The sequence below is a fragment of the Cupriavidus sp. TMH.W2 genome, assembly GCF_050847365.1.
Taxonomy (GTDB): domain Bacteria; phylum Pseudomonadota; class Gammaproteobacteria; order Burkholderiales; family Burkholderiaceae; genus Cupriavidus.
On sequence record NZ_CP193793.1, the window covers coordinates 2,327,822 to 2,385,492 of the forward strand.

The 57,671-nt window shown below is 68.1% G+C and carries 45 protein-coding genes and 1 pseudogene (1 of these 46 cut by a window edge); 18 read left to right on the forward strand and 28 right to left on the reverse strand.

From position 1 onward, the window contains the following. The 4 genes in view from hpnI to ACREYQ_RS27965 are tightly spaced (at most 38 nt apart) and all read left to right on the forward strand, a layout consistent with a single transcriptional unit that may run on beyond the window. On the forward strand, window positions 1-516 hold the 3' end of the coding sequence (hpnI, locus tag ACREYQ_RS27950) for a bacteriohopanetetrol glucosamine biosynthesis glycosyltransferase HpnI (RefSeq protein WP_432261212.1). 651 nt of this gene lie to the left of the window's left edge; 516 of the gene's 1,167 nt are visible here — the last part of the coding sequence; the start codon falls outside the window, past its left edge; the stop codon is at window positions 514-516. Continuing rightward, on the forward strand, window positions 513-1,937 hold the full coding sequence (hpnJ, locus tag ACREYQ_RS27955) for a hopanoid biosynthesis associated radical SAM protein HpnJ (RefSeq protein WP_432261213.1): 1,425 nt from the start codon (window positions 513-515) through the stop codon (window positions 1,935-1,937). Before hpnI ends, hpnJ begins: the two co-directional genes overlap by 4 nt. A 38-nt stretch (window positions 1,938-1,975) precedes the next feature. After that, a complete protein-coding gene (gene hpnK / locus ACREYQ_RS27960) occupies window positions 1,976-2,779 on the forward strand; it encodes a hopanoid biosynthesis-associated protein HpnK (RefSeq protein WP_432262676.1) in 804 nt (267 codons plus the stop codon). Window positions 2,780-2,788: 9 nt separating this feature from the next. Then, window positions 2,789-3,790: a lysylphosphatidylglycerol synthase domain-containing protein gene (locus tag ACREYQ_RS27965; RefSeq protein ID WP_432261214.1), complete on the forward strand. Its 1,002-nt coding sequence runs from the start codon at window positions 2,789-2,791 to the stop codon at window positions 3,788-3,790. Window positions 3,791-3,818: 28 nt separating this feature from the next. Here the strand turns inward: ACREYQ_RS27965 and ACREYQ_RS27970 are convergent, their stop codons facing one another. Next, window positions 3,819-4,463 (reverse strand): MlaC/ttg2D family ABC transporter substrate-binding protein, encoded by a 645-nt coding sequence (locus ACREYQ_RS27970; RefSeq protein ID WP_432261215.1) that lies wholly within the window; start codon window positions 4,461-4,463, stop codon window positions 3,819-3,821. Window positions 4,464-4,634: 171 nt separating this feature from the next. Here ACREYQ_RS27970 and ACREYQ_RS27975 point away from each other — a divergent pair, with 171 nt between their 5' ends. Next, window positions 4,635-7,271: an MMPL family transporter gene (locus ACREYQ_RS27975; RefSeq protein ID WP_432261216.1), complete on the forward strand. Its 2,637-nt coding sequence runs from the start codon at window positions 4,635-4,637 to the stop codon at window positions 7,269-7,271. A 36-nt stretch (window positions 7,272-7,307) separates the two neighbouring features. Next, the gene (locus tag ACREYQ_RS27980; RefSeq protein WP_432261217.1) at window positions 7,308-8,105 is read left to right on the forward strand and encodes an MlaA family lipoprotein; all 798 of its coding nucleotides are present in this window, start codon (window positions 7,308-7,310) and stop codon (window positions 8,103-8,105) included. Window positions 8,106-8,112: 7 nt separating this feature from the next. Here the strand turns inward: ACREYQ_RS27980 and ACREYQ_RS27985 are convergent, their stop codons facing one another. Beyond that, complete coding sequence (locus ACREYQ_RS27985) at window positions 8,113-8,553, reverse strand: FKBP-type peptidyl-prolyl cis-trans isomerase (protein ID WP_432261218.1); 441 nt, start codon at window positions 8,551-8,553, stop codon at window positions 8,113-8,115. 217 nt (window positions 8,554-8,770) lie between these two features. Here ACREYQ_RS27985 and ACREYQ_RS27990 point away from each other — a divergent pair, with 217 nt between their 5' ends. Further along, window positions 8,771-10,099 carry a tetratricopeptide repeat protein gene (locus ACREYQ_RS27990; protein WP_432261219.1) on the forward strand — a complete coding sequence of 443 codons (1,329 nt, stop codon included), beginning with the start codon at window positions 8,771-8,773 and terminating at the stop codon, window positions 10,097-10,099. Between the two features lie 470 nt (window positions 10,100-10,569). Here the strand turns inward: ACREYQ_RS27990 and ACREYQ_RS27995 are convergent, their stop codons facing one another. From ACREYQ_RS27995 to ACREYQ_RS28055, 13 genes and pseudogenes are all read right to left on the reverse strand, one after another. Continuing rightward, on the reverse strand, window positions 10,570-11,448 hold the full coding sequence (locus ACREYQ_RS27995) for a cation diffusion facilitator family transporter (RefSeq protein ID WP_432261220.1): 879 nt from the start codon (window positions 11,446-11,448) through the stop codon (window positions 10,570-10,572). Between the two features lie 273 nt (window positions 11,449-11,721). Next, entirely contained in the window at window positions 11,722-12,222 is a 501-nt protein-coding gene (locus tag ACREYQ_RS28000) for a DUF6496 domain-containing protein (protein ID WP_432262677.1), read from the reverse strand. Between the two features lie 343 nt (window positions 12,223-12,565). Continuing rightward, complete coding sequence (locus ACREYQ_RS28005; protein ID WP_432261221.1) at window positions 12,566-12,820, reverse strand: RNA-binding protein; 255 nt, start codon at window positions 12,818-12,820, stop codon at window positions 12,566-12,568. A 423-nt stretch (window positions 12,821-13,243) separates the two neighbouring features. Further along, entirely contained in the window at window positions 13,244-13,558 is a 315-nt protein-coding gene (locus ACREYQ_RS28010; protein ID WP_432261222.1) for a high-potential iron-sulfur protein, read from the reverse strand. A 293-nt stretch (window positions 13,559-13,851) separates the two neighbouring features. Beyond that, window positions 13,852-15,942, reverse strand: coding sequence for a transketolase (tkt, locus tag ACREYQ_RS28015; protein WP_432261223.1), 2,091 nt, complete (start codon window positions 15,940-15,942; stop codon window positions 13,852-13,854). 52 nt (window positions 15,943-15,994) lie between these two features. Then, the gene (locus ACREYQ_RS28020) at window positions 15,995-16,747 is read right to left on the reverse strand and encodes an ROK family protein (protein WP_432261224.1); all 753 of its coding nucleotides are present in this window, start codon (window positions 16,745-16,747) and stop codon (window positions 15,995-15,997) included. Beyond that, a complete protein-coding gene (locus ACREYQ_RS28025) occupies window positions 16,744-16,902 on the reverse strand; it encodes a hypothetical protein (protein WP_432261225.1) in 159 nt (52 codons plus the stop codon). Before ACREYQ_RS28025 ends, ACREYQ_RS28020 begins: the two co-directional genes overlap by 4 nt. Before the next feature lie 48 nt (window positions 16,903-16,950). Further along, a pseudogene (locus ACREYQ_RS28030) lies at window positions 16,951-16,998 on the reverse strand (hypothetical protein); the annotation flags it as partial. A 57-nt stretch (window positions 16,999-17,055) separates the two neighbouring features. Next, window positions 17,056-18,099, reverse strand: coding sequence for a phosphogluconate dehydrogenase (NAD(+)-dependent, decarboxylating) (gene gnd, locus ACREYQ_RS28035; protein ID WP_432261226.1), 1,044 nt, complete (start codon window positions 18,097-18,099; stop codon window positions 17,056-17,058). A 298-nt stretch (window positions 18,100-18,397) separates the two neighbouring features. Continuing rightward, window positions 18,398-19,327, reverse strand: a complete 930-nt coding sequence (gene copD, locus ACREYQ_RS28040) for a copper homeostasis membrane protein CopD (protein ID WP_432261227.1) — start codon at window positions 19,325-19,327, stop codon at window positions 18,398-18,400. Beyond that, a complete protein-coding gene (gene copC, locus ACREYQ_RS28045) occupies window positions 19,328-19,714 on the reverse strand; it encodes a copper homeostasis periplasmic binding protein CopC (protein ID WP_432261228.1) in 387 nt (128 codons plus the stop codon). A 35-nt stretch (window positions 19,715-19,749) separates the two neighbouring features. Then, window positions 19,750-20,751: a copper resistance protein B gene (locus ACREYQ_RS28050; protein ID WP_432261229.1), complete on the reverse strand. Its 1,002-nt coding sequence runs from the start codon at window positions 20,749-20,751 to the stop codon at window positions 19,750-19,752. A 26-nt stretch (window positions 20,752-20,777) separates the two neighbouring features. Further along, on the reverse strand, window positions 20,778-22,616 hold the full coding sequence (locus ACREYQ_RS28055) for a copper resistance system multicopper oxidase (RefSeq protein WP_432261230.1): 1,839 nt from the start codon (window positions 22,614-22,616) through the stop codon (window positions 20,778-20,780). A 148-nt stretch (window positions 22,617-22,764) separates the two neighbouring features. Here ACREYQ_RS28055 and ACREYQ_RS28060 point away from each other — a divergent pair, with 148 nt between their 5' ends. The 4 genes from ACREYQ_RS28060 to ACREYQ_RS28075 all read left to right on the forward strand — a co-directional run bounded on the left by ACREYQ_RS28060 (window position 22,765) and on the right by ACREYQ_RS28075 (window position 28,490). Then, a complete protein-coding gene (locus ACREYQ_RS28060; RefSeq protein WP_432261231.1) occupies window positions 22,765-23,454 on the forward strand; it encodes a heavy metal response regulator transcription factor in 690 nt (229 codons plus the stop codon). Then, window positions 23,451-24,824, forward strand: a complete 1,374-nt coding sequence (locus tag ACREYQ_RS28065) for a heavy metal sensor histidine kinase (protein WP_432261232.1) — start codon at window positions 23,451-23,453, stop codon at window positions 24,822-24,824. Before ACREYQ_RS28060 ends, ACREYQ_RS28065 begins: the two co-directional genes overlap by 4 nt. Before the next feature lie 415 nt (window positions 24,825-25,239). Next, on the forward strand, window positions 25,240-26,370 hold the full coding sequence (locus ACREYQ_RS28070) for an IS110 family transposase (RefSeq protein ID WP_432260052.1): 1,131 nt from the start codon (window positions 25,240-25,242) through the stop codon (window positions 26,368-26,370). 567 nt (window positions 26,371-26,937) lie between these two features. Next, window positions 26,938-28,490, forward strand: a protein-coding gene (locus ACREYQ_RS28075; RefSeq protein WP_432258890.1) for an IS3 family transposase whose coding sequence is annotated in 2 segments (ribosomal slippage) — window positions 26,938-27,424 and window positions 27,424-28,490 — 1,554 coding nt in all. Because the reading frame shifts where the segments join, the coding sequence is not laid out codon by codon here. Window positions 28,491-28,851: 361 nt separating this feature from the next. On the opposite strand, the gene ACREYQ_RS28080 is transcribed toward ACREYQ_RS28075, so the two are convergent. The 10 genes from ACREYQ_RS28080 to ACREYQ_RS28125 form a co-directional block, all read right to left on the reverse strand. Then, entirely contained in the window at window positions 28,852-31,263 is a 2,412-nt protein-coding gene (locus tag ACREYQ_RS28080; RefSeq protein ID WP_432261233.1) for a CHASE2 domain-containing protein, read from the reverse strand. After that, entirely contained in the window at window positions 31,241-32,908 is a 1,668-nt protein-coding gene (locus ACREYQ_RS28085) for a FecR domain-containing protein (protein ID WP_432261234.1), read from the reverse strand. The genes ACREYQ_RS28080 and ACREYQ_RS28085 overlap by 23 nt, the downstream gene beginning before the upstream one ends. Beyond that, entirely contained in the window at window positions 32,901-33,629 is a 729-nt protein-coding gene (locus ACREYQ_RS28090; RefSeq protein WP_432261235.1) for a response regulator transcription factor, read from the reverse strand. The genes ACREYQ_RS28085 and ACREYQ_RS28090 overlap by 8 nt, the downstream gene beginning before the upstream one ends. 299 nt (window positions 33,630-33,928) lie before the next feature. Further along, window positions 33,929-35,299: an exopolysaccharide Pel transporter PelG gene (pelG, locus tag ACREYQ_RS28095; RefSeq protein WP_432261236.1), complete on the reverse strand. Its 1,371-nt coding sequence runs from the start codon at window positions 35,297-35,299 to the stop codon at window positions 33,929-33,931. A 2-nt stretch (window positions 35,300-35,301) separates the two neighbouring features. After that, window positions 35,302-36,897: a GT4 family glycosyltransferase PelF gene (gene pelF, locus ACREYQ_RS28100; RefSeq protein WP_432261237.1), complete on the reverse strand. Its 1,596-nt coding sequence runs from the start codon at window positions 36,895-36,897 to the stop codon at window positions 35,302-35,304. After that, entirely contained in the window at window positions 36,894-37,880 is a 987-nt protein-coding gene (locus ACREYQ_RS28105; RefSeq protein WP_432261238.1) for a tetratricopeptide repeat protein, read from the reverse strand. The genes pelF and ACREYQ_RS28105 overlap by 4 nt, the downstream gene beginning before the upstream one ends. Beyond that, the gene (locus tag ACREYQ_RS28110; RefSeq protein ID WP_432261239.1) at window positions 37,873-39,312 is read right to left on the reverse strand and encodes a PelD GGDEF domain-containing protein; all 1,440 of its coding nucleotides are present in this window, start codon (window positions 39,310-39,312) and stop codon (window positions 37,873-37,875) included. Before ACREYQ_RS28110 ends, ACREYQ_RS28105 begins: the two co-directional genes overlap by 8 nt. Window positions 39,313-39,377: 65 nt before the next feature. Next, complete coding sequence (locus ACREYQ_RS28115; protein WP_432261240.1) at window positions 39,378-39,944, reverse strand: penicillin-binding protein activator LpoB; 567 nt, start codon at window positions 39,942-39,944, stop codon at window positions 39,378-39,380. Between the two features lie 68 nt (window positions 39,945-40,012). After that, window positions 40,013-44,104 (reverse strand): tetratricopeptide repeat protein, encoded by a 4,092-nt coding sequence (locus ACREYQ_RS28120; protein ID WP_432261241.1) that lies wholly within the window; start codon window positions 44,102-44,104, stop codon window positions 40,013-40,015. After that, window positions 44,067-46,976, reverse strand: coding sequence for a bifunctional glycoside hydrolase 114/ polysaccharide deacetylase family protein (locus tag ACREYQ_RS28125; protein ID WP_432261242.1), 2,910 nt, complete (start codon window positions 46,974-46,976; stop codon window positions 44,067-44,069). Before ACREYQ_RS28125 ends, ACREYQ_RS28120 begins: the two co-directional genes overlap by 38 nt. A gap of 1,030 nt (window positions 46,977-48,006) precedes the next feature. On the opposite strand from ACREYQ_RS28125, the gene ACREYQ_RS28130 reads away from it, so the two are divergent. The 4 genes from ACREYQ_RS28130 to ACREYQ_RS28145 all read left to right on the forward strand — a co-directional run bounded on the left by ACREYQ_RS28130 (window position 48,007) and on the right by ACREYQ_RS28145 (window position 52,070). Further along, on the forward strand, window positions 48,007-48,210 hold the full coding sequence (locus ACREYQ_RS28130; protein WP_010810931.1) for a cold-shock protein: 204 nt from the start codon (window positions 48,007-48,009) through the stop codon (window positions 48,208-48,210). A 225-nt stretch (window positions 48,211-48,435) separates the two neighbouring features. Further along, window positions 48,436-49,302 carry a presqualene diphosphate synthase HpnD gene (gene hpnD, locus ACREYQ_RS28135; protein ID WP_432261243.1) on the forward strand — a complete coding sequence of 289 codons (867 nt, stop codon included), beginning with the start codon at window positions 48,436-48,438 and terminating at the stop codon, window positions 49,300-49,302. 60 nt (window positions 49,303-49,362) lie between these two features. Further along, complete coding sequence (shc, locus tag ACREYQ_RS28140; protein ID WP_432261244.1) at window positions 49,363-51,396, forward strand: squalene--hopene cyclase; 2,034 nt, start codon at window positions 49,363-49,365, stop codon at window positions 51,394-51,396. After that, window positions 51,393-52,070 (forward strand): phosphorylase, encoded by a 678-nt coding sequence (locus ACREYQ_RS28145; RefSeq protein ID WP_432261245.1) that lies wholly within the window; start codon window positions 51,393-51,395, stop codon window positions 52,068-52,070. Before shc ends, ACREYQ_RS28145 begins: the two co-directional genes overlap by 4 nt. 28 nt (window positions 52,071-52,098) lie before the next feature. Here ACREYQ_RS28145 and ACREYQ_RS28150 read toward each other — a convergent pair whose 3' ends face one another. Then, entirely contained in the window at window positions 52,099-53,358 is a 1,260-nt protein-coding gene (locus ACREYQ_RS28150) for an Hsp70 family protein (protein ID WP_432261246.1), read from the reverse strand. Window positions 53,359-53,609: 251 nt separating this feature from the next. Between ACREYQ_RS28150 and nfsB the strand changes: the two genes are divergently transcribed. After that, entirely contained in the window at window positions 53,610-54,263 is a 654-nt protein-coding gene (gene nfsB, locus ACREYQ_RS28155; protein ID WP_432261247.1) for an oxygen-insensitive NAD(P)H nitroreductase, read from the forward strand. A gap of 8 nt (window positions 54,264-54,271) precedes the next feature. Here nfsB and ACREYQ_RS28160 read toward each other — a convergent pair whose 3' ends face one another. Further along, window positions 54,272-55,519: a diguanylate cyclase gene (locus tag ACREYQ_RS28160; RefSeq protein ID WP_432261248.1), complete on the reverse strand. Its 1,248-nt coding sequence runs from the start codon at window positions 55,517-55,519 to the stop codon at window positions 54,272-54,274. A gap of 511 nt (window positions 55,520-56,030) precedes the next feature. Here ACREYQ_RS28160 and ACREYQ_RS28165 point away from each other — a divergent pair. Then, on the forward strand, window positions 56,031-56,264 hold the full coding sequence (locus tag ACREYQ_RS28165; RefSeq protein WP_234825046.1) for an IclR family transcriptional regulator: 234 nt from the start codon (window positions 56,031-56,033) through the stop codon (window positions 56,262-56,264). Window positions 56,265-56,407: 143 nt separating this feature from the next. After that, window positions 56,408-56,773 (forward strand): helix-turn-helix domain-containing protein, encoded by a 366-nt coding sequence (locus ACREYQ_RS28170; RefSeq protein ID WP_432261249.1) that lies wholly within the window; start codon window positions 56,408-56,410, stop codon window positions 56,771-56,773. A 2-nt stretch (window positions 56,774-56,775) separates the two neighbouring features. On the opposite strand, the gene ACREYQ_RS28175 is transcribed toward ACREYQ_RS28170, so the two are convergent. Then, the gene (locus ACREYQ_RS28175) at window positions 56,776-57,546 is read right to left on the reverse strand and encodes a class I SAM-dependent methyltransferase (protein ID WP_432261250.1); all 771 of its coding nucleotides are present in this window, start codon (window positions 57,544-57,546) and stop codon (window positions 56,776-56,778) included. Window positions 57,547-57,671: the final 125 nt, after the last annotated feature.

Below are 57,671 nucleotides of genomic sequence, written 5' to 3' on the forward strand. Positions count from 1 at the left end.
CTGGCGGCGATCGGCGGCTTCGAGGCCTTGTCCGACCGGCTGGCCGACGATTTCTGGCTGGGCGAGCTGACGCGGCAACGCGGGTTGCAGACGGTGCTGTCGGATGTCGTGGTGACGACGGACGTCACCGAAAACCGCTTCGCCGACCTGTGGAGCCACGAGCTGCGCTGGCTGCGCACGATCCGCTCGCTGAATCCGGCGGGCTTTGCTTTCACCTTTATCACCTTCACCTGGCCGATGCTTGCGCTCGGCGCGTGGCTGGCGCCGCTGCCGGCGATGCTGGCTGTCGCGCTGGCCGGCGTGCTTGCGCGCTGCGTGCTCGCAGGCAGCGCCGGCGCGGCGCTGCGCGCGCCGCTGCGCGATGTGCTGCTGCTGGCCGGCTGGGCCGCCGCACTCGCCGGCAGGCGCGTGCGGTGGCGCGAGCAGGTGCTGTCGGTGCGGGATATGCCTGCGCGTCGCCCGCACGCCAACCACAATCCATCTACCACCGGCATCCTTCCCCAGAGGCCGCTATGAAAAAAACCCTCTTCCTCCAGGCCCCTTCCTTCGACGGTTTTGACGGCGGCGCGGGCTCGCGCTACCAGGCCAAGCGCGAGATCAAGTCGTTCTGGTACCCGACCTGGCTGGCCCAGCCCGCCGCGCTGGTGCCCGGCAGCCGCGTGCTCGACGCGCCGGCCGACGAACTGACCCCGCAGCAGACGCTGGACATCGCCGTCGACTACGACCTGGTCATCATCCACACCAGCACGCCCTCGTTCCCGACCGACGCCAAGTTCGCCGAGGAACTGAAGAAGCGCAAGCCCGAGGTGATGATCGGCATGGTCGGCGCCAAGCCCGCCGTGGACCCGGGCGGCACGCTCGGCGCGAGCGAGGCCGTGGATTTTGTCTGCCGCGAAGAGTTCGACTACACCTGCCAGGACGTGGCGGCAGGCAAGCCGCTCAAGGACATCCCCGGCCTTTCCTACCGCCTGCCGGACGGCTCGCTCGAACACAACGGGCCGCGCCCGATGATCGAAAACATGGACGAGCTGCCCTTCGTGGCACCCGTCTACAAGCGCGACCTGAAGATCGACAACTACTTCATCGGCTACCTGAAGCACCCGTATGTGTCGATCTACACCGGCCGCGGCTGCCGCTCCAAGTGCACCTTCTGCCTGTGGCCGCAGACCGTGGGCGGGCACCGCTACCGCACGCGCACCGCGGAAAGCGTGATCGCCGAGGTGAAATGGATCAAGGAGAACATGCCTGAAGTGAAGGAGATCATGTTCGACGACGACACCTTCACCGACTTCAAGCCGCGCGTGGAAGAAATCGCGCGCGGACTGGGCAAGCTGGGCGTGACGTGGTCGTGCAATGCCAAGGCCAACGTGCCGTACAGCACGCTGAAGATCATGAAGGAGAACGGCCTGCGCCTGCTGCTGGTGGGCTATGAGTCCGGCGACGACCAGATCCTGCTGAACATCAAGAAGGGCCTGCGCACGGACATCGCGCGCCGCTTCACCGAAGACTGCCGCAAGCTGGGCATCCAGATCCACGGCACCTTTATCCTGGGCCTGCCCGGCGAGACGCGCGAGACGATCGAGAAGACCATCGAGTACGCCAAGGAAATCAACCCGCACACGATCCAGGTGTCGCTGGCCGCGCCCTACCCCGGCACCACGCTGTACCGGCAGGCGGTGGAGAACGGCTGGCTCGAGGAGAACAAGGTCATCAACCTGGTCAACGACAAGGGCGTGCAGCTGGCGGCGATCAGCTACCCGCACCTGTCCAAGGAAGACATCTACCACGGCGTGGAGACCTTCTATAAGCGCTTCTACTTCCGCCCCGGCAAGATCTGGGAAATCGTGCGCGAGATGCTGGGCAGCTGGGACATGATGAAGCGGCGCCTGCGCGAAGGCGTGGAGTTCTTCCGCTTCCTGCGCTCGCACGAGGCCTGATCCTGCCCCACGCGCTCTCCTGTGCCTCGCAACGCGCGCTGATCGTCACCGCCGACGATTTCGGCCTGCACACCGCCGTCAACGAAGCGGTGGAGCTGGCCCACCGCGACGGCGTGCTCAACGCCGCCAGCCTGATGGTGGGCGCGCCCGCCGTGGCGGATGCGGTCGAGCGCGCGCGCCGGCTGCCTTCGCTGCGCGTGGGGCTGCACGTGGTGCTGGCCGATGGCCCCGCGACGCTGCCGACCGCGCAGATCCCCGGCCTGGTCGACCAGCACGGCCGCTTCGGCTCGGCCATGGCGCTGGACGGCTGCCGCTTCTTCTTCCTGCCCGGGGTGCGCCGCCAGCTGGCGGCGGAAATCCGCGCGCAGTTCGAAGCCTTCGCCGCCACCGGCCTGCCGCTGGACCACGTCAACACCCACAAGCATTTCCACCTGCACCCGACGGTGCTGTCGCTGATCCTGTCAATCGGGCGCGAATACGGCCTGCGCGCCATGCGCCTGCCGCGCGAGGCGGGCGCGCCATGGCTGCTGCGCCCCTGGCTGGCGCTGCTGCGGCGCCGGCTGGACCGCGCCGGCATCGCGCACAATGACTACGTGGTCGGCATCGCGCGCAGCGGGCAGATGGACGAGGCGGCGCTGCTGCAGGCGCTGGCGCGGTTGCCTGCGGGCGTGGGCGAGATCTACCTGCACCCGGCCGTGGTCTCGGGCGAGGCCATCACCACGTCGATGCGCGGCTACCGCCACGCCGACGAACTGGCCGCGCTGCTGTCGCCGCGCGTGCGCGCCGCGCTGGAGCGCGCGGCCAACCGGCGCGGCGGCTTTGCCGACGTGCTCGGTGCCTGACCGTTCACGATGAAACGCTTTGCTTACCTGACCGGCCTGCTCGGGCTGCTGGCGCTCACCGCGCTGGTGATCCACCAGGGCGCCCGCGACATTGCCGCCGTCATGGCCCAGGGCGGCTGGCTGCTGCTGTTGCTGGTGCCCCTGCATGCGCTGCCGCTGCTGCTTGACGCCCAGGGCTGGCGCGTCCTGCTGACCTCCGCCGACCCCGACGAGAAAGCGGGGCTGGGCTTCCTGTGGTGGGTCGCCACCGTGCGCGAGGCGGTGGGCCGCCTGCTGCCCACCGTGGGCGTGGGCGGCGAGCTGGTCGGCATCCGCCTGACGCGGCTGCGCATCCACGACACCACCGCGGTCGCCGCCAGCGTGGTGGTCGAAGTGATGGTGACGCTGTTCTCGCAATACCTGTTCTCGGCCATGGGCGTGCTGATGCTGGTGGCTGCACTGCATGACAGCGGCGGCGCCTGGATCATCCTGGCCGGGCTGCTGCTGTCCTTGCCGGTGCCGGTGCTGTTCGCGCTGTCGCTGCGCCACACGGCGATCTTCGAGAAGCTGGAAGGCGCGGCGCGCAAGCTGTTTGGCGAAGATCACCGCATCGTCGCGGTGATCGACGGCGCGCGGCTCGACGCGCATATCCGCGCGCTCAACCGCCGCCGCCGCGAGCTGGCGACGGCACTGTGCTGGCAGCTGGCCGGACTGGTCAGCGGCACCCTGGAGATCTGGCTGGCGCTGTGGCTGCTGGGCCATCCGGTGCCGGTCTGGCAGGCGCTGGCGATCGAATCGCTGACCCAGGCCGCGCGCCACGTGGCGTTTTTCGTGCCGGCCGGGCTGGGTGTGCAGGAAGCGGTGGTGATGCTGCTGGGCCAGGTGCTGGGGCTGGACGCGCAGGTCTCGCTGGCACTGGCACTGGTCAAGCGCGCGCGGGAGATCCTGTTCGGCGTGCCCGCGCTGCTGTCATGGCAATGGGTGGAACTGCGCCGCTGGCGGCGCCGGGACACCGGACATGCCGCGCCTTGAGTGACCCGGGGCCACCCCGGGCGCCGGCTCAGGTGTCGGACGCCTGGCGCGCGTTGTGGCTGGTCAGGTACTTCACCAGCCCGTCGACCCCGCTGCGCGCGACGATGTCCGCGAACTGCTTGCGGTACACCTCGATCAGCCACGCCCCCATCATGTTGATGTCATAGATCTTCCAGCCGCCGGCGCTGCGCTGCAGCCGGTAGTCGATCTGCATCTCGTCGGCATTGTTGATCACGCGCGTCTGCACCACCACATCGGTAGCGCCGCTGGCCGTCTTGACCGGCTGGTAGCGGAACCTGACGTTCTGCTCGCGCAGTTGCGCCAGCGACACGGCGTAGCTGCGCACCAGCAGCATCTGGAACTGCTCATGGAGCTGCTGCTGCTGTTCCGGCGTGGCCGTGCGCCAGGCGCTGCCCACCGCCAGCCGGGTGGTGCGCTGGAAATCCGTATAAGGCAGGAACTGCTTCTGCACGACCCCGGTGATCTTGCCGAGATCGCCGGCACGGGTGTCGGGATTGGACTGGATGGTGCCGATCACGCCCTCCACCGCGGCCTGCACCAGCCGCTCGGGGCTGGCGCGCAGGTCGCCGGGCTGGACTGCCTGGGCGTGCACGACGGAAACCATGGCTACCGCCGCAAGCGGCGCCAGGGGAAGCAAACGGTGAATCGTCATGGATACGAGAGCCGGAAAGCACAATGTGGCGATGCCGCCGCTGCTACGGCCGGCACCAACCTGACAGTTTACAGCGGATCGGCCTGAATCGCGGCTGCCGGGGCCCACATGCCGGATGCGGCACGCCGCCAGCCGATATACTCGCGCTTTGTGCTCCCTCCATACAAGTCCATGCTGACTTCGCTGCTGACACGCATTGTCCGGCTTGCCACCGCCTGGCCGTGGCGTGTCATCGTCCTGGCGGCATTGCTGACCGCCGCCAGCGGCGTCTACGTGGCCCGCAACTTTGCGATCAACACCGACATCGGCCGCTTGCTGCAATCAGACGCCCCCTGGGCGATGCGTGACGAGGCCATCGGCAAGGCCTTTCCCCAGCGCAACCAGTTGATCCTGGCGGTGGTGCAGGCGCCGGCAGCGGAACTTGCCGACACCGCCGCCGACGCCCTGGCCGCCGCCTTGCGCCAGCAGCCGGCGCGCTTCACGGCGGTCAGCCAGCCCGGCGGCGGGCCGTTCTTCGCGCGCAACGGCTTGCTGTTCGCCAGCACCGGTGAAGTCAGTCAGCTGACGCAGCAGCTCACGCAGGCGCGGCCGCTGGTCAATGCGCTCGCGCACGACCCGACGCTGCGCGGCCTGTCCGATCTTCTCACCACCACGCTGAACCTGCCGCTGCAGATGGGGCAGGTCAAGCTGGGCGACATGGCAAAGCTGCTGGGCGGCAGCGCGCAGGCGCTCGACCGGGTGCTGGCCGGCAAGCCCGCCGCGCTGTCCTGGGCGGGGCTGCTCGACGACGGCCTCAAACCCGGGCCCGATGGCCAGGTCTACAGCTATATCGCGCTCAGCCCGGTGCTGGACTACAGCGACCTGCAGGCCGGGGCCGCCGCCTCGCGCGCGATCCGGCAGGCCGCGGCCGACCTGCAGCTGGCGCAGCGCTACCAGGCCACGGTGCGCCTGACCGGCCCGCAGGCGCTGGCCGACGATGAATTCGCCTCGGTCAGCGACGGCGCCGCGCTCAACGGCGCGCTGACCGTGCTGGTGGTGGTCCTGATCCTGTGGCTGGCCTTGCGTTCGGCGCGGCTGATCGTGGCGGTGCTGGCCAGCCTGTTTGCCGGGCTGCTGATCACCGCCGCGCTGGGGCTGGCCATGGTTGGCGCGCTGAACATGATCTCGGTGGCGTTCGCGGTGCTGTTCGTCGGGCTGGGGGTGGATTTCGGCATCCAGTTCGGCGTGCGCTACCGCGCCGAGCGCCATGACCGCGACCATATCGTCGAAGCGCTGGGGCTGTCCGCGCGCGGGGTGGGTGCACCGCTGGCGCTGGCCGCCGCGGCCACGGCGGCGGCGTTCTTCTGCTTCCTGCCCACCGACTACCGCGGCGTGGCCGAACTGGGGCTGATCGCCGGCGTGGGCATGATGGTGGCATTCGCCACCACCTTTACGCTGCTGCCGGCGCTGATCCGCGTGCTGAAACCCGGCGGCGAATCCGTGGCGCCGGGCTTCCCCTGGCTGGCGCCCGCGGACCGGTTCTTCGACCGGTACCGCAGGCCGGTGCTGCTGGTGACCCTGCTCGCAATCGTGGCGGGCGCGCCGCTGCTGGCGCACCTGCGCTTTGACTTCGACCCGCTGCACCTGAAGGACCCCAGGTCCGAATCGATGGCCACGCTGCTGGCGCTCCGGGACGCGCCGCAAGCCGGCACCGACGATGTCAGCGTGCTGGCGCCATCGCTGCAGGCCGCGCACGATCTCGCCGGCAAGCTGGCGGCGCTGCCCGAGGTAGCGCGCGCCGTCACGCTGCAGACCTTCATCCCCGACGGCCAGGCGCCCAAGCTGGAGGCCATCGGCCAGGCTTCGGCCGCGCTGATGCCGTCGCTCACGCAGACCACCGCCGCGCCCGCCACCGACACCGCGCGCGTCAATGCGCTGCGCAATGCCGCGCGGCAGCTCGCCATCGCCGCCGACGAACATCCCGGCGCGGGCGCGGCCGAAGCCGCGCACCTGGGCGCCACGCTGAAAAAGCTCGCGGCCGCCGACGCCGCCACGCGCGACCGCGCCGAGCGCGCCATCGCCCTGCCGCTGCAGCTGGCGCTGGCGCGGCTGAAGCTGGCGCTGGACCCGCAGCCCGTCAGCCAGAAAACGCTGCCGCCCGAGCTGGTGCGCGACTGGATCACCCCGGACGGGCGCGCGCTGGTCAGCATCAGCCCGAAGCTGCCGCCGCCCGCCAGCGCGCAGCGCGAGGCCGCGCTGGACCGCTTCATCACCGCGGTGCAGCGCGTGGCGCCGGCTGCCACCGGCGGGCCCATCGCGATCCGCGGCTCGGCCGATACCATCATGGCCGCCTTTGCGCAGGCCGGCATCTGGGCGGTGGTGTCGATCACCATCCTGCTGTGGATCACGCTGCGCCGCTTTGGCGACGTGCTGCGCACGCTGATACCGCTGCTGGTTTCGGCCATCGTCACGCTGGAGCTGTGCGTGGTGTTCGGCATAGCGCTGAACTTTGCCAACGTGATCGCGCTGCCGCTGCTGCTGGGTATCGGCGTCGCGTTCAAGATCTACTACGTGATTGCCTGGCGGCACGGCAAGACCCAGCTGCTGCAGTCCAGCCTGACGCATGCGGTGCTGTACAGTGCGGGCACCACCGCCACCGCCTTCGGCAGCCTGTGGCTGTCGCAGCATCCCGGCACCGCCAGCATGGGCAAGCTGCTGGCGCTGTCGCTGGCCTGCACGCTGGTCGGCGCCGTGTTCTTCCAGCCGATCCTGATGGGCCGCCCGCGCGAAGGCAGCCACCAGGGACAGGGCAAGCCGGCCCGGCCATAATCACAATCCTCTCGCGACCGAACCTGTCCCGCCTCGATGCCCGTCCGCCTTCCCCTTCCGCCCCTCGCCACGACTCTCTTCGCCGCGGCCCTGCTCACGGGCTGCGCCACCGGCCCCCAGGCCAATCCCGACGATCCGCTGGAGCCGATGAACCGCGCAGTCTTCACCGTCAACGACAAGCTTGATGAGTACGTGGCCGTGCCGGTGGCCAAGGGCTACAAGGCGGTCACGCCGGAGCCGGTGCGCACCGCCGTCACCAACTTCTATTCCAACATCGCGGACGTGGGCAACTTTGCCAACAACCTGCTGCAGGGCAAGGGCGTTGACGCGGCGGAGAGCCTCATGCGGGTCGCGATCAATTCCGTGCTGGGACTCGGCGGCTTGATCGACATTGCCACGCCGGCCGGGCTGCAGAAGCATTCGCAGGACTTCGGGCTGACGCTGGGCACGTGGGGCGTGCCGTCGGGACCCTACCTGGTGCTGCCGGTGTTCGGCCCCAGCTCGTTCCGGGACGGCGTGGGCCTGTATGTGAATTTCTGGTTCGATCCCACTACCTATGCGCGGCCGGCGGTACGCAATTCGCTGTATGGGATGAACGTCGTGGACGTGCGCACCAACCTGCTGGGTGCCACCGACCTGCTCAAGCTGGCGGCGCTGGACAAGTACGCCTTTGTGCGCGACGGCTACCTGCAGCGGCGCCGCTACCTGCTCGGGCAGAACACGGCGCTGCCGGACTATGGCGATGACGAGGACGCTGGCGCCGGGTCGGCGCCCAGCGCGCCCGCAGCACCGGCAGGCACGCCGGCGTCCGCGCAGCCGCAGGCGCCGCGCTGACAGGGCCTTAGCCGCCGATCCCCAGCAATACCACCTCGAAGGTCAGGGTGGCATTCGGCGGGATCGTGCCCGGCACGCCGCGCGCGCCGTAGGCCGTGGCCGGCGGGCAGGTCAGCCTGGCCTTGCCGCCCACCTGCATCGCCTGCACCCCTTCGGTCCAGCACGGGATCACCCGGTTGAGCGGGAACGAGATCGGCTGGCCACGCTTGTAGGAGCTGTCGAACTCGGTGCCGTCGGCCAGCGTGCCGCGGTAGTGGACCTGCACCGTGTCGGTAGCCTTGGGCGAGGCGCCGTTGCCCTTGATCAGGTGCTGGATGGTCATGCCCGATGCCAGCGTCTGCGGCGCCGCCGCGGGCGTGGCCGGGGCCGAGGCTGCCGTGGCGGCCGGGGCAGCACAAGCCGCGCCGGCGATGGTCAGGGTGCCGAGGAAAAGCGCGAGTGTTTTCATGGGGAACCTGGTCGTGAGGTCGTGATTGGGGATGCGGCAGTTTAACCGACGCATGGCAACGGTATGACGGCAGCGGCATATAGCGCACAGCGCACCCCGACCGTGCGCCTGGCGGGCGGCATGGTGCGCCGCACCCCGCCGCACCCGTTACACGGGGCGTTTTGCCGTCTACGATGGTTCGTGACAGCCCCGCTGCCGCGGGCGCACGGAGATTGCCATGGCACTGACGGATTCAAGGGACCTCCCGGTATCGACCGGGAACGCCCGCTCGGTCGAGCAGTATGAAGCGGCCCTGCGCCTGCTCAACGGCTACTACGGCGACCCGCTCGCCACCATCGACACGGCACTGGCCGCCGATCCCGAATTCGCCATGGGCCACGCGCTGCGCGCCGCGCTGATGGTGACCGCCGGCGACGGCGCGGCCGAGCCCTTGCTGCGCCAAAGCGTCGAAGCCGGCGAAGCCCTGCGCGGCCGCGCCAACGACCGCGAGCGCCGCCACATTGCCGCCGCACGCGCCTGGCTGGACGGCGAGTTCGAGCGCTCGGTCCGGCTCTACGGCGATATCGTGATCGACTATCCACGCGACCTGCTGGCGATCCAGACCGCGCATCTCGAAGACTTCATGCTGGGGCAATCCTCGATGCTGCGCGACCGCGTGGCGCAGGCGCTGCCGCACTGGGATGCCGGCATGCCGGGCTACGGCTACCTGCTTGGCATGCATGCCTTCGGCCTGGAGGAGACCCAGCTCTACGACCGCGCCGAGCAAAGCGGCCGGCGCGCGCTGGAACTGAATCCGCGCGATCCGTGGGCCGTGCACGCGGTGGCGCACGTGATGGAGATGCAGGGCCGGCTGGCCGACGGCATCGCCTGGCTGGACGGGCGCCGCGACGACTGGGCCGGGGACAATATGCTGGCCGTGCACATCTGGTGGCACCTGGCATTGTTCCAGCTGGAAGACGGCCGGACCGATGACGTGCTGGCGCTGTACGACGGCCATATCAACCGCCCCGCGCCGGCGATTGCTCTGGACCTGGTGGACGCCTCCGCGCTGCTGTGGCGGCTGCACCTGCGCGGCGTGGACCTGGGCGGGCGCTGGCAGCCGGTAGCGGACGACTGGCTGAGCCGCGGCGCGGCCGGCTACTACGCCTTCAACGATGTCCATGCCGTGATGGCCAGCCTGGGCGCGCACCGGCCCGCCGCGGCCGACCAGGTCCGTGCCGCGCTGGAGCGCGCTGCCCTGGGCAACGGCACCAACGCCATGATGTCGCGCGAGGTGGGGCTGCCGCTGGCCGATGCGCTGATCGCGTTCGACCAGGGCGACTACGCCACCGCCATCGACCTGCTGCTGCCGGTGCGCCTGATTGCCCACCGCTTCGGCGGCAGCCATGCGCAGCGCGACCTCATCGGCCTGACCCTGATCGAAGCCGCCCTGCGCGACGGCCGCGGCAACCTGGCCATCGCGCTCACGGGCGAGCGCGCCGCGCTCAAGCCCATGAGCCCGAGCCTGCACCGGCTGGTGCAGCGCGCCGATACATGCCGCACATAAGCGTGTAGCCAGCAGGGCATGTGCGGCAGCAGGCCATCGAGCATGAGGCCGGCCGAGGCGCTGGCCAACATATTCCTGTAAGCCAGGTCCTACAACCGATTCAGCAGCTCCCGATGCGTGCTGTCGGCTTTGGCCGAAACCAGAAGTGCGGCCCCGCGTCTAGCATGGAATCAAGAGGCACCCCCGATGCCTGTTCGGCACCAGGAGCCTGGTTCACACGGAGTGACATGATGCGCGACTCCGAATATTCCCTGCGCCGGTTAGTGGATAAATGGCTTGCGCCGACGGAGGCCAGCCCTGCGCGGGTAACCTGCTTTGGACATCGAGCCCTTCACAAAGGCAGATTTGTGTGCGTGGAATCGACTGGCCTCTCCATGGCATTCTTCCGCCACGGCGACGGGGCCTGGTATGTCTTCCCGCCTGGCGTCTAGTGACACTTGGCGCGACTGCATCTTCGACGATGCCTTCGGTCAGGTGACCGTGCGCGAGCCTGCCATCATCAGCCGCGCCTCGATATAGATCCGGCTGACCTGCGGGAAGCGTGCGCGGATATTGCGCTCGATCCGCTCGACGGCGCCAGCTGCTTCATTCGCGCTGGACTCCGGATGGAAGCGCACGTCTAATGTCACCAGAACCTCGTCCGGCCCCAGATGCATGGTCAGCGGCATACCTGCCGACTGCACCGCCGGGTCGTCCTGCACGATCTGGCGCAGCGCCACCGCCATGTCCCGGTCGATGCCTTCGCCTACCAGCAAGCTGCGGCTTTCCAGGATCAGTAGCGACGCGACCGCCGCCAGCAAAAGGCCAATCAACAGCGAAGCCGCGCCGTCAAGCACCGGCATGTCCCATCGGTGGCTTGCGTAGACGCCAAGCGCCGCGATCACCAGGCCGGCGAGGGCGGTCGCATCCTCGGCCAGCACCGTGACCGTGGTTGGGTCCTTGGTGTCGCGCAGCTCGCGCCAGAATGGCGCATCGCCCTTTTGCCTCAGGAACGCACGCATGGCGATACCGAAGCTCGCGCCCTCGAACACCATTGCCAGGCCGAGCACGATGTAGTTCCAGTGCGGATCGGTCAGCAGGACCGGGTTCCGCATGTGCCGCACGCCCTCATAGGCCGAGATGCCGCCGCCAACGCCAAACAACAGCACCGCCACCATCAGGCTCCAGAAATACAGTTCCTTGCCATAGCCGAACGGGTGCATGGCATCGGCCGGCAGGCGGCTGCGCGCCATGCCGACCAGCAGCAGCAATTCATTGCCGGTGTCGACAGTGGAATGAATGGCTTCGGACAACATTGCCGAACTGCCCGTGACGCCCGCCACGATGAACTTTGTGACGGCGATGGACACATTGGCCGCGATGGCGCCGTAGATCGGGATCCGGGACGTGGAAGGAGGGGCTGGCGGGGAGGAACCCGGCTGGGACGGAACTGCTGAAGCACCCTGACGTGTCGGTTCAGGCCCTTGCGACATGGGCTCCTCCTGATGGAAGGTGTCTGCTCTTTTGCGGGACAGTTTGCACCAGCTTACTGGTGCATTCGGGATCCGAGGATCAAAGGGTGGCCCCGGCAATCCACTCCCGGCGGCCTCGCAGCGGATAAGCGGGCCTGCAATGCAGTGGCGCTAGCGAGCTGACTCTTTTTTTGCCGCACGCGTGCGGGCGGCCTTGCGGGCCGCTTCGGAGCGACCGGCAACGCCCTTGGTGCTGGCAGCCTTCCTGGCGGTAGCCGAGCGATCGGCCGCCGTGCGCTTGCTTGCCGCGCTCTTGGCCTGGGCGGACAGCGCCTTGGTAGAGGCGCCGGCTGTGCTCTCTCGCTTGAGTGCCTTGAGCGCAGCCTGGGAGCGCTCGGCCGTGCTTTCAGAACTCGCGCGTCGCGGTGCGCCCTTGGTGGCGGCGGACCTGGTTTCCGTTCTGGTCATGCCCTTCTTTGGCGGCACATCGACGCCAGCGCGCCGCGCCTCCGACAAGCCGATCGCTATGGCCTGTTTGGCCGAGCGCACGCCGTGCTCACCCTTTCGCACGGCTTCGATCTCGTCGCGAACGAAATGGCCGGCCTGGGTGGTCGGCGCCTTGCCTGCACTCTTGTCTGCTTTGGCGCGGGCTATGCTCGATGCTCTTGGCATGGTCATCTCCATGACCGCCGCGGTCATCCAGCATGGACCATGGCAGATGCAATGTCCGCGGGCGTTGATCAGAGCCCGTCATCTGCCGGCGGGCTAATGATGAATTCCATGCAAAGGTTGTTCCAGGCCCGCGATTGAGGCGCCATCACCAGCCGCAAGGAGTGACAGCAGTACCTCTGCACGCGCAAACTGTGCATCTTGCGCCAAATCTACACCTGCGAAACACGTTCCAGACGGCAATGGAACGCATGGGGCTCGATCGCGTCCTTGATGACGCCGCGCATCTCTGTGACCAGTGCGCGCGCGTCAGCATGCAGGTGACCCGATTCCCAGCATCCGCCGCTCACGCAAAGCGGTCATGCAGGATCGACGCGGACAATTCGCGCTCTTTCCAGTACATATGGTCGATGCGCTCCTGCAACTTGGTCAGCACCATGACGTCGAGGTTGTCATAGGTTAGCAGCACGGCCGGGTGCGAACCATCGCCCTCCTCATGTTCGAGGTTATTGAACGGGGGGAATCCGTACTTTTCCAGAAAGGCCCCGATTTCCGCATCGGAGGTGCCGGGTCCAATATTGCCGAGCAGCAAACGACTCATGATCGTCTCTCCAGTCGATGGCGGTGGCTGTGGTCGAGTATGACAACTCATGCCAGTGCGGGCGCGCTTTAGCTCAGGACCTGCTCAGGGCTGTTTCTTGAGCGCCGACGCCGGGTTGCCAAGTGTTGCCGCGCCGGAAGCGCCTCGGTGGCCGGCACGCTCCATACTGCGGTCAACGTTGCCGTGCGCTTCGCTCTTGTCCATTTTTGGCACTCTCCACGGAAGCACCGCTGGCGGCCTGCACCAACGGCTGCGCGCGTCTGCCGGTGTCAGTCCCTGGTGTCGGAGGGGAGCCATAGCGACCGCCCTGAGCCCAAGCGGCAACGGCCGTTAGTGAAAGGCCAACGAGCAAGGCCAACTTTTTCATTGCTGCCGGGTTCCAAGTGGGACCGCGCGCTCAAAGGGAGATACGTCTTGGATTTTTCAGGCCTTTTTTACATAAGCGCTGCACCAACCGTTTGTCGCGACTTGCTTACCACCGAAGATGGGGCACGGTCCCCACGCGTCGCTGGCTTTGCCTTGAAACAATTGGCAGTTGCTGCACTTCTGGCTTGACTCGTGCTTGGGAAAGCTTGCCTTTTCGACCTTCGTTGTGTCGTGCTTATATCCAAGTGAAACGGCTTGCGGATCGTTTTCATCAAGCTTCCCCGCCTGTGCGTTTGCCGGGGACTCGATGCCAGCCACTGCGGCCGTTACAATGCTCGATATTCCCTTCAGGAATATTCGTCGAGTAGTCATCGCAGCACCTCCAGTCGAGAGATCTTGGATGGTTTGTGTTCATGCCAGTGAACGACATTGGCTCCATCGTTCACGGTAGACGCTCGCGCCGGAAACACAAGCCTGAGACGAAGCCAGAATAAAGCGAATTCAACTGGCTACCAACTCTGCGGCCACAGGGGCTATGCGACCAGGATGGCACCTCCGACAGGATTGCCAGTCGCCTGGACGGCGTGCTGCACGGCGTCGGACGGCACATGCTCGCGCCAGCGTGCCCGACTGACGCCGTCTAACTTCGACGCCCGACGCGCTTCTTATCGGTGAAGGAGCGTGAGGGCGCGCCGGCAGACATTCTCTGCGGTAAAGCCGTATTCGCGCAGCATCACCTCTGCGGCCGCCGATGCACCGAAACGATCCACCGCCAGCACATCCCCACGCTCGCCGACGTAGCGATGCCAGCCCTGCGAGACGCCGGCCTCGACCGCGAGCCTTGCGCCGACCGCCGGCGGCAATACGGTATCGCGATAGTCTTGCGGCTGTTCGTCGAACAACTCCCAACTTGGCATCGAGACCAGGCGCACCTTGATGTGCTGTGCGACCAATTGTCGGGATGCCGCGACGATCAGGCTAACTTCCGACCCACTGGCGATCAGGATCAGTTCCGGCTTGCCGTCCGCCGCATCGGCCAGCACGTATGCGCCGCGCCGCAGACCATCGGCGGCAGCCAATTGCGTCCGGTCGAGCGTGGGGACGTTCTGCCGCGTCAATACCAGTGCTATGGGTCGGTCGCATGTTCTGGCCGCAACGCGCCAGGCGCTCGCAGTCTCATTGGCATCAGCCGGACGCATCACGATCAGGCGCGGCATCCCACGCAAGCTGGCAAGCTGTTCCACGGGCTGGTGTGTGGAACCATCCTCGCCGAGCGCGATGCTGTCATGGGTAAAGATGTAGATCACATGCAATCCCATCAGTGCCGCCAGCCGGATCGAAGGCCGCAGATAATCGGAAAACACCAGGAAGGTCGCGCCGAACGGCAAGGTGCCGCCGTGCGCCGCCAAGCCGTTCATGATCGCGCCCATGGCATGTTCGCGCACGCCGAAATGCAGATTGCGGCCGGCATAACTCCAGCCGCCCTCCGAGCCTTGCCGGTCGCGCGCGCTCGCGCCGGGGGGCTGAAAATCCCCGAGCCCGGTCAGTGCGGTATGCGTCGACGGATCAAGATCCGCCGAGCCGCCTATCAGCGCCGGCAAATGTGCTGCCATGGCGTTCATGACCTTGCCCGATGCAATGCGGGTGGCCATGCCTTTGGCGTCGGCGGGAAACTGCGGTATCTCGACATCGCATTCCTCCCGGCGTGCGGCCACGCTTGCGCCGGCATCGCACCTGTCCTGCATCAGCTGCAGCAACTCCGCCGCGAGTTCGGGAAATTTCGCTTCATAGGCGGAAAATCTATCGTGCCACGCCTGCTCGTCCTGCTTTCCTCGCGCTACCGCTTTGCGAAAATGCGCGCTTGCCTCCTCGGGGACATGGAACGCCGGCTGCTCCGGCCAGCCAAGGTTCCGTTTGGTCAAGCGGACCTCTTCCGCGCCCAGCGGTGACCCGTGGGCCTCAAATGTGTCTTGCTTGTTGGGCGAGCCATAACCGATATGCGTGCGCACCAGAATCAGCGAAGGACGCCTGTTCTCGGCACGGGCCGCATCCAGCGCCCGCCCGAGCGCCGCGAGGTCATTGCCGTCGGGCAGCGCCTGTGTGTGCCAGCCATATGCCTCGAAGCGTCGCGCCCGGTCCTCGGTAAACGTCATGTCCGTACCGGCGGACAGGGTGATCTGATTGTCGTCATACAGGTAAATCAGCTTGCCCAGCTGCAGATGACCGGCCAGCGATGCGGCTTCGGAAGCGACCCCTTCCATCAGGTCGCCGTCACTCACGATGCCATAGGTAAAATGGTCGATCACGCAGCAGTTGTCGCGGTTGTAGCGCGCGGCCAGGTTCGCTTCGGCGATCGCCATGCCCACGCCATTGCCGAAGCCCTGGCCAAGCGGGCCTGTGGTGATCTCGACGCCAGGCGCCAAGCCATGTTCCGGGTGGCCCGGCGTGATGCTGCCCCACTGCCGGAACTGCCGCAGTTGTGACAGCGGAACGTCGTAGCCTGTGAGGTGGAGCAGGCTGTACAAGAGCGCCGAACCATGACCGGCGGAAAGCACAAAGCGATCACGGTCGAACCAGCGTGGATTGGCGGGATTGTGCTTGAGGAAGCGTGTCCACAGCACGTAGGCCATCGGCGCCGCACCCAGCGGCAAGCCAGGATGCCCGCTGTTGGCCCGTTGCACGGCATCAACCGAAAGAAAGCGCAGCGTGTTGATGCACAAATCGTCCAGCGCGGGATTGGGTCGAAATGCATTCATTTGGCGACTCCTCGGTAGCTCCAATTTTCCAGACCGGCGCCAGGTTCGATCGTCAGGTCGAATGGCCATCCCCGTTGCCGCCGATTGCAGTGTCGCCGCCTGTTGCGTCCGATTCTGTCGCATTGGGGGCTCGCCGCTCCCACATGCGAAAGCCGCCCAGAAACGCATTGACATTGTCGCCACGGCGGGACAGCAAGGGCAGTTCCTTCAGACGCACGGCATTGCCACCGCCCAGCACGATATAGTCGGGCAACAGCGCCGCGCGCAAGTCGTCCACCACAGCCGCGACCTTGCGGCGCCACTTCTTGTTCCCCAGGCGCCGGCGTCCCCGCTCGCCGAGATCGTCTTCGTAAGTGTGTCCCTTCCCGTTGCGCAACTGTCCCAGTTCCATGGGAGCAATCGTGCCGTCGAGCATCAGCGCCGATCCGAGCCCGGTGCCGAGCCCGAGGAATAGCATTCGGCCGCCTTCATAGTCGCCGAGCGCCTGCATCGCCGCGTCGTTGATAATCTTTACCGGACACCCGAACGCTGCCTGAAAATCGAAACCGATCCATCCGGAACCGAGGTTGTTCGGTTCGCGCGCTATCCGATCGCCGAGGACCACACCCGGATAGCCAATCGAAACCGCGTCGTAGTGCCAGCCGGAGGTGATCTTCTGCAATTTCTTCATCATGCGATCCGGTGTCATGTCCGGTCCCGACCTGAACGCGACAGCTTCCTTGTGGCCGGTAGCGACGCACTTGACATGGGAGCCGCCGACATCGACCACCAGCACATTCAACTGCTTCTTTGATCGGGTGCTCATGATGCGTCAGAGCCGCCGCGCCCGACCAGCGCCGCCGTGGGACGGTCGCCGATCAGCGTGTAGTCAGCCGCCGTCTCGTCATGCATGGCAACGAAATTGCGATTCCAGATCGGCTCCAGAAATGCATTGGCGAAGCGAAAATAGAGGATATTCATGATCGTCTCCTTTGCGAGGAAGTGATCAATGCGAAAGATGGCGTCCTCGCGGAAAGCGGACCGGGCGATTCGGTTGAGGCCGCGAGCCGAGGCCAGATCGCGGCCGAAGGGCTATTCGTCCACCACGCGCGCCTGCTCGGCCAGTGCGGAGCGTCATTGTCGACGGGGTTCATCCTGGAGTTTCTCCTTCCCTGTCTCGTCATGTCCGCCAAACTGCTTGCGCATCGCAGACAAGACCCGATTGGCAAAATCGGCTTCGCCGCGCGAGCTGAAGCGTTCATAAAGCGCAGCACTGAGAACCGGCGCTGGCACCGCCTCGTCAATGGCCGCCGCAACCGTCCAGCGTCCCTCCCCGGAGTCGGAGACGTGCCCCGCATAGCCCTCCAGGTCGGGACTGCTCAGCAGCGAGGCAGCGGTAAGGTCAAGCAGCCACGAGCCGATCACGCTGCCGCGGCGCCACGCTTCCGCAATCTCGGAAAGGTTCAAATCGAATTGGTAATATTCCGCCTCGCGCAGCGGCGCGGTCTCGGCATCCGCGTCGCGTGGGCGTTTGCCGGCATCGGCGTGGTGCAGGATATTCAGGCCTTCCGCATATGCTGCCATGAGGCCGTACTCGATGCCGTTGTGAATCATCTTTACGAAGTGGCCCGCGCCGTTCGGACCGCAATGCAGATAGCCATGCTCGGCCGGCGTGGGAGTACCGGTCCTGCCTGGCGTGCGCGATGCTGCCTCGACTCCCGGCGCAATGCTCTTGAAAATCGGCTCCAGTTGCTTGACCACTTGCTCATCGCCGCCAATCATCAGACAAAAGCCTCGCTCCAACCCGAATACGCCGCCACTGGTGCCGCAATCGACAAAATGGATGCCTTTCTGTCTGAGCGCCTTCGCGCGTAGCAGATCATCGCGGTAGTAGCTGTTGCCGCCGTCGATGATGATGTCGCCCTCACCCACGCAAGCGCCCACCTCCTCGATCGTGTTGCCGGCCACGGCAGCGGGAACCATTACCCACACCACGCGCGGCCTGGCCAGCTTCGCGACTAGTTCGGCGATCGACGCCCGCCCTTGGACACTGGTGCCGACCATCCTCTTCACGGCAGCGGGATTCACGTCGTAGACGTCGCATGTATGGCCTTTAACGATAAGACGCTGTACCAGGCTGGCACCCATGCGTCCCAATCCGATCATGCCGAGATGCATTTTGATTTACCTCTCTGGATGAAGTGGCCCTGATGGTCATGAATCCCGCCTGCGCCCAATTGGCTGACTTCCGGTTGCATGCTGGTCATGTGTTGGTTCTAGGCAAGAAATGCTGATCCCGCTGTCGGATGCATTCTGACTTTCGTGAATCGCGAGAGAAGCAGCGGTCTAGGCGCCTCATCTGGCGGAATGCGGGCGATAGCACACCGCTGATTGAGCGCTTTCCGCCGATTCAACCGGCTCATCGCTCCTGGATCACGAGATCGTCACAACGGTCTTGGGAGTCCTTAGCTAGCGTTCACGTTGGCGCCGGCGACTGCATGCCGAGCACGGCGACCAGCGCCAGCACCAGCGTGGCGGCGCCCGCTTCCAGCGTCAGGCTGCGCCGCAGCGCCCGTGTCGCCATACCGGGCTCCCCTGCCCGGACAGCCATTGCCAGCCGCGGACCCAGGCTCTTGCGGTTCGCGGCCGCCAGGCCGAGCATCGCCATGAACAGTGCGAGCTTGGCGGCCAGCAGCCCGCCATAGGACATCGGCGTGAACGCCGGCATCGCCGGGCCCACGATGAGCCAGTAGTTGAGCGCACCTGACAGCATCAGCGTGGCGACGATGACGGTGCCAACGCGTGCAAAGCCGTTTGCCGTGCGGCTCAGCAGCGCAATGTCCTCGTCTTTCGTAGCCCCCCTGGACGCCGACAGGAGCAGGAACGCCGCCAGCGCCCCAACCCAGGCGCCGGCGGCGAGCAGATGCGCCACGTCCGATGCCAGGTGCAGGCAGCCGATGGCGCCCTCATGCATCGCGCCATGCCCGCCCCATGCCAGCGTGCCCAGCGCAATGCCGCCGGGCATGGCGAGCGCCGCGAAACGCGCGCGGGGGCTGCGCCACGTCATGCCCGCCAGCACGCAGAGCAGCAAGGCCGCCAGGCGCACCGACCAGGCCACGCCGAAATCCGTACCCGTGACGACCATCGCGAAGACATGGCCCTGCAATGCAGAGAATTCGGACTCTCCCGTCATGATCTTCGCCATTACGGCGAGGGCCCCCAGCGAGAGCACGATGCCCGCTATCGCACAGCCCAGTGCAAGCGCCCGGCAGCGCATCGCAAAGCGTGAGGCCCGTTCCTCGCGCTGCAGTGCATAGGTGCAGAACAGCGGCAACCCGAACAGCAAGGCCAGGTCGACATAGAGCGCCAGACGCAGGCCGGCAGCCAACCAGTCAGCCTGCGGCAATCACTTCACCGTGAAGGCGAGATTGCCGGTGACGGGATGGGTATCGGACGAGACCGCGCGCCAGTCCACCCGATAGCTGCCTGCCGGCAGCGGCTGCGCCGGCGTGATTACCATGGCCTTGGGGTCGTCGCTGCCGGAAACCTTCACGGCCATTTTCATCGGCGCATGGCTGGCCATGCCCGGCATGCCGGTCATGACCAGGTTGGCGCCGGAAAACTGGGTGACCAGGCTTTCGGAAAAGAGCAGTTCGATCTTCTGCGGCGGCGCCACCTCGGCCTTGTCCGCCGGCGTGGACGATACCAGCTTCGGGTGCGCGAAGGCGATGCTGCTGGCCAGCGCGGCCGTGGCCGCAATCATGGCGTGGATCAGGGGGCGATTGGCATGCATGGTGGTCTCTACCTGTTGAGATTGAAGTTGTCTTGTCAGAACCAGACGCGGACGCCGGCGACGAAGCGCGTTTCGCCCGCCTTGCCGCCCGAGGTCCGGATCATGTCCGCGGTATTGCCGAAGGCCTGGTAGCGCTCCACGCCGATATACGGCGCGAACTGCCGGCTGAATTCATAGCGCAGCCGCAGCCCCGCGGTGCTGTTGGACAGGCCGCTGCCGATACCCGCCTCCGGATCATTCTTGCCATAGAGGTTGGCTTCGATGCGCGGCTGCAGGATCAGGCGCTGCGTCAGCAGCAGTTCGTATTCGGCGGACAGCCGCAGCGCGGTGCGGCCGCTGGTGCCGACATAGGCGGTGGCATCGACCTCGAACCAGTACGGCGCCAGCCCCTGCACGCCGAAGGCCAGCCAGTTGCGCGCCGGGCGCCCGCTGCCGGTGTCGTTGCGCAGGCCCAGCTGGGTGTCCCAGTAGCTGGCCACGGCGTGGCCCCACAGCAGTTCGGTGCGGGCCTCGTGCAGCTTGCCCTTCGACGCCTCGCCCTCGGCCTTGATCACCAGCTTGTCGTAGCTGTTGCCGAACCACGCCTGCGCCTCGTAGGCGGCGGCATTGCCGCCGTTGGCATGGGCCCACTCCAGGCGGTCGACCAGCACCGAGGCGAACAGGTGCTCGTCGGCCATCACCAGCTGGCGCTGGTCGCCGAGGGCGTACTTGCCGACGCCCAGCTGGTAGCCACCGGAGTAGGCGTGCGGATCGCGGGCGTCGGGCGGCGCGCTGCCGCCCTGCATCTGCATGTCGCCATGGTTCATGGCGGGGGCAGTCTCCTGCAGCGCGCCGCCACCGTCCATGGTCTGGATCCCGTCTGGCTCCATGCCCTGCATCTGGCTGCGGTCCATACCCTCCATGGCGGCAGGCGCTGCCTGGGCAGCCTGGTGATCATGGCCTGGCGCATGGCCGGCATGCGGGGCTTGCGCAGAGGCTGCGCCCATCGCGGTCAGTGCCAGCGCCGCCGCCAGCATCGTCTTCTTGTGCCCGTGCATAACGATTGCGCATTCACGTCGTGCCATCACGCCACCACCACTTCACGGAACATGCCCGCGTCCATATGCAGCATCAGGTGGCAATGCCAGGCCCAGCGTCCCAGGGCATCGGCCGTGACCAGGAAGCTGATGCGCTGCGCCGGCTGCACAGGGATGGTGTGGCGCCGTGCCTGGAAGCTGCCGTCAGGTGCTTCCAGCTCGCTCCACATGCCGTGCAGGTGCATGGGATGCGTCATCATGGTGTCGTTGTGCAGAATCACGCGCAGGCGCTCGTTGTGCCTGAAGTAGACCGGCGTCGACTTGCCGAACTCGACGCCGTCGAACGACCAGGTATAGCGCTCCATATTCCCGGTCAGATGCAGCTCGACCTCGCGCCCGGGGCCGCGCGCATCCATGGCCCCACCGATGGTGTGCTGGTCGGCCAGCGTCAGCACGCGCCTGCCGTTGTTGCGCAGGCCGATGCCGGGGTCGTCCAGGTTGGTGCGGGCCATGTCGACGCGCATGTCGGTGCCGGCACCGTATTCGGTGCGGGCATGGCGCGCGGTCTTGCCGGGGACCTTGAGCGGATCGGCGGGGGCCGTGGCGTGCCGGCTGTGGTCCATGCCGGCGTGGTCCATGCCCTGCATCGGCATGGCGCCATGCTGCATGCCGCCGTGGCCGCCATGGCCCGTCATCCCGCCCATCATGTCGGTCATGGTCAGCCACTCGGCCTGGTCCAGCGCCGGCACCGGTGCCGCCAGCCCTTCCCTGACCGCCAGCGTGCCGCGGGCATAGCCGGTACGGTCCATCGACTGCGCGAACAGCGTGTAGGCGTCGTCGCGCGGCGCGACGATGGCGTCGCAGGTCTCGCCGGGGCCGAAGCGGAATTCGTCGACCGTGACCGGTTCGATATCCTGGCCGTCGACCTGCACCACCCGCAGCCTGAGCCCGGGAATGCGCACGTCGTAGAAGGTATTGCCCGAGCCGTTGATAAAGCGCAGGCGCACGGTCTCGCCGCGGCGGAACACACCGGTCCAGTTGCCCGCCGGCGTGACCCCGTTGGCCAGGTGGGTCAGCGTGGCGCCGGACAGGTCCGCCAGGTCGGTCGGGCTCATCCGCATCTGGTTCCACATGCGGCGCTTGTCCAGCGCCTGCCTGAGCCCGTCGCGCGAGACGTCGCGGAAGAAGTCGACCATCGTGGGCTGGTTGTAGTTGTAGTAGTCGCCCTGGACCTTGAGCTTGGTCAGCACCCGCATCGGGTCTTCATCGGTCCAGTCCGACAGCAGCACGGTATGGTCACGGTCGGCACGCACGGTTTCCTGCCCCGAGGCCGGATCGATGACGATGCCGCCATAGACGCCGGTCATCTCCTGGAAGCCCGAATGCGAGTGGTACCAGTAGCTGCCGGTCTGCGCGACCTTGAAGCGGTAGGTAAAGGTCTCGCCGGGCGGGATGCCGGCAAAGCTGATGCCGGGCACGCCGTCCATCCCGTACGGCAGGATGATGCCGTGCCAGTGGATCGAGGTGGCCTCGCGCAGGCGGTTGGTCACGCGGATGGTGACGGTGTCGCCCTCGCGCCAGCGCAGCGTCGGGCCGGGCAGGATGCCGTTGATGGTGGTGGCGATGGCGGGCTTGCCGGTGTAGTTGACCAGCGCTTCGCCGATCACCAGGTCGAACTCGGTGCCGCGCAGCACCGGCGCCGAGCCCGTGCCCGCCGGCGCGGGCTGCCCGGCGCGCTCGCCGGCGCCATGGCCCGCATGCTGCGCCCAGGCGCTGCCGCCGATCCCGGACAGGCCGGCCACCACGCCGCCGGCGGCCAGCCCCTGCACGAAGCGGCGTCGTCGGAAATCGGGCAGCACAAGGCCGGGGCTTGGGTGGCGTCGCATGGCATCAGATCCTGGTTGAAAGCACGCCAAGCGTAGCGAGGGCCACCCTACGCACGCCTGACCGGAACATGACAATCCGGTAATCTTCCCGTCATGTTGGCGGCGGCGGCGCCGGCGTAGAGTTACTGATCGATCAAGGAAAGTGCCGATGAAACTGCTTGTGGTGGAAGACGAGTCCAAGACCGGCGAATACCTGCGCCAGGGGCTGACCGAGGCGGGCTTCGTCGTCGACCTGGTGGCCAACGGGCTGGACGGCCAGCACCTGGCGATGACCGAGCCCTATGACCTGGTCATCCTGGACGTGATGCTGCCGGACATGGACGGCTGGCGCATCGTGCAGGCGCTGCGCGCCGCGCAGAACGCCGTGCCGGTGCTGTTCCTGACCGCGCGCGACAGCGTGTCCGACCGCGTCAAGGGGCTGGAGCTGGGTGCGGACGACTACCTGGTCAAGCCCTTCGCGTTCTCCGAGCTGCTCGCGCGGGTGCGCACGCTGCTGCGCCGGGGCACCGCGCAGATGGCGCTGGACCGCATCCAGGTGGCCGACCTGGTGCTGGACCTGACCCGCCGCCGGGCCACGCGCGCCGGGCGCCGCATCACGCTGACCAGCAAGGAATTCGCCCTGCTGGAACTGCTGGCACGCCGCCGCGGCGAAGTGCTGCCGCGCTCGCTGATCGCTTCGCAGGTGTGGGACATGAATTTCGACAGCGACAGCAATGTCATCGACGTCGCCATCCGGCGCCTGCGCGCGAAGATCGACGATGCGTTCGAGCCCAGGCTGATCCAGACCGTACGCGGCATGGGCTACGTGCTGGAAGCGCCGGAGGAGAATCGCGCATGACGGGCCGCATGTCGCTGACGGCACGGCTCACCATCCTGTTCTCGCTGTCGTCCGCCGCGGTGCTGCTGGGCCTGGGCGTGCTGATCTGGCTGGCCATCGACAATCATTTCGCCGACGAAGACTACGCCGTGCTGGGCGACAACGTGCGGCTGATCCGGAAGATCACGGCCGAGGGCCCGGCGGCGTCGCTGCCGCAGCGCCTGGGCCCGGCGCTGGAACACCATCCCGGCTTCGTCGCCGAAGTGCGCGCCGCCGACGGCAAGCGCCTGTATGCCACGCGGGATTTCGACTTCGGCATGGCGCTGGCAGCCGCCGCGCAACTGCCGGCGCGGCAGGACGTCTTCACCTGGGAACAAGGCGGCCAGACCTATCGCGGCCTGCGCGCGCTGGCCCCGGTGGCGGACGGACAGCCGGGGCCGCTGCAGGTCGTGGTTGGCATGGACACGGCCTTGCATGCCCACTTCATGTACGCGTTCCGCCAGTCGCTCGCCTTCTACAGCGCGCTGGCGGCACTGGCGAGCGGCCTGCTGGGCTGGTGGGCCGCGCGCCGCGGCCTCTCGCCACTGCGCACCATGGCCTCGCGCGCGCGCGCTGTCACCGCGCACAAGCTCGACGAGCGCATGCCGGTCGATGCCGTGCCGGTGGAAATGGCCGACCTCGCCGCCACGCTCAACGCCATGCTGGAACGCCTGCAGCGCGACTTCGCACGCCTGTCGGAGTTCTCGTCAGACCTCGCGCACGAACTGCGCACGCCGATCACCAACCTGATGACGCAGACCCAGGTGGTGCTGTCGCAGCCGCGCGACGCGGCCAAGTACCGCGAGGTACTGGCCTCCAACGTGGAAGAGCTGCAGCGGCTGTCGCGCATGGTGTCGGACATGCTTTACCTGGCCAAGATGGAGCACGGCATCTCGCTGCCCAACGCCGAGCCGATTGAAGTTGCGGATGAAGTCGCCGCGCTGTTCGATTTCTATGATGCGCTGGCCGATGACAGAGGTGTGCGGCTGACCCTGCGCGGCCGTGGCCGCATCACCGGCGACCGGCTGATGCTGCGGCGCGCGTTGAGCAACCTGCTGTCGAATGCGCTGCGGCATACGCCCGCGGGCAAGGGCGTCGTGGTGGAAATATCGCCTGCCGCCGAGGTGGTGACGGTGGTGGTCGAAAACGAAGGCGACACCATCCGGCCGGAGTTGCTGCCATCGCTGTTCGACCGGTTCTTCCGTGCCGACAAATCGCGGGCGCGGCCCGAGTCCGATGGCGCCGGGCTGGGGCTGGCGATTACGCAGGCGATCGTGGCCGCGCATGGCGGGGGGATTGGAGTGCAGTCGGCGGGGGGGAGGACGAGGTTTGTTTTGACGCTTCCGGGGTAGGGTGGTGGGCTATGCGGTCGCTCTTCGGTCTTGGCGGGCGTGGCTGTTTCGCCGGCGTAGCCGGCGACCTACTTATAACCACCGCCTCGGTCGGACGCCTTCGGCTGCGCTTCGCGCAGGTCCTAACGTGGCAGAACTAGCGGCCACGACCTGATTCTCGCTGCTGGCCCGGCATCATCCGCGACAGCGCCGTGCGAGCGCAGCGACGCACTCCGTGCCCGAGCACCCGACCTGCGATACTGAGTGCGCGCAGCGCAGCCGTAGGCGTCCTACCGATGACTTGCTTAGTCAGTATGACTCCCCTGGGGCAAGAGGGCTGGCCCGCCGCGAGGAATCAAACGCGGGTTAGCATGACTGCCAGAGCCGCACGGTGTGGACAGTGCCACACCCGGCGATTTCCAGCGCGGAGGCCAGCATGGAACACGATAGCACTTTGTATGTCGGTCTGGACGTCCATAAGGACTCGATCACGGTCGCCTATGCACTCGGCATGGGCGAAGTGGAACTGCTTGGTAAGATCGGTACGTCGCAGGCCGATATCGATCGCCTGTGCAAGCGCCTGCAGTCCAAAGCGCGCCACATCCGGATCGTCTACGAGGCCGGCCCCTGCGGATATGGCCTTTACCGGCAGCTTGCAGGAAAAGGGGTCGAGTGCATGGTATGCGCACCGTCACTGATCCCGAAGAAGCCCGGTGAGCGTGTCAAGACCGACCGACGCGATGCGGTCAAGCTTGTGCGATCGCTACGGGCCGGCGACCTGTCGGCGGTGTACGTGCCCAGCGTGGAGGATGAAGCCTTCCGGGATCTGTCGCGCGCGTGGGTCAGCGCCAAGAACGATCTGAAGCGTGCACGGCAGCGACTGAAGGCCTTTCTGCTCTCGCACGGGGTTCGCTACGCCGGCAAAGCCGACTGGGGCCCGGCACACCAGCGTTGGTTGAGCCAATATGCGTTCGACAGCGTGTGGCAGCAACTTGCCTTTGAGGAATATCGACGGACCATCGAGGACCGGATTGCGCAATGCAGCCGTCTCGAAGCGGCCCTGCGCGAGGCAATGGTCAACTGGCGCTTCTATCCGGCTGTACTGGGCTTGCAGACCATGCGCGGCATCGACTTCACCACGGCGGTGGGCATGCTCGCCGAGTTGGGCGATCTCTCGCGCTTCGCGCATCCGCGCCAACTGATGGCCTGGCTTGGTGTAACGCCCGCCGAACACTCGTCGGGCGAGAAACGGCGCCAGGGCAGCATCACCAAGAACGGCAATAGCTATGCAAGAAAGCTACTGGTCGAGGCGGCCTGGAGTTACCGACACCCGGCACGCGTGAGCCCTCAGATCCAGCGCCGGCACGAAGGTATTCCAAAGGCCATCGTTGACCGATCCTGGGACGCCCAGGTTCGACTTTGCCGGCGCTATCGGAGGCTGGCCGCTCGCGGCAAGAACCCGAACATTGCGGTGGTTGCGGTGGCCCGCGAACTGAGCGGCTTCATCTGGGACATCAGCCGCCTTGCGATGTCCCTCTCAGTACCAAACGAGGCGCGGACAATGTAACCAGGCACCGGGGGGTACAAATCAACCTATCCAACAAACTACTGGGAGGCCAGTTTCCTGAAGGCGGCGTAGCCCGGCACACGAGCAACCCGCGTCCCTGCTAGGCAACGGATTCCATCCGACTTGCGGCCTTAGTTAGCGGCAGGCTCATTGAGCGGACCTCTGTAATGCGGTAACCAACCCGCGGATATCAGCGTGATCCACCGTCGAGACTTACTGCTACGCCGCCCTCAGGAAATTGGGAACAGCATGGAACTATGAAACCCTGAGCCAAACAATCTCGATTGACACGGGAAGTCATATCAGCAGGCTGCCAACGGCCTAAAGTCGGGTTCGTCCAATAGTCCCTGGACGCAAGGCACATCCCGGAAGCGTAGCAGGCCTGAACCACCTACCCCATCGAACGGAAATCACCGCAGCCCGAACCACCAACACCGTGGAATTGGTGGCCAGCCGCCCGAGGCGACGCGTTTTTTGGTTACTTTTTGTCGCTCCCCTCCATGTCAGGATAGTTGTCGCCTCGCCGCCTTTCGATGAAGGACAATGGAGGGCGGTAACGGTTGGAAGATGAAGCGTTATCCGGCGGAGTACAAGGAATGGGTGGTTGAGCAGATGATGCCGCCCTTGAATCGGTCGGTTGTGGAGTTGGCCAAGGAGACGGGTGTCACGACGGTGAGCCTGCGTACGTGGCGCAACGAAGCCCGAGAGCAAGGACAGGTTGTGCCAGGCAACGGCAAGCAGAGTGACAAGTGGTCAAGTGCGGACAAGTTCCGGGTGGTGCTGGAGACAGCGCCCCTGAGCGAGGCGGAGCTGTCCGAATACTGCCGCAGGAAGGGCATTCAGCCGGAACAGATCCGGCAGTGGCGCGCCGCCTGTGAGCAGGCTAACGCGAAGACGCTGGCCAAGCCCGGCCTGGCGCAGCGCCGCGAGGAAGAGACTGCCCAGAAACGGATCCGCGATCTGGAGCGCGAACTCAAGCGCAAGAATGCGGCGCTGGCGGAGACAGCGGCGCTGCTGGTGCTGCGAAAAAAAGCCGAGGCGATCTGGGGAAGGGACGAGGAGGACTGATCAACGTCTCGGATCGCCGCGAAGCCATCATGTTGATCGATGAAGCGGTAAAGAGCGGTGCGCGTCAAGCCAGCGCCTGCAGGGAGTTGGGCCTGAACGAGCGCACCTTGCAGCGCTGGCGTCATGTGCCTGCGGATGGCCGCCCGGGCGCGCAGCGCCCAGTGCCGGCCAATAAGCTCAGCGAGGCGGAGCGGCAGGCCGTGCTGGCCGCGGCCAACCAGCGCGGCTACGAGAGCCTGACGCCGCACCAGATCGTGCCGAAGCTGGCCGACGAAGGCCGCTATGTGGCCTCGGAGTCGACGTTCTACCGCGTGCTCAAGGCCGAAGGCCAGGCGCGCCGGCGCGGGCGCAGCCACAATGCCAAGTCCTCGCGCCCGCTGACTACACACCGCGCCGACGGACCGAACCAGGTGTGGTGCTGGGACATCACGTGGATGCCCACGACGGTGAAAGGTCGCTTCTTTTACTGGTACATGATGCAGGACATCTACAGCCGCAAGCTGGTAGTCAACGAGGTGCACGAGAGCGAATCGGCTGAACATGCCAGCCAACTGCTGTCGCTAGGCTGCCTGCGCGAGCAGACCGCCGGGCGGCCGCTGGTGCTGCATTCGGACAATGGCAGCGTCATGAAAGGAGGGACGATGCTGGCGACGATGGGTTACCTGGGCGTGCAGCCCTCATACAGTCGCCCGCGCGTGAGCAATGACAACGCTTACGCAGAAGCGCTGTTCCGCACAGCCAAGTATTGCCCGCTGTGGCCGGATCGGCCATTCGATACGCTGCAGCAAGCGCGCGATTGGGTCCATCGGTTCGTGCACTGGTACAACGAGGAGCACCGCCACAGTGGCCTGAAGTACGTCACGCCGAACCAGCGGCACCGCGAGGAAGCGGTGCCCCTGCTGGCGCGACGCACGATGCTGTATCAGGCAGCCCGCACCCGACATCCGCAGCGCTGGTCGCGGGGAATCCGGAATTGGAAGCTGGAGCCAGTGGTCTACCTGAACCCCGAGCGAGCTGAACAGGAACCCAAGGAATACCGGAAAGCTGCATGACGGCGAACGCGACAACTACCTTGACACACACCGCTCGGACAAAAAGTGACCCGCCCAGCAGGGCGGAACCAGGCGGCTAAACCTACGACAACATCGAACCCGCCCTACATAACCAAGCCAACGAACAGCAGGCCCGCCAAGAACCGCAATCTACCGCATAGCCACAGCCCCAAATCCACCCCCAAAAAACCGCCCACGCCAGTTACGGCCATTGGGGGAACCTGGCGTGGGCGCGAAGACCACCGGATGCGGCTCCAGCGGCAATCCGATGCTACGCAAATCCTCTTTGGGCAACTGCCAACAATTGTTTCGGCAGGCATAGCGTGACTTACGGCAGTGGCAGTGGCAGTGGCTGCGCCGCTCAGACCACAGGCAATTCAATGCGGAACATCGCACCCGCCCCAGCCGCACTCCGCACGCAGGCCTTGCCCCCATGCCGCTCGGCCACCGCCCGCACCAGCACCAGCCCGAGCCCGGTGCCTTCGGGCGCGCCCTGCTGCCCCTCATGCAAGCGCACGAACGGTTCGAACAGCCGCGCCTGATCCGCCTCGGCAATCCCCGGTCCATGGTCCTGCACGGCGACGACGAAGCTGTCCGGTTCACGCGTGAGCGAAACCGTCACGGTCTCGCCTTGCGGGCTGAACTTGATCGCATTGCTGACCAGGTTGGCAATGGCGCGCGCCAGCAATGCCGGTTCACCCTGCAGCACCGCCGGCTCGTCCGGCAAATCGATCTGCAGCGTCACGTCGCGCGCCTTGGCCAGCGCCCAGAGCTGGTCGGTGGCATCGAGCACCAGCCCGCCGAGCTCCACCTCCATGAACGCCAGCGACTTCGACTCCGCGCGCGCAACGCTGATGAAATCGTCGGCCAGCGTCATGGTGCGCCGTGCATGGGCGGCGATGCGGTTCAGCACGCCGCTGTCGGTGGCGGCATCGTCGGAGGCCCCGCCGCGCCGCGCGCGGCGCTCGTGCAGTTCGATCAGTGCCAGGATCGACGCCTGCGGCGAGCGCATGTCGTGCGACAGGAAGCGCAGCATCTGCTCGCGCTGGCGCTCGGCAATGCGGATCTCGGTGATGTCGATCACGCTGACAATCAGGCCGGCCACGGCGCCGGCCTCGGCATGCAGGGGCGCGCCGTGCAGCAGGTAGCGGCGCTCGCCGCGCCCGGGCACTTCGATGCCGCCTTCCGGCACCGGCGCCGGGGCGATGCGCGCGCCGGCGTGGCGGTCGTGCAGGGCCTGCCAGTAGGCCAGCGCCGGTGCCGGCGCGGGAAACAGCGCTTCGATCAGGGCGCGGATGCCGGGCCGCGGCGGGCCGGGCTCGCGCAGTGCGCGCGGCGGCTCGCTGTCCAGCACGGCGGGTGCCAGCGCCACGCAGCGCCGGTTGGCCAGCAGCACGCCGCCGTCGAGGCCGCAGATCGCGGTGGCATCGGGCAGGCTCTCGATCCCGTCGGAAAGGAAACGGCGCATGCCGCGCAAGCGGGCGCTCATGGCGTAGACCGCGCGCATGCGGCTGTCGAGCGTGGCGCCGGTATGCCGCGGCGCGGGCATCACGCCGGGCTCGCGCTCCAGCCGCGCCAGCTCGTCGGTCAGGAAGCGCAAGGCCGCTTCCTGGCGCAGCCAGCTCCACAGCGGGTAGAACAGCACGCAGCCGAACACCGCGGCGGCGGGGGCAAACCACAGCCGCGCCAGGGCCAGCAGCGCCAGCGACCCCAGCAGCAGGCCGGCCAGCAGCAGCCCGGTGACCACCAGCGCGCCGCGCGGCGGCAGCCGCAGCGCGGCCAGGGCGGCCAGCAGCACCGCCAGCAGCGTGCCGCCGACCTGCCAGGCGCGCGGCACCGCGACAATGGCGTCGCCGTCCGTCACCGCCTGCACGGTATTGGCGAGGATCTCCACGCCGCTCATGCCGCGGCCATCGCGCGAGACCGGGGTCGGCAGCACGTCGCCCATGCCGGTGGCCAACGCGCCGATCAGCACCGCCTTGCCGGCAAAGATGGCCGGATCGGCGCGGCCTTCCAGCACGTCGCGCACCGACACGCGGGCAAAGGTGCCGGGCGGGCCGGCGTACGGAATGCGCAGGCGGACGCTGCGCTCCCAGCCGTTGGCTTCGGTCACCAGGGCCGGCTCCTGGCGCAAGCTGGCGGGCAAGCCGCCGCCGCGCCCGAAGCCCGCCATCACCGCGGCCAGGTGCGGCACGCCCGTGGCGGCCACCGGATGCGGCCCTTCGCGCAGGTAGACCTGGCGGGCCACGCCATCGGTATCGACCACCATATTGATATGGCCCACCGCCGCGCCCAGCCCGGCCAGCGGGTAGCGCACCAGCATGCCGGCGGGGCCGGACTCGGCCACCACCGGCAGCACCACGTTGCCGGCCAGCGCCATGCTGTGCGCCAGCACGGCATCGTCCTGCGGATAGCGGGTGTCGCGCTCGGACAGGATCACGTCCATGCCGATCACGCGCGGCCGGCCGGCGGCGATGCGCTCGACCAGCTGCGCCAGCACCGCGCGGCGCCACGGCCAGCGGCCGATGGCGCCGATGCTTGCATCGTCGATGCCGACGATGACGATGTCGTCGTGGGCAGGGTGGTGCTGGGCGCTGATGGCGATGTCGTAGGCTGCCAGGTCGGCGCGCTCGGCCCAGCCCTGGCGCGCGGCCAGCATCACCAGGGCCAGCACGGCGGCCGCCAGCAGGCACCATTCGACCAGCGTGCGCCGCCCGAATGCGTGCCCGGGCACGCCCGGGCCAGGTGCGTCAGTGGAGCCGGATGCGGCCACCGCCGTCCGGCCGGTCGCCCGACCCGATTGCACCGCCCTGCGCGTCGCGCAGGAAGGCCATGACTTCAATGCGCTGCGGCGCGGAGAACGCGGCCGGGTCAGGCGTCACGCCCGGCGCCGCACGCGCCACGCGGATGAAATAGACGCCGGGCACGGGGCGCGGCAGGTCGATGGCGTTGGTGGTGGCGTGCTCGTCGGCCAGCAGCGTGGCAAAGCCGGCATCGGCCGACATCTGGACCCGGTAGCCCATGCCGGCGCCGCCGCCCTCGGGCCAGCCGATATGCAGCGCCCCGCCGTCGTCCTGCAGCGTGGGCACGGGCGGCCTGGGCTTTACGCTGAATGGCACCGCATCCGACCACGGGCCCGGCCGGCCCGCCGCATCGGCGCTGCGCACGCGCCACCACCAGCGGCCCGGGGCCAGCGCTTGCGTGGCGGCGGGCCCGGTGGCCGCATGGACGGCGGCCTCGCGCGCAAATGCGGGATCGGCGGCCAGCGCCAGCTCGTAGCCCGCCGCGCCCGGCACGGTGGCCCATTCGAAGGCCACGGCGTCGGCATAGCGCACCGCATCGGCGGCAGGCTGCTGCGTAAATGGCGCCGGCGGGTTCAGCCGCACCGACACCGGCGCCTGGGCGCCGAAACCGGTCAGCTGCTGCTTGTCGATGGCGCTGACGCTCAGGTACAGCGTGCCCTCGGGCAACCCGTCTACGCGTGTGGTCGTGACATTGGCGCCACTGACGGTGCCGGTCCAGGCCAGTTCGCTCAGCGCCGCATCGCGCGCCACCAGCACGCGGTAGCCGGTGGCACCCGGCACCGGCTGCCAGGCGGCCTTGAACGCCGGGCCGAGCACGGTATCGGCCGGGGGCTGCAGGGCTGGCGCCGGCAGCAGCGCCACCGGCGGCGACAGCTTGCCGGCGGACGACACCCCGATGCCATAGCCGGCACCGACCGACGCCGCCGGGCTGGCACGGCCCCCCCGCGCCGCGCTGACGCCGACGCGCCCTTCCAGCACCTCGCTGCGGCTGCCGGCGGTGTCCGCCGAGACCCGGTAGCGGGTGCCGCGCACGCCGGTCACCATCATCGGCGTATGCAGCTCGAACCGGCCGACGCCGCCGCCCTCGGGTGCCACGCGCGTATCGGCGGCACCCTTGTCGATGCGGATCACGGTATCGGTCAGGCCGCTGCGCGCGAAGGTGCGCAGCCGGCTCACCGCCACCGTGGTGGCGGGCGGCAGCGTGACGCGGCTGCGGTCCGGCAGCTCCAGCGTGACCGAGCCGCCCGCCGGGGTTTCGATGCGCGCCGCTTCATCCAGGGTCATGCCGGCCTGCACCGGCCGGCCGTTGGCGCGGACCTCGCCGGCCACATAGACCACGCGGGCAGACGCCGCCTGTTCGGGAATCTGGCTGAGCGGGATGCGCAGGCGCGAGCCGGGCACCAGCCGGTACGGATCGGCCACGCCGTTCAGGCGCTGCAGCGTGCGCCACCCCTGCTCCGACGCCATGTAGCGCGAGGCCAGTCCGATCAGCGTATCGCCCGGCTCCACCACGTAGATAAAATCGGCGCCCTCCGCGCCCGCGGGCCCGGCCTGCGCCGGAACCGCCACGCTGGCCAGCAGGGCCAGCGCGACACATCCAATCCGCTTACGCATCCGCCCCGGCCTCGTCCGCCTGCGCTTCGGCAGCGGAAATCTCTTCAAATCGATAGCCGTGCGAGTACACGGAGGTCAGCCGCACGCCGTTCTCGGGGCGCAGCGCCAGCTTCAGGCGCAGCCGCGAGATATGCGTGTCGAGCGTGCGCGAGCCCGCTCCCATGGCGCGGCCCCAGACGGCCTGCTCCATCACCTCGCGCGCCAGCAGGCGCCCGGTATTGCGGAACAGGAACAGCGCCAGCTCGTATTCGCGCGGCGACAGCAGCGCCGCCTCACCGCCGACGGCGATGGTGCGCGCGTGGGTATCGACGGTGTAGTTGCCGCGCCGGATCAGCTCCACTTCCTGCGCGGCCTCGGGGTAGGCGCGGCGCAGCAGCGAGCGCACGCGGGCGATCAGCTCGCCGGCGCGGATGGGCTTGAGCATGTAGTCGTCGGCGCCCACCGTCAGGCCGTCGACGATGTCGGATTCGGCGGTGCGGCTGGTGACGAACAGAATCGGCGGCATGTTGCCGGACTTCTGCCGCACCCAGCTGACCAGCTCATAGCCGCTGGTGCCGGGCAGCTGCCAGTCGACCAGCAAGAGGTCGTAGGCGCGCTCGCGCAGCGCGCGCAGCAAATCCGCGCCGTTGGCGAAGGACTCGCACTCGAAGCCGGCTTCGCCCAATATCTGCCGGATCAGTTCGGCCTGATCCGGATCATCCTCCACGGAGGCAATTCGCATACCTCTACATCCTTCTGCCAGCTTCCGACTGCAACTGCGGTCACTGCCACGGCATATCGACGGCTCGGCCGGCAAGTCATTCTTCATATTCACCCCCGTGAAGGGGCGCGCGGCCGTCGATCTGATCCGGCGGGCCAGGCCGAAGCCCGCCGGCTGGCGCAATGTTACCCAATCGCAGCCCCTTCCGTCGAGTTGCCCGACGAGGGGTAGCGGCCGCAACTGCGCCGATCCTTGCGCGATCAGCTTCCGATCTGCGCCGTCCTTGCGGCAATTGCGCCGCCCGGGAGGCCGGGGGCGAACTATTGCAGCATGTAGGTCTCGTACTCCAGCCGGTCCAGCTTGCGGTCCAGCAGGTACAGTGCCAGCGCCACCACCACCAGCAGCGACACCGCAAAGCCGTAGCCGTACCAGGCCGGCCCCAGGTGCAGCGTCAGCAGCGTCAGCGCAAAGTTCAGCACCACGAAGGCGGCGGTCAGCAGCAGCACCTCGCGGCGCCGGTCCAGGTAGAAGTAGATATTGAGCACCCCCAGCAGCACCACCTGCAGGCTGGCGCCGATCACGTCCACGTACAGCAGCGGCAAGTACAGCTCGGAAATGCCCAGCAGCCGCAGCACCCACACGCCCACGGCGAACAGCAGCAGCGCGGCGATGGCCTGCACCTTGACGATCTCGTACAAACCCAGCCGGATGGTCTGGACCATGGTGTTGCGCATGTCCTCGATATGCTCGAGCGAGCTGCCGCCGCGCACCGCGTTGTAGAACGCGTCGTAGTACTCGACGAAATCGGTCTCGATGCGCACCAGGAACACCGCCATGCCGGGGATGATCGCCAGGTAGGCCAGGAACACCGGGATGTCGTAGATGATCGAAGCATGCAGCGGCCCGATCACCTGCTGCCCGGTGGAGGGCGCGTACCAGAACATGAACTTGTCGATCCAGATGCCCAGGTTGTAGAGCAGGCCGATCGCCACCAGGCTGGGGTAGGCGTAGCGGCGCTCGAACACCTCGAACGACATGAACTGGCGGCTGGTGTAGTTGCGGTAGATCAGCGTCACCATGCCGGTCAGCAGGCACAGCTGGCCAGCGGTGAAGCCGCCCAGCAGCCCTTCCAGCCCGTGGCGGCGCAGCGCCAGCGCGGCCCCGACCGAGATCGCGTAGCCCAGCAGGAAGGTCCACACAATGGCCTTGTACTGCTTCATGCCCGACAGGAAGATCGCGGCGATCCAGATATTGCTCAGCACCACGAAGCCCGCCACCATCAGCAGCCGGTACAACACCGACTGCTCGCCGAAGCTGCACACCGCGCACGCCACGCCGATGCCGCCCGACAGCACCGTCGCCAACAGCGCCACCGCGTGGTAGTTGCTCAGGATCAGGTAGTCGCGCTTCTCGAACAGCCGGTCGGAGGTGAAGCGTGTGAACGCCAGCTGCATCGGCCCGGTCAGGATCAGGCTGCCCGCGATCAGGTAGGTCACCGATACCTGGAACTGCGTGATCAGCGACCCCGGCACCACGAAGGGCAGGCTCAGCATGCCGATCAGCAGGATGCCGACAATCGACAAGATCCACGGCCCGGAACTGATGATGCCGGCATACGCATAGGCGCTCAGCATGCCGGACAGGTTGTCCCGCCGCAGCATCCTGCGCAGCTCGAATCCAATGCCAGCCATGCTCAGGCTCCTCCGTGGACCGGGCAGCGCGCGGGATTGCCGCCCTGCCGTTCCTGTCCGGCATGCCCGGCGCCGTCAGGTTGCGCCATCAGCCGTTCATACAGTTCGCGGTAGCTGCCCACCATGCGGTCCTGGGTGTAGTAGCGCTCCACGCGCGCCACGCCGGCAGCCTGCGCCGCCTGCCAGCGCGCCGGGTCCTGCAGCAGCCCGAGCGCCGCCGCGGCCAGCGCCGCGGGGTCGGCAATGCGCACCACCGCGCCGGCCGGGCCCAGCGCGGCGTCCTCGCCGGGCAGGCCGAACAGCAGCTCGCGGCACGAGCCCACGTCGGTGGTCACGCACGGCACGCCGGCGGCAAAGCCTTCCAGCACCACCAGCGGCAGCGCCTCGCTGATCGAGCTCAGCACCAGCACGCCCACCTGCGGCAGCAGCGCATCGATGCGCTGGAAGCCCAGGAACTTCACTTTCCGGCCCAGGCCCAGGCTTTCGGCCAGGCTGCGGCATTCGCGCGCGTAGTCGGGATCCTCGTCCTCGGGGCCGGCGATCCAGCCTTCGGCGTCGGGATATTCACGCACCACCGTCAGCATGGCGCGGATAAAGGTCTTGACGTCCTTGATCGGCACCACCCGGCCGATCAGGCACAGCACCGGCGGCACGCCCGGCTTGCGTTGGGCGCGCAGCGGCGCCAGGCGCGGCAGGTCGATGCCGTTGGGGATGCTGCGCGTGCGGGCCTCGGGGGCGCCGTCCTGCACCTGGCGGCGGCGGTTGCCTTCGTACAACGCCACGATGTCGTCGCCGGCGTCATAGCAGACCCGGCCCATGGTTTCAAAGAAGCGCACCCACAGTTCGCGGAAATAGCTGATCTGGGAGATGTCGCGCTCGAACACATTGCGGTTGTCGCGGATCCACTGGCTCTGGAACAGGTCGATCTTGCGTTCCTTGGTGTAGATGCCGTGTTCCGACACCAGCAGCGGGCGCTGGTTGCGGTGGCGCAGCAGCGCACCGAGAAAGCCCGCATAGCCGGTCGAGACCGTGTGGTAGAGGCGCGCCGGAATCAGGCTGTCGGCAATCCGCACCAACTGCCACAGCGGCTTGTGCATGATGCGCACGGTCCAGAAATAGTCCGTGAACGACGGGTCCGTGCAGAAGCGCCGGTATTGCTCGGTGATGGTCCGCCAGGCGCGGCGGCTGTACAGGAAGGCGTCTTCGCCCAGTGCCCCGCCCTCGCGCAGCGCCGGCATCAGTTCGCGGATCATGGCGCCGGCCTCGGCCTCGCGGCCCGGGTCGCGCAGCAGCTCGTGCAGGCGGTCCGAGGCGTCGAACGCCCTGGCATCGCCGGCCCGGCCCTGGACCAGCGGCGGCGGCGGGAAGTCATAGAGGTAGTGCGTTTCCAGGTGCGCCACGTTGGGCGGCAACTGGTAGGCCATGTCGCCATAGTCCTCGCGCCGGCTGCCGATGAAGACAATGCCGAAGCGCAGGTCCGGGAACGCGCGGATCATCTGGTTGACCCAGCTCGACACGCCGCCGCTCACATACGGGAAGGTGCCTTCTAGCAGCAGCATGACGTCGGCCGACGTCCCTTTTACCAAGATATCACTCATGATTGCCAGTACCGCAGCAGGGGCCGCACCAGCGGGAGCGGCGAGGGGCTGTCAAACGATGCCATCAGCTGGCGCACCGCGGCGTAGTCGCGTTCCAGGTAGGCGGCTTCGGCCAGGTGCGGCAGCACGCGCTCGCGCGCGAAGCCGAGGGATTCGGCGCGCTGCAGCCATGCGCGCGCCTCGCGCGGGGCGTTGCGCGCCAGCGCCAGGCGCCCGCGCATGTACCACAGCGAGGCATTGCTGTCGTCGTGCCCCAGCGCCGCGCTGGCGTAGCGCTCGACCTGGCTGGCGGTGTAGCGGTAAACGTCGCCCTGCACCAGGTTCTGGTAGATCAGTTCCCAGTACAGGTCGGCCAGGCGCTTGCTGATCTCGGCGCGCTCGCTGGCGCTGTAGGCGCTCTCCAGCCTTGGCAGCTCGGCCAGGATCTGCTGGGTCAGCTGCTTCTCGGCGCCGTCCAGCATGCCGTAGGCCAGCAGCCGGATATCTTCGGCGCTGTCGGCCAGCAGTTCGCGCAGCACCGGGCTGGCGGTGCGCGCCGGCATCGTCTGCATCGCCACCAGTGCGGTCATGCGCTCCGGCAAGGGCGCGCGCGCATTGCCCAGCTGCGCGCGCAACCGCGCGCCGCCGCCGTGCGTGACGCGCGACATCAGGTGCGTGACGAACTCGGGCAGGCCCACGGTGCCGATCCCGCTGGTATCCGCGCGGCGCGGGAACAGTTTCGAAAACAGGTAGCTGCCCAGGCACATCAGCGCGCCGCCCAGCGGCACGAAGAAGCAGAACAGCGCGAGGAAGCCATAGCTCCACGCGAACGGCACGCGAAAGCGCCGCGGCAGCAGCCGCCACAGCAGCAGCGCGGTCAGCGCGGCGGCCACTGCCTGCATGCCGAAGAACGCCAGCAGCAGCGCGGTGCTGCTGCCGGCGCGCGCCAGCAGCGCCAGCGCGGCGATCTGGGCAGCCAGCCCGCCCGCGCCGAGCTTAAACATGGGGCGCTTCCCCGGCCGGCAGCGTGGCCGGCGCAATCGCGCCATCCACCTGGGCCCGCCGCAGCAGCTTGACCAGCGCGTCTTCCGAGCCGGCGCCCGGCACCGCCAGCGTGTAGACGCCGATGCCCGCACTGGTGAAGTCGGTGCCGAACTGCGCGCGCAGCATGTCTTCGATGCGCACCAGGTAGGCCGCGACCGCCTGCGCATCGGACAGCGGCATCAGCGTCAGCATGGCGCGGTGATGGGCGTTGACCACCGGCCACGCGACGTCCAGCGCGCGCCGGCTGCGCACCACCTGGTCGAACAGCGCATCGCGCTCCGGATCCGTGTCGAACACCAGCGCCACCACCGAGCTTTCAATGCCGGTCTCGCGCCGCAGCCGCGACAGCCGTGCATAGTCCAGCGCAAACGGATACGGGCAGGCCGGCAGCGCCGCCTGGATGGTGCGGGTGGCGCCGGCATGCTCAACGCCGTCGGCGTAGTAGCCCAGCAACACCATCAGCATCTGCAGGTTTTCGTAGGTCAGCGACAGGAACGGCATGCGCTCGACCACCAGCAGGCCGATCAGGTGATCGGAGCCGGCCAGCACCGGGGCGACCGCCACGTAGCGCGTCTGCGCGCCGTGCTGCAGGCCGTCGGAGCGCAGGTGCGCGAGCTGGCGCGTGTCCAGGCAGTGGCGCACCAGCGGGTCGGCGGCGTCGAGCGTGAAGGACGGGCCGATGCTGGCGGCCGGGGCGCCATCCACGCACTCGCCATCGCAGGCGTAGAGCGCGGCCGCTTCCAGTTGGCAGGCCTGTGCCACCACCTGCAGCATCGGCGGCGCGCCGGCCAGCACATGGCCGGTGCGCGCGGCCTCGTCCAGGGCCACGCTGCGCAGCTGCGACAGCGTGTCGCGCAGCGTGGTGGGCCGGGCCAGCAGGTCGTTCTCCAGCCGCGCGTGCGAGATGCGCAGCAGGTAGTGGTTCTTGGTCAGGGCCGCCAGGCGCTCGTCCAGGTAGCGGTTCACGGCGCGGGCCCGGGCCAGGCGCGTGCCCCAGATATCGCCGAACTGCCCGGCCACCAGCACCAGCAGCAGCCCGCCCAGGAAAAACAGGCGGGGAAAGGCGCCGGTCACCACCCCGGTCTGCTGGTAGAAGTGCCAGCCGCCCAGCAGCATCAGCACGCTGCCCACGCCGATCAGCGTGCCATAGCGCAGCGCCAGGATCAGCGGCAGCAGCCAGGCCCACGGAAAGCCCATGCCCAGCAGCAGCGGATTCTGCGGCAGCACCAGCCACGCCAGCCCCATCGCGGCCAGCATGGCCGCCACCAGTTCCACCACGGCCGCGCGCCCGGTGACCGCGGGCGCCAGCAGGCGGGCATAGCGCCCGCCCAGGCCGATGCCCTGCCCTTGCCGCGCGCGATATGTCTTGTCAGCCGTCTTGGCCACGCTCATCCCCTTGCTTCAACCATGTCATCGCCGCCTGTGCGCGGGCGCCGTCCCGATGGCTGCCAGCCACCTCAGCCTTGCATCAGCGGCGCCAGCAGGCGGCGCAGCAGCTTCTGCGCGGTGCCCGACAGCGAGGCGCGGCTCCAGCCACTGTCGCTGCCGGTGGCCGACCAGACCACCTCACCGCTGTTCACGTCCAGCAACTGCAGCGAGATGCCGACCGCGGGCTCGCCGTCCACGCCCACCTTGTAGCGCCATTCCTGCACCGCGCCGGTCAGCGCATAGCGGGCCTTCTCGGCGCGCGCCCATTCCAGCGCGCGGCCCACGGCCTCGCGCTCGGCGGGCTCGAACAGCGTTTCCGGGTTCAGGCTGGCCGGATAGCGCTTGAGGCTGGCCACGCCGCCAGTCTTCAGCAGGCTCTCGGCAATGGCCTCGGCGCGCAGGCCGGCCTGCGGCGTCTCGGTGTAGTTCACGATCGGCAGCACCGCGATGGTCTCGCCGCGTGCCAGCGCCGGCGCGCGGCCGACATCCGTCACCGCGCAGCCCGCCAGCCACAGCGCCGCGCCCAGCGCGCCGCACCATGCCGCCAGCCGCCTGGCCACTGTCTTGCCCGTCATGCCCGTGCTTTGCTTATGCATCTTCATCCCCTTTTGCGGTGTTTCCATATCCTGTTGCGCCCCGATCCCTGTCATTCGCCGCCGCCCGCTCAGTACAGCCAGCGGTAGCGTAATCCCAGTTCCGTCATCGGCCGCCCGCCATTGCGCGCCGCAGTCTCGTGCGAGACATACAGCGCCAGGTGGTCGTTGCCGAATACCGACCCGGCCACGCCGCCCTGCACGCGGAAGTTCTGCCGCGCGCGCGTGTCGTGCATCAGCCCCACTTCACCGAACGGCCGCCACTTGCGCGTGTATTCGTCCAGCAGTTCGGTGCCGAAGCCGAACAGCACGCCAGCCTGCGTGAAGCCCTGCGGCATGTAGAACGCCGGCGTGGCTTCGTCGCCGGCCGGCACCAGCGACGCCAGGCGCGGCGTCAGGCTGCCGCCGTTGGCGCTGTAGCTGGCATGCGTGGCAACCACGCGGACGGTGTAGTCCGGATACGCGGTGCGGATCTTGTATCCGGCCTCGACGTCGTAGACCATGCCATGCCCCAGCGCACTGCGGTCCTGCCCGCGGAAGCTGCTGTACTCGATGCGGGCGCCGACGAACTCGCGCAGGCTGAGGCGCCAGGTCGCCCCCAGCCCCAGCACGTCCTTGGCCCCGCCCACGCGCAGCGGCGCCGATTCGTCCGCGGGCTGATTCAGCCCGGCCAGCGTGCTGAACTGCAGCCGGCCCTGCTGGTTCCACTCGCCGAAGAAGCGCGCCGTCGCCATCGTGTCGAGCCCCTCGCGGTAGCCTGCGGTGGCGCGCCAGCGCCTGCTGCTGTCGCGGTAGCCCAGCGACAGGTCGGCGCGGCGGTCGGACGACGGCACGTTCGCCAGTTGCTGCGGGTCCGTGCTGCGCTGGTCGCGCCAGGTGCCGCGCAGGTTCAGGTCATAGCCGTTCCACAGCCGCGCGCCGCCGGCCAGGCTGCTTTCGGTGTACTCCAGCGGCGCCTGGTGCATGAAGCTCACGCGCGGCTCGATCGCCTGGGCGTTGAAAAGCAGCGTTTCCTGCAGGGTTTCCTGCAGCGTGTCGTCGGTGCGGGCCCGTTCCTGGGTCTCGAAGGCCAGCGTCTGCGCGGCGCTGATGCGGTCCAGGCGCTGGTTGGCCTCGATCTGGTTGGCCACCGGCACGTGGCCGGCCCGGCGCTCCAGAATGCGGTCCAGGCTGTTCATGTCTTGCTGGTCCAGCGCGATCGCCACCTCGGCATACGCCGGGCGCTGCAGCCGGTTGACGTACTGGCGGGCCAGCCAGCCGCGCGCCAGTTCATTGGATTCCGCCGACAGCGCCCACGCCAGCGCGGCATCGCGCCCGGCCGCCGACAACGCCGCCTCGCGCCGGGCCGCGTTGCGTGCGACCTGCGCGGGCACGGGCTCGCGCAGCGGCGGCAGCCCGTCCACGTCGCCCAGCTGCGACGCCGCGCCCGCCGCCGGCGGCGCCAGTTCGCGCGCCGCCGTGACAGCACGGTCCGCGCGCAGCATCTGGATCACCAGTCCGCGCGAGACATCGCCCGAGGCAAAGATCTGCCCCAGCGCCACGGTCTGGCGGCGCAAGTCAACGCGCGACGGCGCGCCGGAGTCGTTCTCGTACTCCTCGTCGCCGTCGGTGTTGTCGGCCCGCAGCCTTGCATAACGTTCACCGCCCTCGGCCCAGCCGCGGTGCAGGTCGATCCAGGCCTGGCGGCGCGTGCGCCAGGCCATTCCGGTCTGGCCGATGGCTTCATAGGCGTCGGCCATCAGGCTGAGCCAGAGCGGATCGGCGCTCTTGCCGCCGTTGAGCTTGCGCAGGTAGTGCATGGCCGCGCGCCCGTCCTGGAAACGCATATGGCCGGCGGCAAAGGCGCCCCACAGGTCGGGGTTGTCTTCCGCGTCGTCCTGCACGCGGCGCATCACCGCGCGCACTTCGGCATCGCTGCCCTGGTCGACCAGCGTCCACAACAGCGCCGCCAGGGTTTCGCTGTCGGCGTCGCGCAGGCCCGCGGCGCGGCGCAGGTCGGCCAGGGCCTGGTCGCGCTGGCCCGACACGCGGTAATACTCGGCGCGCCGCATCAGGAAGCGGCTTGACTGCGTGGCCGCGTGGCGCTGCCCGGGCGTCATGTCCTGCAGCAGTCCTTCGATGCGCCGGTAGGCATGCGCACGCGTGTAGTAGTACAGCGCCAGCTCCAGCGAACGGGGACTGGCGCTGCGGCGCCAGTCGGCCTCGGCAATGCGGCCGGCATCGATCGGGGTCTTGTCGTAGTAGGCGATCAGGTTGGAGAAATCCGCCTCCTGCGTGTCACGGACTTCGTCCACGCAGTCGTTGCGCGCCGGCCCCGCCGGCAGTTGCAGGCAGTGTTCGTCCTGCGTCTGCGCCGCCGCCAGCATCAGTTGCCGATAGCCGTCCTTGAGCAGGTCATCGCGCTGGTTCAGCCGGGCCAGTTCGGTAAAGGTGCGCCAGTAGAGGATGTCGCCCTTGCCCGCCGTGGCGCGCGCCGGCAGCATGGCATCCAGTGCCTGGGTCAGCTTGCCGCGCACATAGAGCAGGTTGGCCAGCTTGAGCGCATAGGCCGGGCGCGGGCCGAAGCGCTGCTGCAGCTGCGCATAGAGCTGGAACGCGCGCTCGTCCTTGCCGGCGCGCTCGGCCAGCGCGGCGTGGCGCTCCATGATCTCGCGCGCCCTGGGGCCGTGGCTCAGGCCTTCGAGAAAGCGCATGGCCTCTTCCGGCTCGCCCAGGCGTTCGTAGGCGGCCACCACCTCGTCCACCGTCTTCAGGTCCGAGCCGCCCGCGCGGTGGCGCAGCGCGGCCAGGTAGGCACGATCGTCGGACAGGCCCGGGGCGAGCCGCATCACCGCTTCCCACGCCCGCTCGTCGTTGGTGGCGCGGGCATAGTCGAGCCAGCTCTTCAGCGCTATGGCGGGCTGGCGGTTCCATTCCGCCACCTGCGCCAGCCGTTCGCGCCAGATCGCCTCGCCCGGCAGCCGGCGCACCGCGATCTCGGCCACGCGCTGCGCCTGGTCGAGCTTGCCGGCCGACAGAAAGACGCGATAGGCCAGGTCGTAGTCGTCGGCGTTGAACGGCTTGTCGGCCGGCTCCGCCGGTGCAGGCGCGGGCGCAGCGCCTGGCGCCGCAACCTTGCGTGTACCGAGCTGGCCGCAAGCGGCCAGCGCTTCGCGCAAGGCCAGGCCGCGCGGCCCGTCGAGGAAGACAAAGCCGCGGCCGGCCGACGGCTGGCTTGCGGCAATGCGCCGCACCTCGGCCTGGCGTGCGGCGAGCGCCGCATCCCTGGCGTCGCCGGCGTCGCGCAGGCGTGCCGAAAACTTCAGCAACCGTTCGACATAGCGGCTGGCCTGCTCCGGCCGGTTGGCCGCCAGCGCCAGTTTCGTCAGGTAGCGCAGCACTTCCGGATCGTCCAGCAGCTTGCCGCCGTGGCGCTCGGCCTGCGCCAGCGCCTCGTCCAGCAGGTTGCCCGACTGCAGCGTCTGCACCGCCTTCAGGAACAGCGCGCGCTGTTCGGCCAGCGTGGTGGCGGCCGCCTGCTGCGCAAACAAGGCGTTGGCGGCGTCGCGGTAGTCGCCGCCCGCGATCGCCATCTCGGCCAACTGGCGGTTCCAGAAGGCCGCATTGCTGCGGTCCTGGCTGGCCAGCGCCGTATAGAACTTGCGCATGGCTTCCTGGGCGCCGGCCTGGCGTGCCTGCGTGGCCAGCGACTGCAGGTCGGCCAGCCCCCAGTGGCGCGCGGCGGCCTGGTCCAGCAGGCTGCGCAGCTGCACCAGGTTTTGCTCGCGCTCAGGCGTATCCGGCAGCGCGGCCCAGGCGCGCTGCTGCGCGATCTCGATGCGCGTGCGCAAGATCTGCCCCGACAAGTCGGTGCCCTGCACCGCCTGCATGCGCGCCAGCATGGCCTGCGCCTCTTCCAGCCGGCCGGTGCGCGCGTATTGTTCGGCCAGCACGCCCATGAAGGCGGGATCGTCGGGCGTAACCTTCCACCACGCTTCCAGATAGGCCATGGTCAGCCCGTCGATGGTGCGGCCCTGGCCAAGCAGGCGTTCACGCAGGGTTTCGCGCGGGAACATCAGCGCCAGGCCGATCCCCACCATCGCGGTGAAGGTCAGCACCAGCGTCGGCGGCAGCAGCCGCTCGCGCTCAACCGGCGCAGCGGACTTCGACTTGTTGCCTGACATGATTCGGGTCGGTGACGGGTGCGGCATCCACGCGCAGCGTATTGCGCTCGCGCACGGCCGGTACGGGCTTGCCATCGACGCTGACGCGGCAGTTGCCGGCATTGGCAAGGCGGAAGAATGGCTTGTAGTAGCCGCCGAAGGCAAAACGGGTGACGCCATCGCGCTGCGACCAGTCGCGCACGATGCCGCTGGCTTCGGCCAGCTGCGGCGCGGCCGGGGCGGTGACTGCGTCGCGCACGGCGAAGCGCGCGTCGCCGCCGTCCAGGTGCAGGTAGACGCCGCCGCCCGGCGCCGGGGAGGTGCCGGTCACGCCGTGCGCGGCGGCAACGTCGGGCACGCCCGCGCCGCTCCAGCGCAGATTGCGCAGGTTGCCGTCGCCGCGCACGACCCATTCGGCTCCGGCGCTGCCCTGGCGGCCGTCGCCCACCTCGCGCGCCACCGCCATGTCCTGCCAGTCGAGCACCTTGCGCACGTAGTCGGTCGAATGCAGCGGCAGCAGCGGCTGCGTCAGCACGTAGTCATAGACCTTGCGCAGCGCCTTCAGCGACGCGGCCTTGGTGCCCGAATAGCTATGGTAGTAGATGTTGACCGGCTTGAAGCGATAGGGCTTGTCGGTCAGCTCGTAGGTCTCGATCACGCGCTCGAAGCCATAGAACGGGCCGTGCCAGAGATTGGTGTAGACGTTCTCGTTCTGGTTGGGCGCAAACACCTGGAAGGTGCCGCCGGGCTTGTTGATGCCCAGCGGCGCTATCGCGGTCCAGCTCGGGTTGCTGCGCGTGATCAGCGTATCGCCGCCGTTCATGTTGAGCACGCGCGCCTTGTCGGTCAGCCGCAGCGCTTCGGCCGGCGGCTGGCAGTCGCCCGACCACAGCAGCAGGCTGACCGGCTTGGCGGGCGGCGCGAGCGTGCGGTTGATGTAGTCGATGGAGCCGCCGATCTCGCGGTTCAGGTCCATGCTGTAGCCGGGAATGCTCAGGTGGAAGGTCTCGTCGCCCTCGATCACGGCCGTGCCGCCCGATTGCGCCGATTGCGCCGGCTGGCCCGGCACCGTGCGCGCCCATTCGAACGGGTGCGAGAACGTATGGCTGGCCACCTCGACATAGGGCTGCGCGAAGATTTTGCGCGCGATCGGCTCCAGTTCGGGACTGAGCTTCGGGTACATGCCGTCCTGGCTGACTTCGCCCTGGATCACCGACATGGTCATCGGCAGCCGGTAGCGGTCGAAGATCTCGCGGAACAGCACCTCGCCGGAAAAGCCGCCGCCCGGAATCTCGGCGCGCGAGGCAAAGCCGTCGCCGTCGATATGGATGGTCAGCAGGCGCCGGCCGTTCTCGGTGGTGACATCGGGCACCGGCATGGCGGGCAGGCGCAGCGCCTCGCGCAGGAAGTCTAGCGGCTGCACCACCCAGCGGCTCTGGCTGTTGCCGGTGCCGCTCTGGCGCACCGCGTAGGGCCCCAGCACATAGCCGCCCCAAGGCGTGATCGCCGCGGCATCATAGGTCAGCGTGCCCGAGCGCAGGCGCAGCAGCGAGCGGTAGCCATCGCTGTCGGGCACCTGGATCGCCTCGGCCTGGGTGCGGTCGGGCGCCACCGGCATCTCGAAGCCCATCATCCGGTCCCTGGCCAGCACCTCTACCGGGCCCGACACGCGGCCCTTGACGGCCTTCAGGCCGAAGCTGCGCGCCACCGCGCCGCTCACATTGGCGCCGAAGTCGTTCAGGAACACCACCGGCATGCCCTGCGCCATGCGCGCCTGCACCCAGGCATGGAAGCGTCCCGGCTGCGCCGTGACATTGCCCGACAGGTACACCACCACGCCGGCGTAGCGGTCCGGCCCGATCTCGGGCAGGTCGTCGCTGGTCTCGGCGAAATCCACGCGATAGCCAAGGTAATTGAGGGGCATCGAGACAAAGCGCACGCCCTCGGAATCGTCGATCGACACCCCGGGACGGCGCTCCTGCACCACCAGCACGCGCCGGGGCAGCACCTCCACCTTGCCGATGCCGACCGTCTGCAGGCCGGGGTCGGCCACGTAGGGCGTGATGCCCAGCGCGCGGATGCGCTGGGCGGTCTCGCGCGCGCAGCGGCGGTCCGCCGGCGGGCAGTAGTCGATGGAGAGCACCGGCAGCCGGTACTGCTCGCCGATGGTGCGCGCCTGCGCCAGCAGCCAGTCGCGGTCGGCCTGCGGCACGTCGACATAGCGGCCCTGGGCCTGGTTCCAGCCGTGGAACAGCGACTCGAAGGCCACGGCATATGCCAGGCCGTGCGCCTGCGGCAGGATCTCGAAGCCGCGGTTGAAGATCAGGCGGGCGTCAGGGTAGCGCGCCTTGATGGCGCGGATCACGCGCACCAGGCCGGCTTCCTGCCGCGCGCGTTCGGCGTCGGTCCTGGCGGCGAGCTGGTAGGAATCCAGGGTATCGAGGAAAAACCCGCGGAAGCCCCGCTCCCACAGCGGCGCGATCACCTTGTCGACATAGAAGGCGGGCCAGCCGTCGGCGGCCTGGTCGATGACCGGGGCGTTCCAGGCGTCATTGCGCCCGGCGAACCAGGCCTTGGGGATGTCCTTGAAGTAGGGGCGGCTCTCCAGCACCTCGCCCACGCTGACATAGGCAAACCACGCGGTGGCCGGCGTCGCGGCCCGGCGCGGGTCGAAGCCGCTGTCGGGCTCGACCACGGCGATGTCGAAGGCCTGCAGCGCGTCGACGGGCGGCGTTGCGCCATAATGCAAGGCGATCGACGGCATGACTGGCGCTTGCGGCGCCACGGCCGGCACCGGCTGCGCCACGGCGGCCCCCGCCGCCGCCAGGGCCAGCGCAACGCGCTGCGCCTGCCGCCGCAACCATGCCACTACCCGCCCCGACCGGAACGGCATGGGGCCGCCCCGGCTCCCTCGTGTTTCGCCCAGCTGATTCACAGGCTTGGTTCCTCTTTATCTGCACATGCGGGATAGTGCCTCACACGCGACATTTGCTGAGGCGGTCGTTGCCGCCTTGTGTCCGCATCTGGACGTCAAAAATCGGAAAAGTCCGATGGTATCCGGCAAACGCATGCTAGAGCAGACGCCTGGATCACATTGTCAACAATTGTTCCCAAAACCAGACATTAAGCCGGCCCGCGCGTTGAAGCCGGTCAGCCGCCCTGCCCGCCCTCCCGCGTCGATAGCGCGGGCGCAGGCAAACGCCAACCCGCGGCCTGTGACAGGCTGCGGTGGGACAGCAGACAGCTTGGGAACAGATCCAGATACCCGTGCGCGACGGGTCGTGATGCGGTCCGCAACCAGCCAGACAGCTAAGTTTGAAACACCATGAAGTTTCCCCGTTCCAATCTCTTATGTATGGCCTCGCATACAGTTGGCTGGCTCATGCATGCCCGTGCCTCTGGAGCGCGCCGCCACTGGCTTGGCCTTTATTCGCATAATGATATATCCGGGCGACGCTCGCTTCCCCCGAACGCGGTACGTCCTGGGTGCCGTAAGAATTTGTAAAAAAGGTGGCACGGCCATGCACCGGACGGCAGTCATTATGCACGAGAGTGTGGCGCTGCCCCCGGCCGTGGTGCACGCACAGGCAAGTCCGCCAATAAAAAATCAGGGAATTCACTGAACTGACATCGATGTAGAAAACGCTAATATCTCCTGTCGGAACCTCTCATCATGATTAGGCAGTTAGCCTGATTGACACACCGGGAAAATTCGGCAGAATGATTCCCACTTGTGCAGCGCCCATTCGGTGTGTCATTTGGTGTTGTCGTTCCGTGACGTTTTCGGTTGTCACGACAGCGACATATCGAAGTCATATGGAATGCGCTGGCGGGGAACATAAGAAAAGGGATCCGCTGGGTGCATTGCACACGGTGTATAACGAGCGTTTTCGCTCATTTTGAAATTCAAGGTTGAGATAGATATGGAAACCGGTACCGTTAAGTGGTTCAACGACGCCAAGGGCTTCGGCTTCATCACGCCGGACGAAGGCGGCAATGACCTGTTCGCTCACTTCTCCGCGATCGAAGGCAATGGCTTCAAGTCGCTGAAGGAAGGCCAGAAGGTCCGCTACGTCAAGGCCATGGGCCAGAAGGGCGAGCAAGCCACCAAGATTCAGGCCCTCTGATACCGGTGAGGCCGGGCTGGTCCAACGGATCAGCCGGCAGGGAAAGCCCCGCAGCGTCGTTGCGGGGCTTTTTCATTGGGGCTCCGGTGCCGGGGCCGCGTGCGCCGCGGTCTCGTTGCTGGTGAAATTGCTATAATCCGCCGACCCACAACCACCCTCCCGTCAGGGCGCGCGCAGATGCGGCGCGGTCAGCGCGGGATGGCCAGCAGCGTGTCGAGGAGTTACGTGGCCGGTACTCAGATCGCAACGCCAGAATCCCCCACTGCCGTGGCCGGCAGCCAGGCGGGCCCCGCGGCTTCGGCCGGGAGTTCCTTCCATGCCGCGCTGCGCATCCTGCCCGCGGCACAGCGCCAGGCCATGTTCGAGATCTATGCGTTCTGCCGCGCCGTCGACGACATCGCCGACGGCAACGCCCCGCATGCCGAACGCCTGGACGCGCTTGACGCCTGGCGCCGCGATATCGGCGCCTGCTACGCCGGCAACCCGCCGGCGGCGTTGCGGCCGCTGAGCGCGCAGATCCGGGCCTTCAACCTGCAGCAGCCGGACTTCCTTGCCGTGATCGACGGCATGACCATGGACGTGGTGCAGGACATCCGCGCCCCCGACGCCGCCACCCTCGACCTGTATTGCGATCGCGTCGCCAGCGCGGTGGGCCGGCTGGCGGTGCGCGTGTTCGGGCTGGAGGAGTCGTGCGGGATTGCGCTCGCGCACCACCTGGGCCGCGCGCTGCAGCTGACCAATATCCTGCGCGATGTCGATGAAGACGCGGCCATCGGCCGGCTCTACCTGCCGGCCGAGGCGCTGGCCGCGGCCGGCATCGGCCCGGGCACGCCCCAGGCCGTGACCGCCCACCCGGCGCTCGGGCAGGCGTGCGCGGCCGTGGCGCAGGAAGCCCAGGCCCACTATGACCAGGCCAACGCCATCATGGCGCGCTGCCCGACGCGCCAGGTGCGCTCGCCGCGCATCATGGCGGAGGTCTACCACCGCATCCTGGCGCGCCTGCGCGCACAGGGCTGGCGCGCACCGCGCCAGCGCGTGCGCCTGCCGCGCGCGCAATTGCTCTGGATCGTGCTGCGCCACGCCATCGGCTGAGCGCGGCAACCCGATGCATGCCGGGCATGGCCACGCCATGCGCCGGCTCAAGGAGTCTGCATGTCGACGAACGAGACCGTCTTTGCCAACGTCACGCCGAGGATCGACCCGGCGCCGGCACAGCCGGCCTGCGCCCGGGATCTGCCCGCGGCGCACACCCCAAAGCCAACGCTGGACCACGGCATCGGCCGCGCGATCGATGCCCTGCTGCACCAGCAGCGCCCCGACGGCCACTGGGTCTACGAACTGGAAGCCGATGCCACCATCCCCGCCGAATACGTGCTGATGGTGCACTACCTCGGCGAGGACCCGGACCTGGACCTGGAAGCGCGCATCGCCCGCTACCTGCGCCGCATCCAAAACCCCGACGGCGGCTGGCCGCTGTTCCATGAAGGCAGCTCGGACATCAGCGCCAGCGTGAAAGCCTATTTCGCGCTGAAGATGGCGGGCGACGATCCGCAAGCCGCGCCTATGCAGCGCGCGCGCCAGGCCATCCATGCCATGGGCGGCGCCGAGGCCAGCAATGTGTTTACGCGCACGCTGCTGGCGCTGTACGGCGTGCTGCCGTGGTCGGCGGTGCCGATGATGCCGGTGGAGATCATGCTGCTGCCGCAGTGGTTCCCGTTCCACCTGTCCAAGGTCTCGTACTGGGCGCGCACGGTGATCGTGCCGCTGCTGGTGCTCAACAGCCTGCGCCCGCAGGCGCGCAACCCGCGCGGGGTCGGCATCAACGAGCTGTTCGTCGGCAGCTGCCATACGGTGGGGCTGCCGCCGCGCGCCGCGCACCAGCACGCCGGCTGGTACACCGTGTTCCGCGGCATGGACGCGCTGCTGCGCGTGGCCGAGCCGATCTTTCCGCGCATGCTGCGCCGGCGCGCGATTGCCGCGGCGCAGGCCTTCGTGCGCGAACGGCTCAACGGCGAGGACGGGCTGGGCGCGATCTTCCCGGCGATGGCCAACAGCGTGATGATGTTTGACGTGCTGGGCGTGCCGCCCGACGATTCCGCGCGCGCCGTGGCGCGCCGCTCGATCGAGCGGCTGCTGGTCGAGCACGGCGACGAAGCCTATTGCCAGCCTTGCCTGTCGCCGGTGTGGGATACCTCGCTGGCCGCGCACGCCTTGCTTGAAACCGGCGAAGCGCGCGCGGCGCAGGCGGCCGGACGCGGCCTGGACTGGCTCAAGCCGCTGCAGGTGCTGGACGTGCGCGGCGACTGGGTCGTGCGCCGCCCGCTGGTGCGCCCCGGCGGCTGGGCCTTCCAGTACGCCAATGCCTACTATCCCGACGTGGACGACACCGCCGTGGTGGCCGCCGCGATGGACCGCTTCATGCGCGCGCACGACGCGCCGGGGCGCTACGACGAAGCGGTGGCGCGCGCCTCCGAGTGGATCGTCGGCATGCAGAGCGGCAACGGCGGCTGGGGCGCGTTCGAGCCCGAGAACACGCACCTGTACCTGAACAACATCCCGTTTGCCGACCATGGCGCGCTGCTGGACCCGCCCACCGCGGACGTGTCGGCACGCTGCCTGTCGATGCTGTGCCAGACCGGCGCCACGCCCGACAAGAGCGAGCCCGCCGCGCGCGCGCTGCGCTACCTGCTGGCCGAGCAGATGCCCGACGGCAGTTGGTTCGGCCGCTGGGGCACCAACTATATCTACGGCACCTGGAGCGCGTTGTGCGCGCTGAACGCCGCGGGCCTGCCCCCGGAAGGCCCAGAAATGCGCCGCGCCGTGGACTGGCTCGTGCAGATACAGAACGCCGACGGCGGCTGGGGCGAGGACGGCAGCAGCTACCGGCTGGACTACCGCGGCTACGAGCCGGCGCCGAGCGTGGCTTCCCAGACCGCATGGGCGCTGCTGGCGCTGATGGCGGGCGGCGCCGCGCAGCATCCGGCGGTGGCGCGAGGCATCGACTACCTGCTGCGCACGCAGCCGGCCGGCGGCCTGTGGCATGAGCCGCGCTTTACCGCCGTGGGCTTCCCGCGCGTGTTCTACCTGCGCTACCACGGCTACGCGCGCTTCTTTCCGCTGTGGGCACTGGCACGCTACCGCAACCTGCAGCGCGGCGGCGCCGGCCAGGTGTCGTGGGGGCTATGACGGCACCGTTCGTGCTGGTCGTCACCGGCATGGATTTCGAAGCGCGCATCGCGGCCGGGCCGCATTGCCGCGTGGTGCACGGGCTGCGTGGCCTGGCGCTGGAGCAAGGCGTGTCCGAGATGGCCAGCCGGCACTGCATGGGCATCCTCAGCTTTGGCGTGGCGGGCGGGCTGGACCCGACGCTGGCGCCGGGCGACCTGGTGCTGGCGGATGCGGTCTGCGCGCCTGGCGAGCGCTACGACACCGACACGACATGGACCCGGGCCATGCACGCGGCGCTGCCGCAAGCCAGGGTCGGCACCGCGGCCGGGGCTGACCAGCCGGTGCTTTCAGTCGCCGCCAAGCAGGTGCTGCACCGGGCCACAGGGGCGCTGTGCGTCGACATGGAATCGCATCTCGCCGCGCGCATGGCGGCGGCTTGCCGGCTGCCGTTCGGGGCTTGCCGCGTGGTGATCGACCCGGCCAGCCGCGCGGTGCCGGCTGCCGCGGCGGCGGGGATGGGTGAACACGGCAAGACCGATGTGGGTGCGGTGCTGGGCGGGCTGCTGCGCGCGCCGTGGCAATTGCCGGCGCTGCTGCGCCTGGCGGGCGATGCCGCGGCCGCGCGCGGGGCGCTGCGGGCGGCACGGCTGGCGCTGGGGGATGCGTACGGCTTGCGCGACATGCGCATATAAGCCGGCCGAGCGCATACGCTACCGCGCTTCAGCCCCCGAACTTTCTCACCGCATCCAGTGCCAGCCCGCTGCCGATGCTGCCAAACCGGTCCCCCTCCACGCAGCGCGCTTCAGGCAGCAGCGCCGCCAGCCGCTGCCGCAGCAGCGGCACGCTGCTGGAGCCGCCGGTGAAGAAGATGGTATCGACCGCGGCGCCATCCACGCCGGCATCGGCCAGCAGCTTGTGCACGGTCTGCTCGGTCTTCACCACCAGCTTGTCGATCGATTCATCGAACTCGTCGCGCGTAATGGTCAGCGTCAGGCCCTGCTCCAGCCGGTGCAGGTCCACGTCGGTGCTGCCCGCGTCGGACAAGTCGATCTTGGCGGCTTCCACCTGGATCGCCAGCCAGTGGCCGGCGCGTTCGCGGATCAGCCGCACCAGCCGGTCGAGCTTCACGGTGTCGGCGGCGTCGCGATAGTTGTCCATCACCAGCGACCACGCCTTGCGCGTATAGACCAGGTTGATGGTGTGCCAGCTGGCCAGGTCGAAATACTGGCTCGATGGCATCGCCTTGCCGTTGCGCAGCTCGCTGCCCAGTCCCAGCAACGGCATGGCGCGCGCCAGGCTGAGCGCGCGGTCGAAGTCAGTGCCGCCGATATGCACGCCGCCATTGGCCAGGATGTCGTCGCGCCGGTCGCTGCGCGCGGCGCGCTCGGGCGAGAGCCGCACCAGCGAGAAGTCGGAGGTGCCGCCGCCGATATCGGCCACCAGCACCAGTTCCTCGCGCGTGATCCCGGCCTCGTAGTCAAAGGCCGCGGCGATCGGCTCGTACTGGAACGCGATCTCGCCGAACCCCGCGTCGCGCGCGATCTCGGCCAGCGTGTCTTCGGCGAGCTGGTCGGCGGCCGGGTTCTCGTCGATGAAGAACACCGGGCGGCCCAGCACGGCGCGCGAGAACTCGGTGCCGGCGGCCTGTTCGGCGCGGGTCTTCAGTTCGCGGATGAAATGCGCCAGCAGCTTGCGGAACGGCATGGCCTGGCCCATCACCTCGGTGCTGTCGTCCATCATCGAGGTGCCCAGCAGGCTCTTGAGCGAACGCATCAGCCGGCCTTCATAGCCCTCCAGGTAGTCGCCCAGCGCCGCGCGGCCATAGCTGACCAGCGGGTCCTCCGCGTGGAAGAAGATCACCGAGGGCAGCGTCACCTTGCCGTCTTCCAGCGGCAGCAGCGCCGCCGGCCGCTCCGGGCGGCTCCAGCCGACCGTTGAGTTGGACGTGCCGAAGTCCAGGCCACATGCGTTTGACATCATCGATTCCGTTCCCTGCAAGACGAAGTGGCCCGCGCGGCACAAGGACGGCACGGGCGGGGGCGTCATTGTAGGGCAGTCGCGCTGACCATGGCAGCCTGCGCGGCAGACGATGTTGCCGGGAAGCTATTTTCAAACATTTGTTGAAAGCAGAGCCAACCAAATGCCTGTTTTTCAACAGCACGGCAACTGGGACGATGGCGTCCTCGGCGTGATGCGGCCTGCATCAGCCGCTATCCACCTGGAGCCATGCCATGAATCTCTCCGACATTGTCGACACCCGCTACACCACAAAGGCCTTCGAGGCAGGCCGCACCCTGCCCCAGGCCACCGTGGATCAGTTGCTCGCCGTGCTGCACAAGAGCCCGTCCTCGGTCAATTCCCAGCCTTGGCACTTCGTGGTCGCCGCCACGCCCGAGGCCCGGGCCCGCATGACGCGCGCCACCGTCGACCGCCACGCTTACAACACGGCGAAGATCCAGGATGCCTCGCACGTGATCGCGCTGTGCGTGCGCACGGAGGTGGATGCCGCTCACCTGGCCGGCGTCCTCGCCGCCGAGCAGCGCGACGGGCGTTTTGCCGATGACGCCGCCCGTGCCGGCCAGGACAAGAGCCGCCGCGGCTTTGTCGACCTGCACCGCTACGACCTGCGCGACCTGCAGCACTGGATGACCCACCAGGTCTACCTGGCGCTGGGCGGCCTGCTGGTGGCCGCAGCCGCGCTGGGCGTGGACGCCACGCCGATGGAAGGCATCGATACCCGCGCGCTCGACCTCGAACTGGGCCTGCGCGAGCGCGGACTGACCAGCGTGGCGCTGGTCAGCCTGGGCTACCGCAGCGCGCAGGACTTCAACGCCGCGCTGCCGAAGTCACGGCTCGCGCGCGAGGAGGTGTTTACGTTCCTGTAATGCCGGGGTCAGCCAGCCAGGTCGGGTTCCGGTTCCAGCAGCGGTGCAGGTGCCGGGCTCGCTGCCGGCGCCGCCATCGACGACGCCAGCACATAGCGGTCGCGGCCATGCGCCTTGGCGTGGTAGAGCGCGCGGTCGGCGTCGGCAAACAAGGTGCGCCACAGCGCTTCCTTGCTGCCCGTGCCGCCGCGCAACTGCGCCACGCCGATGCTGACGCTGGCGTGGCCGTGCCCGGCCGGCAGTTCGATCGCCCGCACCTTGCGCAGGACCCGGTTGGCCAGCGCCGAAGCCTGGTGCTCATCGGTATGCGGGCACAGCACGCAGAACTCTTCGCCGCCATAGCGCCCGGCCACGTCCGAGGCGCGGCGCGAGTTGTCCAGCGCATGCGCAACTTCGCGCAGCACGGCGTCGCCGGCGTGGTGGCCGAAGCTGTCGTTGACCTGCTTGAAGTAATCGATGTCGATCACCAGGCATGACAGCGGCTGTCCGTCGCGCTGCCAGCGCGCCACCAGCGACAGCGCCGACATCTCCAGCGCGCCGCGGTTGAGCAGCCCGGTCAGGGCGTCCATGCGCGCGCCGCTCTCGTTGTGCGCGACGATCTGCTCCATCGCCATCACAGTAAAGCCGAACAAGCCCAACAGCGTGGCAATCAGCGGCGCCAGCACCCAGGCCGATCCCGCCGGACCGGCAAAGAACAGCGTCAGCGGCCCTGCGGTTGTGCCCGCCACGGGCAGATTCATGGCATGGCTGAAGCCGGCCAGCTGCGTGGCCAGCTGCACCAGGCTGGCCACCAGCACCAGCGGCGCGCCGATGCTGCGGCGCCCTCGCCCGGCACGCGCCAGCGTGGCGAAGGTGGCCAGCGAAACCAGCGCCAGCACGCCATAGACGATGCGCAGCATCAGCTGCGGTCCGTCGGGCATGCCGCTGGTGGCCGCCATCAGGCCCAGCACGGCCAGCCCCACGCCGGCCAGCGCCGCCGAATGCGCCGGCAAGCCGTAATAGACACGCGCGCCGCGGTAGATCAGCAGCCAGCCGGCCACGAAGGCAAGGGCCCCGAACATGCCAAGCTGGCCGGTCCCGCTGGCCACGCTGATGCCCAGCGCCAGGCCCGCGGCCGACACCAGCAAGTGACCGAAGGCCCACAGCCGCCCCGCCTCGCTCGCGCGCAGCGCGAACACCAGCCCCGCTGCGATGATCAGCGTGCTGGAGAAAAACACCATCATCACCACCGCAATGGTTTGCTGATCCAGGTGCAAGGGGATTTCCTAAAGTATGCCGTCTGCCGTGCCGTCAATATCGATCGGCGGGCATCAGGCCACAGGGGCGGACGAGGCACTTTTCGCGCTTGATTTCACAACATGTGATGTGCACTGTTTTCAGGGCCAGCCGCATGATAGCCCGCGCTTGCGCCGCCGTGACACCCCCGACAAGCCGGGTCGGGTGGACTTCACCTGAAAGGGCTCCCGGCTTCAGTCCAGGGCGCGCGCGGATCGCACGCTGGCGTTTTTCTGCAACACCATGGCCGCTGTCGGCGGCCACCCCGACACCCGCTTTAGCGCCTTCGCCGCCGCCTGGGCTACCGCATGCGCCACATTGCCCGCGCCTACTCGCCACTCACTGGTTTGCAAGCGGAATTAGAGGGAAAGTTACCGGTTTTTGCTTAAGCAGCCGCTGCACCGGATGGATAGAATCATGCGTTGCTCAACCCTGCGCTATCCCCGTATTTCTGCCGCAATGTCTCATCGCCCTGCTATTCCCGACCTTGGTATGACCGTTCCCGCACTCTCGCTTGGTGCCATCCTGGATGACCTGCGCAGCGCCCCGCGCCCGCTGACTTCCGCGGAGTACGCATACCTGGCCCACTTGCGGCAACGCATCGTCACTGGCGACGCGGACCTGTGGACCACGCTCGAGACCGCAGGCGTGCCGTGCCGTGAACGCCGCCTGTCGCCGGAAGTCGTGCAGGCGCTGACCGCGATCGGCCAGTTGCCGATGCACTGAGCGGGCAGCACGCCTGCATCGCAGGAAAATTCTCCGCACCATTTCGGAATCCGGCTCCAACCAGCCCCGCCAGGCCCCGTTACGATCGAATCCCTTCGATCCGCCGGGGACCAGCGCCTGCGCGCCCCGGCCACGGCACGGGCATGGCTCACCGATTCATCAACCGACGCGTCACCTTCCTCTCCCTGCGTGTCTTTGTTGCGCTGATGCAGCATCGCGACACCGGCAGCGCCGCCCAGGCGCTCAACATTCAGCCGCAAAGGCTCTATTACCAGATCCGCCGGCTCGAGGCCGCGCTCGGCACGCAGCTGTTCCAGTCCTGCAGCCCTGACTGGCAGCCAACGCTGGCCGGCGTCAACGCATTGCCCAAGGTCCGCGGCATGCTGGACATCTGGGAGCAGATCGAGGCCAGTACCCTTGCCAGGCGGCTCGCGGCGTTGCCGCAGGTGCGCGTGCCCGGCGGCATGCGCACCGGTGCGGCATTCTGGGTGCGCCAGGCAACGATGTAGGCTCAGGCGAGCCGTTCGCAGTGATAGGCCTCGGTGCGGTAGGGGAAGGCGACCTCGGCACGGCCCGACAGCGCCGGATGCTGTCCGATGACGGCCTGCAGGCGCTGGCGCACGCGGTCCTGCTCAGCGGCCTGCAGCGACGCAATGAAGCTGACCGACATGACCCGGTCCACAATCACCTGCTGCGGCGCGCCCACATGCGTGTAGGGCAGGCTCTGCAGCGCCAGCGGCCCGAACCCCTCGGCGGGAAAGACCCGCTTCCAGTCGCCCTTGTAGAAGCGCGGCGCGTCGCCTTCGTGCGGTGTCATGATGGCCGTCAGCTGCGCCACCCAGTCCACGCTTTCATCGCGCACGTTCCACACCAGCCCGAGCGGGCCGCCGGGACGCAGCACGCGGCGGATTTCCGCCATTGCGCCCGCATTGGCAAACCAGTGGAAGGCCTGCGCGCAGACCACGGCGTCGACGCTGGCATCGGGCAGCGGGATGGCCTCGGCGCTGCCTGCCAGCACCTGCACCGACGGCAGCGCCGCGAACAGCTGCGCGCGCATCTGCGCCACCGGTTCGACCGCGATCACCGCCGCCCCTGTTTCCACCAGCCGGCGCGTGAACTTGCCGGTGCCCGCGCCCAGGTCCAGCGCGGTACGGCCGGCGTGCAGGCCCAGCGTGCCGCGCAGCCAGCCATCGATTGCAGCGGGATATTCGGGACGTCCGCGCGCGTAGGCATCGGCCTGGCTGGCAAATCCCTGTGCGGCGGCTTCGTGGATGGCGGTCATGGGCGGGCTCCGCGGATTTTTCCGGTTGGTTACCGGTGCCGTAGCCTACTCGCCATCCCGGCGTCGGGCAAGGCAGCGCTTAATGCTGCATGCCCCAGCGGCGCACCGAGAGCCGCTCCAGCATG

Excerpts from the sequence above, each read along its gene's own strand:
- hpnJ (WP_432261213.1), top strand. The coding sequence starts at position 513 with ATGAAAAAAACCCTCTTCCTCCAGGCCCCTTCCTTCGACGGTTTTGAC.
- ACREYQ_RS27965 (WP_432261214.1), top strand. The coding sequence starts at position 2,789 with ATGAAACGCTTTGCTTACCTGACCGGCCTGCTCGGGCTGCTGGCGCTC.
- ACREYQ_RS27970 (WP_432261215.1), bottom strand. The coding sequence starts at position 4,463 with ATGACGATTCACCGTTTGCTTCCCCTGGCGCCGCTTGCGGCGGTAGCC.
- ACREYQ_RS27975 (WP_432261216.1), top strand. The coding sequence starts at position 4,635 with ATGCTGACTTCGCTGCTGACACGCATTGTCCGGCTTGCCACCGCCTGG.
- ACREYQ_RS27980 (WP_432261217.1), top strand. The coding sequence starts at position 7,308 with ATGCCCGTCCGCCTTCCCCTTCCGCCCCTCGCCACGACTCTCTTCGCC.
- ACREYQ_RS27985 (WP_432261218.1), bottom strand. The coding sequence starts at position 8,553 with ATGAAAACACTCGCGCTTTTCCTCGGCACCCTGACCATCGCCGGCGCG.
- ACREYQ_RS27990 (WP_432261219.1), top strand. The coding sequence starts at position 8,771 with ATGGCACTGACGGATTCAAGGGACCTCCCGGTATCGACCGGGAACGCC.
- ACREYQ_RS28000 (WP_432262677.1), bottom strand. The coding sequence starts at position 12,222 with ATGCCAAGAGCATCGAGCATAGCCCGCGCCAAAGCAGACAAGAGTGCA.
- ACREYQ_RS28005 (WP_432261221.1), bottom strand. The coding sequence starts at position 12,820 with ATGAGTCGTTTGCTGCTCGGCAATATTGGACCCGGCACCTCCGATGCG.
- ACREYQ_RS28010 (WP_432261222.1), bottom strand. The coding sequence starts at position 13,558 with ATGACTACTCGACGAATATTCCTGAAGGGAATATCGAGCATTGTAACG.
- tkt (WP_432261223.1), bottom strand. The coding sequence starts at position 15,942 with ATGAATGCATTTCGACCCAATCCCGCGCTGGACGATTTGTGCATCAAC.
- ACREYQ_RS28020 (WP_432261224.1), bottom strand. The coding sequence starts at position 16,747 with ATGAGCACCCGATCAAAGAAGCAGTTGAATGTGCTGGTGGTCGATGTC.
- ACREYQ_RS28025 (WP_432261225.1), bottom strand. The coding sequence starts at position 16,902 with ATGAATATCCTCTATTTTCGCTTCGCCAATGCATTTCTGGAGCCGATC.
- gnd (WP_432261226.1), bottom strand. The coding sequence starts at position 18,099 with ATGCATCTCGGCATGATCGGATTGGGACGCATGGGTGCCAGCCTGGTA.
- copC (WP_432261228.1), bottom strand. The coding sequence starts at position 19,714 with ATGCATGCCAATCGCCCCCTGATCCACGCCATGATTGCGGCCACGGCC.
- ACREYQ_RS28050 (WP_432261229.1), bottom strand. The coding sequence starts at position 20,751 with ATGCACGGGCACAAGAAGACGATGCTGGCGGCGGCGCTGGCACTGACC.
- ACREYQ_RS28055 (WP_432261230.1), bottom strand. The coding sequence starts at position 22,616 with ATGCGACGCCACCCAAGCCCCGGCCTTGTGCTGCCCGATTTCCGACGA.
- ACREYQ_RS28060 (WP_432261231.1), top strand. The coding sequence starts at position 22,765 with ATGAAACTGCTTGTGGTGGAAGACGAGTCCAAGACCGGCGAATACCTG.
- ACREYQ_RS28065 (WP_432261232.1), top strand. The coding sequence starts at position 23,451 with ATGACGGGCCGCATGTCGCTGACGGCACGGCTCACCATCCTGTTCTCG.
- ACREYQ_RS28070 (WP_432260052.1), top strand. The coding sequence starts at position 25,240 with ATGGAACACGATAGCACTTTGTATGTCGGTCTGGACGTCCATAAGGAC.
- ACREYQ_RS28085 (WP_432261234.1), bottom strand. The coding sequence starts at position 32,908 with ATGCGTAAGCGGATTGGATGTGTCGCGCTGGCCCTGCTGGCCAGCGTG.
- ACREYQ_RS28090 (WP_432261235.1), bottom strand. The coding sequence starts at position 33,629 with ATGCGAATTGCCTCCGTGGAGGATGATCCGGATCAGGCCGAACTGATC.
- pelG (WP_432261236.1), bottom strand. The coding sequence starts at position 35,299 with ATGGCTGGCATTGGATTCGAGCTGCGCAGGATGCTGCGGCGGGACAAC.
- pelF (WP_432261237.1), bottom strand. The coding sequence starts at position 36,897 with ATGAGTGATATCTTGGTAAAAGGGACGTCGGCCGACGTCATGCTGCTG.
- ACREYQ_RS28105 (WP_432261238.1), bottom strand. The coding sequence starts at position 37,880 with ATGTTTAAGCTCGGCGCGGGCGGGCTGGCTGCCCAGATCGCCGCGCTG.
- ACREYQ_RS28110 (WP_432261239.1), bottom strand. The coding sequence starts at position 39,312 with ATGAGCGTGGCCAAGACGGCTGACAAGACATATCGCGCGCGGCAAGGG.
- ACREYQ_RS28115 (WP_432261240.1), bottom strand. The coding sequence starts at position 39,944 with ATGCATAAGCAAAGCACGGGCATGACGGGCAAGACAGTGGCCAGGCGG.
- ACREYQ_RS28120 (WP_432261241.1), bottom strand. The coding sequence starts at position 44,104 with ATGTCAGGCAACAAGTCGAAGTCCGCTGCGCCGGTTGAGCGCGAGCGG.
- ACREYQ_RS28125 (WP_432261242.1), bottom strand. The coding sequence starts at position 46,976 with ATGCCGTTCCGGTCGGGGCGGGTAGTGGCATGGTTGCGGCGGCAGGCG.
- ACREYQ_RS28130 (WP_010810931.1), top strand. The coding sequence starts at position 48,007 with ATGGAAACCGGTACCGTTAAGTGGTTCAACGACGCCAAGGGCTTCGGC.
- shc (WP_432261244.1), top strand. The coding sequence starts at position 49,363 with ATGTCGACGAACGAGACCGTCTTTGCCAACGTCACGCCGAGGATCGAC.
- ACREYQ_RS28145 (WP_432261245.1), top strand. The coding sequence starts at position 51,393 with ATGACGGCACCGTTCGTGCTGGTCGTCACCGGCATGGATTTCGAAGCG.
- ACREYQ_RS28150 (WP_432261246.1), bottom strand. The coding sequence starts at position 53,358 with ATGATGTCAAACGCATGTGGCCTGGACTTCGGCACGTCCAACTCAACG.
- nfsB (WP_432261247.1), top strand. The coding sequence starts at position 53,610 with ATGAATCTCTCCGACATTGTCGACACCCGCTACACCACAAAGGCCTTC.
- ACREYQ_RS28165 (WP_234825046.1), top strand. The coding sequence starts at position 56,031 with ATGACCGTTCCCGCACTCTCGCTTGGTGCCATCCTGGATGACCTGCGC.
- ACREYQ_RS28170 (WP_432261249.1), top strand. The coding sequence starts at position 56,408 with ATGGCTCACCGATTCATCAACCGACGCGTCACCTTCCTCTCCCTGCGT.
- ACREYQ_RS28175 (WP_432261250.1), bottom strand. The coding sequence starts at position 57,546 with ATGACCGCCATCCACGAAGCCGCCGCACAGGGATTTGCCAGCCAGGCC.